General features: G+C 66.1%; 55 protein-coding genes and 1 pseudogene (1 of these 56 cut by a window edge). 24 read left to right on the top strand and 32 right to left on the bottom strand.

Features of this window, described 5'->3' with window-relative positions:
• The 5 genes and pseudogenes from AWC12_RS03480 to AWC12_RS31490 all read left to right on the top strand — a co-directional run.
• Positions 1-463 carry the 3' portion of an ABC transporter ATP-binding protein gene (locus tag AWC12_RS03480; protein ID WP_085172419.1) on the top strand. The gene continues 443 nt to the left of window position 1, outside the view, so 463 of the gene's 906 nt are visible here — the last part of the coding sequence; its start codon lies off the left edge, out of view; its stop codon occupies positions 461-463.
• Positions 460-2,076 carry an ABC transporter permease gene (locus tag AWC12_RS03475; RefSeq protein ID WP_085172418.1) on the top strand — a complete coding sequence of 539 codons (1,617 nt, stop codon included), beginning with the start codon at positions 460-462 and terminating at the stop codon, positions 2,074-2,076. The genes AWC12_RS03480 and AWC12_RS03475 overlap by 4 nt, the downstream gene beginning before the upstream one ends.
• Before the next feature lie 9 nt (positions 2,077-2,085).
• Positions 2,086-2,760 (top strand): methyltransferase family protein, encoded by a 675-nt coding sequence (locus AWC12_RS03470; RefSeq protein ID WP_085172416.1) that lies wholly within the window; start codon positions 2,086-2,088, stop codon positions 2,758-2,760.
• Positions 2,761-2,796: 36 nt separating this feature from the next.
• The gene (locus tag AWC12_RS03465) at positions 2,797-3,387 is read left to right on the top strand and encodes a DUF4126 domain-containing protein (protein ID WP_085172414.1); all 591 of its coding nucleotides are present in this window, start codon (positions 2,797-2,799) and stop codon (positions 3,385-3,387) included.
• A 34-nt stretch (positions 3,388-3,421) separates the two neighbouring features.
• Positions 3,422-3,553 (top strand): annotated as a pseudogene (locus AWC12_RS31490) (MSMEG_6728 family protein); the annotation flags it as partial.
• A 15-nt stretch (positions 3,554-3,568) separates the two neighbouring features.
• On the opposite strand, the gene glgC reads toward AWC12_RS31490, so the two are convergent.
• Positions 3,569-4,783 carry a glucose-1-phosphate adenylyltransferase gene (glgC, locus tag AWC12_RS03455; RefSeq protein WP_085172412.1) on the bottom strand — a complete coding sequence of 405 codons (1,215 nt, stop codon included), beginning with the start codon at positions 4,781-4,783 and terminating at the stop codon, positions 3,569-3,571.
• Positions 4,784-4,911: 128 nt separating this feature from the next.
• Between glgC and glgA the strand changes: the two genes are divergently transcribed.
• Positions 4,912-6,075 carry a glycogen synthase gene (glgA, locus tag AWC12_RS03450; RefSeq protein WP_110808552.1) on the top strand — a complete coding sequence of 388 codons (1,164 nt, stop codon included), beginning with the start codon at positions 4,912-4,914 and terminating at the stop codon, positions 6,073-6,075.
• Positions 6,076-6,087: 12 nt separating this feature from the next.
• On the opposite strand, the gene AWC12_RS03445 is transcribed toward glgA, so the two are convergent.
• From AWC12_RS03445 to AWC12_RS03415, 7 genes are all read right to left on the bottom strand, one after another.
• Complete coding sequence (locus tag AWC12_RS03445) at positions 6,088-6,255, bottom strand: DUF3117 domain-containing protein (protein WP_003931055.1); 168 nt, start codon at positions 6,253-6,255, stop codon at positions 6,088-6,090.
• A 224-nt stretch (positions 6,256-6,479) separates the two neighbouring features.
• Positions 6,480-7,088 (bottom strand): DNA-3-methyladenine glycosylase I, encoded by a 609-nt coding sequence (locus tag AWC12_RS03440; protein ID WP_085172410.1) that lies wholly within the window; start codon positions 7,086-7,088, stop codon positions 6,480-6,482.
• Positions 7,085-7,450, bottom strand: a complete 366-nt coding sequence (locus AWC12_RS03435) for a DivIVA domain-containing protein (protein ID WP_085172408.1) — start codon at positions 7,448-7,450, stop codon at positions 7,085-7,087. Before AWC12_RS03435 ends, AWC12_RS03440 begins: the two co-directional genes overlap by 4 nt.
• A gap of 51 nt (positions 7,451-7,501) precedes the next feature.
• The gene (locus AWC12_RS03430; protein ID WP_024448122.1) at positions 7,502-8,461 is read right to left on the bottom strand and encodes a glucosyl-3-phosphoglycerate synthase; all 960 of its coding nucleotides are present in this window, start codon (positions 8,459-8,461) and stop codon (positions 7,502-7,504) included.
• A complete protein-coding gene (gene folP, locus AWC12_RS03425; RefSeq protein ID WP_085172406.1) occupies positions 8,458-9,333 on the bottom strand; it encodes a dihydropteroate synthase in 876 nt (291 codons plus the stop codon). The genes AWC12_RS03430 and folP overlap by 4 nt, the downstream gene beginning before the upstream one ends.
• A 77-nt stretch (positions 9,334-9,410) precedes the next feature.
• Positions 9,411-11,216, bottom strand: coding sequence for a long-chain-acyl-CoA synthetase FadD6 (gene fadD6, locus AWC12_RS03420; protein ID WP_085172404.1), 1,806 nt, complete (start codon positions 11,214-11,216; stop codon positions 9,411-9,413).
• A 33-nt stretch (positions 11,217-11,249) separates the two neighbouring features.
• Positions 11,250-11,813, bottom strand: coding sequence for a cytokinin riboside 5'-monophosphate phosphoribohydrolase (locus AWC12_RS03415; RefSeq protein WP_024448125.1), 564 nt, complete (start codon positions 11,811-11,813; stop codon positions 11,250-11,252).
• Positions 11,814-11,856: 43 nt separating this feature from the next.
• Here AWC12_RS03415 and AWC12_RS03410 point away from each other — a divergent pair, with 43 nt between their 5' ends.
• Positions 11,857-13,845, top strand: coding sequence for an AAA family ATPase (locus tag AWC12_RS03410; protein WP_024448126.1), 1,989 nt, complete (start codon positions 11,857-11,859; stop codon positions 13,843-13,845).
• Here AWC12_RS03410 and AWC12_RS03405 read toward each other — a convergent pair.
• Entirely contained in the window at positions 13,842-14,045 is a 204-nt protein-coding gene (locus tag AWC12_RS03405) for a hypothetical protein (protein WP_024448127.1), read from the bottom strand. The two genes, AWC12_RS03410 and AWC12_RS03405, sit on opposite strands and share 4 nt — an antisense overlap.
• Positions 14,046-14,148: 103 nt before the next feature.
• Between AWC12_RS03405 and AWC12_RS03400 the strand changes: the two genes are divergently transcribed.
• Positions 14,149-14,892: a type VII secretion target gene (locus tag AWC12_RS03400; RefSeq protein WP_085172454.1), complete on the top strand. Its 744-nt coding sequence runs from the start codon at positions 14,149-14,151 to the stop codon at positions 14,890-14,892.
• Here AWC12_RS03400 and AWC12_RS03395 read toward each other — a convergent pair.
• The 5 genes from AWC12_RS03395 to AWC12_RS03375 all read right to left on the bottom strand — a co-directional run bounded on the left by AWC12_RS03395 (position 14,889) and on the right by AWC12_RS03375 (position 21,444).
• Entirely contained in the window at positions 14,889-16,496 is a 1,608-nt protein-coding gene (locus AWC12_RS03395) for an ABC-F family ATP-binding cassette domain-containing protein (RefSeq protein ID WP_085172402.1), read from the bottom strand. The two genes, AWC12_RS03400 and AWC12_RS03395, sit on opposite strands and share 4 nt — an antisense overlap.
• A gap of 76 nt (positions 16,497-16,572) precedes the next feature.
• Complete coding sequence (dapE, locus tag AWC12_RS03390) at positions 16,573-17,637, bottom strand: succinyl-diaminopimelate desuccinylase (protein ID WP_024448130.1); 1,065 nt, start codon at positions 17,635-17,637, stop codon at positions 16,573-16,575.
• A 230-nt stretch (positions 17,638-17,867) separates the two neighbouring features.
• Positions 17,868-18,884, bottom strand: coding sequence for an aminotransferase class IV (locus tag AWC12_RS03385; protein WP_024448131.1), 1,017 nt, complete (start codon positions 18,882-18,884; stop codon positions 17,868-17,870).
• A 43-nt stretch (positions 18,885-18,927) separates the two neighbouring features.
• Positions 18,928-20,430 (bottom strand): APC family permease, encoded by a 1,503-nt coding sequence (locus AWC12_RS03380; RefSeq protein WP_085172400.1) that lies wholly within the window; start codon positions 20,428-20,430, stop codon positions 18,928-18,930.
• 105 nt (positions 20,431-20,535) lie between these two features.
• Positions 20,536-21,444, bottom strand: coding sequence for a LysR family transcriptional regulator (locus tag AWC12_RS03375; protein WP_024448133.1), 909 nt, complete (start codon positions 21,442-21,444; stop codon positions 20,536-20,538).
• 56 nt (positions 21,445-21,500) lie between these two features.
• Here AWC12_RS03375 and dapD point away from each other — a divergent pair, with 56 nt between their 5' ends.
• A complete protein-coding gene (gene dapD / locus AWC12_RS03370) occupies positions 21,501-22,484 on the top strand; it encodes a 2,3,4,5-tetrahydropyridine-2,6-dicarboxylate N-succinyltransferase (RefSeq protein WP_085172452.1) in 984 nt (327 codons plus the stop codon).
• A 135-nt stretch (positions 22,485-22,619) separates the two neighbouring features.
• Here dapD and AWC12_RS03365 read toward each other — a convergent pair whose 3' ends face one another.
• Both AWC12_RS03365 and AWC12_RS03360 read right to left on the bottom strand, forming a co-directional pair.
• Entirely contained in the window at positions 22,620-23,147 is a 528-nt protein-coding gene (locus AWC12_RS03365) for a M15 family metallopeptidase (RefSeq protein ID WP_162834989.1), read from the bottom strand.
• A 169-nt stretch (positions 23,148-23,316) separates the two neighbouring features.
• Positions 23,317-24,735 (bottom strand): acyl-CoA synthetase, encoded by a 1,419-nt coding sequence (locus AWC12_RS03360; protein WP_085172398.1) that lies wholly within the window; start codon positions 24,733-24,735, stop codon positions 23,317-23,319.
• Between the two features lie 41 nt (positions 24,736-24,776).
• Between AWC12_RS03360 and AWC12_RS03355 the strand changes: the two genes are divergently transcribed.
• The gene (locus tag AWC12_RS03355; protein ID WP_085172396.1) at positions 24,777-25,310 is read left to right on the top strand and encodes an NUDIX domain-containing protein; all 534 of its coding nucleotides are present in this window, start codon (positions 24,777-24,779) and stop codon (positions 25,308-25,310) included.
• Here the strand turns inward: AWC12_RS03355 and AWC12_RS03350 are convergent.
• From AWC12_RS03350 to AWC12_RS03325, 6 genes are read right to left on the bottom strand one after another with little or no spacing between them, the layout of a single operon-like run.
• Positions 25,307-26,080, bottom strand: a complete 774-nt coding sequence (locus tag AWC12_RS03350; protein WP_085172394.1) for a TauD/TfdA dioxygenase family protein — start codon at positions 26,078-26,080, stop codon at positions 25,307-25,309. The genes AWC12_RS03355 and AWC12_RS03350 overlap by 4 nt on opposite strands.
• Before the next feature lie 5 nt (positions 26,081-26,085).
• On the bottom strand, positions 26,086-27,126 hold the full coding sequence (locus AWC12_RS03345; protein WP_234813818.1) for a D-alanine--D-alanine ligase family protein: 1,041 nt from the start codon (positions 27,124-27,126) through the stop codon (positions 26,086-26,088).
• Positions 27,116-28,462 carry an ATP-grasp domain-containing protein gene (locus tag AWC12_RS03340; RefSeq protein WP_024448140.1) on the bottom strand — a complete coding sequence of 449 codons (1,347 nt, stop codon included), beginning with the start codon at positions 28,460-28,462 and terminating at the stop codon, positions 27,116-27,118. The genes AWC12_RS03345 and AWC12_RS03340 overlap by 11 nt, the downstream gene beginning before the upstream one ends.
• Positions 28,459-29,298 (bottom strand): O-methyltransferase, encoded by an 840-nt coding sequence (locus AWC12_RS03335; protein ID WP_085172392.1) that lies wholly within the window; start codon positions 29,296-29,298, stop codon positions 28,459-28,461. Before AWC12_RS03335 ends, AWC12_RS03340 begins: the two co-directional genes overlap by 4 nt.
• Positions 29,295-30,515, bottom strand: a complete 1,221-nt coding sequence (locus tag AWC12_RS03330) for a sedoheptulose 7-phosphate cyclase (RefSeq protein ID WP_085172390.1) — start codon at positions 30,513-30,515, stop codon at positions 29,295-29,297. The genes AWC12_RS03335 and AWC12_RS03330 overlap by 4 nt, the downstream gene beginning before the upstream one ends.
• Before the next feature lie 32 nt (positions 30,516-30,547).
• Positions 30,548-31,213, bottom strand: coding sequence for an HAD family hydrolase (locus tag AWC12_RS03325; protein WP_085172388.1), 666 nt, complete (start codon positions 31,211-31,213; stop codon positions 30,548-30,550).
• Between the two features lie 191 nt (positions 31,214-31,404).
• Here AWC12_RS03325 and AWC12_RS03320 point away from each other — a divergent pair, with 191 nt between their 5' ends.
• Positions 31,405-31,992, top strand: coding sequence for a TetR/AcrR family transcriptional regulator (locus AWC12_RS03320; protein WP_085172386.1), 588 nt, complete (start codon positions 31,405-31,407; stop codon positions 31,990-31,992).
• Between the two features lie 186 nt (positions 31,993-32,178).
• A complete protein-coding gene (locus AWC12_RS03315) occupies positions 32,179-32,679 on the top strand; it encodes an Rv2253 family sensor-like surface protein (protein ID WP_085172384.1) in 501 nt (166 codons plus the stop codon).
• Between the two features lie 17 nt (positions 32,680-32,696).
• Here AWC12_RS03315 and AWC12_RS03310 read toward each other — a convergent pair whose 3' ends face one another.
• On the bottom strand, positions 32,697-36,113 hold the full coding sequence (locus tag AWC12_RS03310) for a bifunctional proline dehydrogenase/L-glutamate gamma-semialdehyde dehydrogenase (RefSeq protein WP_085172382.1): 3,417 nt from the start codon (positions 36,111-36,113) through the stop codon (positions 32,697-32,699).
• 72 nt (positions 36,114-36,185) lie between these two features.
• On the opposite strand from AWC12_RS03310, the gene AWC12_RS03305 reads away from it, so the two are divergent.
• Positions 36,186-37,109, top strand: coding sequence for a LysR family transcriptional regulator (locus AWC12_RS03305; protein WP_024448147.1), 924 nt, complete (start codon positions 36,186-36,188; stop codon positions 37,107-37,109).
• 41 nt (positions 37,110-37,150) lie between these two features.
• On the opposite strand, the gene dapC is transcribed toward AWC12_RS03305, so the two are convergent.
• From dapC to AWC12_RS03290, 3 genes are all read right to left on the bottom strand, one after another.
• A complete protein-coding gene (gene dapC, locus AWC12_RS03300) occupies positions 37,151-38,266 on the bottom strand; it encodes a succinyldiaminopimelate transaminase (protein ID WP_272937871.1) in 1,116 nt (371 codons plus the stop codon).
• Between the two features lie 11 nt (positions 38,267-38,277).
• The gene (fdxA, locus tag AWC12_RS03295; protein WP_024448149.1) at positions 38,278-38,601 is read right to left on the bottom strand and encodes a ferredoxin; all 324 of its coding nucleotides are present in this window, start codon (positions 38,599-38,601) and stop codon (positions 38,278-38,280) included.
• A gap of 322 nt (positions 38,602-38,923) precedes the next feature.
• A complete protein-coding gene (locus AWC12_RS03290) occupies positions 38,924-39,676 on the bottom strand; it encodes a glycoside hydrolase family 16 protein (RefSeq protein WP_234813817.1) in 753 nt (250 codons plus the stop codon).
• Between the two features lie 96 nt (positions 39,677-39,772).
• Between AWC12_RS03290 and AWC12_RS03285 the strand changes: the two genes are divergently transcribed.
• On the top strand, positions 39,773-40,318 hold the full coding sequence (locus AWC12_RS03285; protein ID WP_024448151.1) for a YceI family protein: 546 nt from the start codon (positions 39,773-39,775) through the stop codon (positions 40,316-40,318).
• Positions 40,319-40,359: 41 nt separating this feature from the next.
• On the opposite strand, the gene AWC12_RS03280 is transcribed toward AWC12_RS03285, so the two are convergent.
• Together AWC12_RS03280 and AWC12_RS03275 are read right to left on the bottom strand one after the other, a co-directional pair.
• On the bottom strand, positions 40,360-41,268 hold the full coding sequence (locus AWC12_RS03280) for a fumarylacetoacetate hydrolase family protein (RefSeq protein WP_085172376.1): 909 nt from the start codon (positions 41,266-41,268) through the stop codon (positions 40,360-40,362).
• 79 nt (positions 41,269-41,347) lie between these two features.
• The gene (locus AWC12_RS03275) at positions 41,348-41,920 is read right to left on the bottom strand and encodes a helix-turn-helix domain-containing protein (RefSeq protein ID WP_085172374.1); all 573 of its coding nucleotides are present in this window, start codon (positions 41,918-41,920) and stop codon (positions 41,348-41,350) included.
• A gap of 184 nt (positions 41,921-42,104) precedes the next feature.
• On the opposite strand from AWC12_RS03275, the gene AWC12_RS03270 reads away from it, so the two are divergent.
• Positions 42,105-42,923: a DUF1684 domain-containing protein gene (locus tag AWC12_RS03270; RefSeq protein WP_085172372.1), complete on the top strand. Its 819-nt coding sequence runs from the start codon at positions 42,105-42,107 to the stop codon at positions 42,921-42,923.
• A 79-nt stretch (positions 42,924-43,002) separates the two neighbouring features.
• On the top strand, positions 43,003-43,728 hold the full coding sequence (locus AWC12_RS03265) for a class I SAM-dependent methyltransferase (RefSeq protein ID WP_207576371.1): 726 nt from the start codon (positions 43,003-43,005) through the stop codon (positions 43,726-43,728).
• 30 nt (positions 43,729-43,758) lie between these two features.
• On the opposite strand, the gene AWC12_RS03260 is transcribed toward AWC12_RS03265, so the two are convergent.
• Positions 43,759-44,691, bottom strand: a complete 933-nt coding sequence (locus AWC12_RS03260; RefSeq protein ID WP_085172367.1) for a helix-turn-helix domain-containing protein — start codon at positions 44,689-44,691, stop codon at positions 43,759-43,761.
• Between the two features lie 127 nt (positions 44,692-44,818).
• On the opposite strand from AWC12_RS03260, the gene AWC12_RS03255 reads away from it, so the two are divergent.
• Positions 44,819-45,724: an MBL fold metallo-hydrolase gene (locus AWC12_RS03255; protein ID WP_085172364.1), complete on the top strand. Its 906-nt coding sequence runs from the start codon at positions 44,819-44,821 to the stop codon at positions 45,722-45,724.
• 30 nt (positions 45,725-45,754) lie between these two features.
• Positions 45,755-47,188, top strand: a complete 1,434-nt coding sequence (locus AWC12_RS03250; RefSeq protein WP_207576372.1) for a carboxylesterase family protein — start codon at positions 45,755-45,757, stop codon at positions 47,186-47,188.
• A 33-nt stretch (positions 47,189-47,221) separates the two neighbouring features.
• Here AWC12_RS03250 and AWC12_RS03245 read toward each other — a convergent pair whose 3' ends face one another.
• The 3 genes from AWC12_RS03245 to AWC12_RS03235 all read right to left on the bottom strand — a co-directional run bounded on the left by AWC12_RS03245 (position 47,222) and on the right by AWC12_RS03235 (position 49,671).
• Positions 47,222-47,518 (bottom strand): hypothetical protein, encoded by a 297-nt coding sequence (locus AWC12_RS03245; protein WP_085172360.1) that lies wholly within the window; start codon positions 47,516-47,518, stop codon positions 47,222-47,224.
• Between the two features lie 258 nt (positions 47,519-47,776).
• Positions 47,777-48,436: a response regulator gene (locus AWC12_RS03240; protein WP_085172358.1), complete on the bottom strand. Its 660-nt coding sequence runs from the start codon at positions 48,434-48,436 to the stop codon at positions 47,777-47,779.
• A complete protein-coding gene (locus tag AWC12_RS03235) occupies positions 48,436-49,671 on the bottom strand; it encodes a sensor histidine kinase (RefSeq protein WP_207576370.1) in 1,236 nt (411 codons plus the stop codon). The genes AWC12_RS03240 and AWC12_RS03235 overlap by 1 nt, the downstream gene beginning before the upstream one ends.
• 172 nt (positions 49,672-49,843) lie before the next feature.
• Between AWC12_RS03235 and AWC12_RS03230 the strand changes: the two genes are divergently transcribed.
• From AWC12_RS03230 to AWC12_RS03205, 6 genes are all read left to right on the top strand, one after another.
• Complete coding sequence (locus AWC12_RS03230; protein WP_085172353.1) at positions 49,844-51,148, top strand: CitMHS family transporter; 1,305 nt, start codon at positions 49,844-49,846, stop codon at positions 51,146-51,148.
• Between the two features lie 163 nt (positions 51,149-51,311).
• Positions 51,312-52,745 carry an FAD-binding oxidoreductase gene (locus AWC12_RS03225; RefSeq protein WP_085172351.1) on the top strand — a complete coding sequence of 478 codons (1,434 nt, stop codon included), beginning with the start codon at positions 51,312-51,314 and terminating at the stop codon, positions 52,743-52,745.
• Complete coding sequence (locus AWC12_RS03220) at positions 52,742-54,295, top strand: acetolactate synthase large subunit (RefSeq protein WP_085172349.1); 1,554 nt, start codon at positions 52,742-52,744, stop codon at positions 54,293-54,295. Before AWC12_RS03225 ends, AWC12_RS03220 begins: the two co-directional genes overlap by 4 nt.
• Before the next feature lie 242 nt (positions 54,296-54,537).
• Positions 54,538-55,200, top strand: a complete 663-nt coding sequence (locus tag AWC12_RS03215; protein ID WP_085172347.1) for an RraA family protein — start codon at positions 54,538-54,540, stop codon at positions 55,198-55,200.
• A 7-nt stretch (positions 55,201-55,207) separates the two neighbouring features.
• Positions 55,208-56,161, top strand: coding sequence for a 2-hydroxyacid dehydrogenase (locus tag AWC12_RS03210; RefSeq protein ID WP_085172345.1), 954 nt, complete (start codon positions 55,208-55,210; stop codon positions 56,159-56,161).
• Between the two features lie 76 nt (positions 56,162-56,237).
• Positions 56,238-57,284: an acyclic terpene utilization AtuA family protein gene (locus AWC12_RS03205; protein WP_207576369.1), complete on the top strand. Its 1,047-nt coding sequence runs from the start codon at positions 56,238-56,240 to the stop codon at positions 57,282-57,284.
• Positions 57,285-57,289: the final 5 nt, after the last annotated feature.

The raw sequence follows: 57,289 nt of genomic DNA, 5'->3' as shown, positions 1-57,289 counted from the left end.
GTTCAGTACACGCAGTGAGCTTTTCATCCTCGACGAACCGACGTCCGGCCTGGACCCTTTGATGGAGCGGGCTTTTCAACAGTGCGTGCGGGAGGTCGCCGGACAGGGTGCAGCGGTGCTGCTATCGAGCCACATCCTCGCCGAGGTCGAAAAGCTTTGCGACACCGTGACCATCGTCCGCGCGGGGCGCACTGTCCGTTCTGGAACGCTGGCCGAGATGAGGCACCTGATGCGTACCACCGTCACGGCGCGCACCCGGGGAGACGGTCGCAGTCTCCGACACCTGCCGTACGTTCACGATCTGCGAGCAGATGACGGCCTGTGGCGTTTCTCGGTGGATCGCGACGATCTCGATCGCGCGATGTCCGACCTCGCGACGCAGGGTATCGACGAGCTGACCGTTGCACCAGCGTCTTTGGAGGACATGTTCCTGCGCGAATATCACGGGGCGGGATCGCGATGAGCGCGACCGTTACTGCCCCGCACAGGCACGCGGCCTCGCCCTCGGCGTCGCCGTGGACAGGCACCGGGCACCTCATCCGGCTCGCGCTCAGACGCGACCGACTCCGCCTGTCCATCTGGGTCGCCGCCCTGACGCTGATGATGGCCTACGCACCGGGGGCCGTCAGGCTCGCCTATCCTGAAGAGGCGCAACGCCAAGCGCGGGTCGATCTGCTCAAGACTCCCGCCGGGATGATGCTGGGCGGGCCGATGTTCGGCGGCAACGAGACCGAGCTCGGCGCCATGATCGCCAACGAGCTGATGCTGACGCTCATCGTCGCGACATCGATCCTGGCAATCCTCACGGTGATTCGACACACCCGCACCGAAGAGGAAAGCGGCACCGCCGAACTCGTCCTCGCGTCGGTCGTCGGCCGCTACGCACGGACCACCGCGGCGTTGACCGTAGTGATCGGCGTGAACGCAGTTCTCGCGATGACGATGACAGCGGCGATGGCGGCCGCAGGCTTCGGCGTCGCCGACTCGGCTGCCATGTGCCTGGGAGTGACGGCGGTCGCCACGGTGTTCGGCGCCGTCGCCGCGGTGACGGCACAGATGTGGCGCGTCGGCCGCGCGGCGACAGGTGCAGCGATGGCGGCGTTGGCTCTCGCAGCGCTCGTTCGCGGCATCGGCGACGTCATCGAACCCTCCGGCTCTGCGCTGAGCTGGTTCTCCCCCATCGCATGGGCGCAACAGATGCGGGCGTTCGTCGATCTGCGCTGGTGGCCGCTGGCTCTGCTCGTCGCGCTGACCGTGTGTCTGGTCGCGCTGGCAGCGACCCTGGAGGTGCGTCGCCAGTACGACGACGGCACGGTCGCCTCCCGGAGCGATCGCCCCGATGCGCGCACGGTCTCTGGAGTGCTCGGCCTGCACCTGACCCTGCAGCGCGGGCAGATCACCGGCTGGTCGGTCGGACTGTTCGTGGCCGGCCTGGCATTCGGATCGATGACGAAATCACTCATCGAGAACGCCGAGGAGAACGAGCTGATCGCCCGGATGATCTCGACGCAGGGCACCGACGGCGTTTACACCACGATGACCCAGTTCCTCGCCGCAGCGGCGGGCGCCTGTGTGGTGTCGGCGGTGTTGCGGGTCCACTCCGACGAACAGTCCGGACTCGGTGAGGTCGTACTTGCCGGTGCGATATCGCGGTGGCGCTGGCTGCTCACGGCCGTCGTATCGGCGACGCTGGGGGCGGCGGTGCTGATGTTCTTTGCGGGTCTCGGAAATGGAATAGGGGCCGGCGCCACAGTCGGGGACCTGGGCACCATCCCGAAGCTGACGCTGGCCGGCCTTGCGTATGTCCCGGCCCTGAGTGTGCTGGCCGGGGTGGCCGCGCTCGCCGTCGCACTGCGTCAGACCTGGATCGCCTGGTCCGCAGTCGCTTTCGTGGTGCTGTCGCTCTACCTGGGCGCGCTGCTGCGACTGCCCCGCTGGCTGATCGACCTCTCACCCGTGGGCCGCACCACCGTCCCTCTCGACGTTTCCGTTCCCGCCCTGGCCGTGATGACCTTGGCTGCAACGGGTTTCACGGCCGTTGCCGGGCTCCTCTATCGGCGCCGGGATGCAGTGTAGGAGGCACAGATGAAGACGGCCGGACAGGCATTGGCGTCGACGATTTTCGGCATCGCGTTCGTCGGTGTCGCACTGTTCTTGCCCGCCGGCACCGTCCATTACTGGCAGGCCTGGGTGTTCGTGGCGGTGTTGGCGCTGACGACGATCGTTCCCTCCGCGGTCCTCGCTGCGCGCTACCCCGAGGCTCTCGCACGCCGCATGAAGGCGGGACCGGCGGCGGAAAGCCTTCCCGCGCAACGGATCATCATCAGCCTGACGATAGGTCTGGTCTTCGTCACCTTTGCGCTGTCGGCCCTGGACCACCGCTTCGGCTGGTCGTCGGTGCCGACCTGGCTCGTCATCGTCGGCAACGTCCTTGTGGCGGCCGGGCTCAGCATCGCGCAATTGGTGATCGTGCAGAACAACTACGCTGCGGCCACTATCCGGGTGGAGGCCGACCAGCCGCTGGTCTCGACTGGCTTGTACGGGCTGGTCCGGCATCCAATGTATTTCGGCTCGCTGATCATGATGGTCGGCACACCACCGGCGCTCGATTCTCTGTGGAGTCTGCTCGCCGTCGTGGCTGCGGTCCCGGTGCTGGCGGCCCGCATTCTCGACGAGGAGAAGCTGCTCAACGCCGAGCTCAACGGCTATCGCGATTACACGCAGCAGGTGCGCTACCGGCTGATCCCGGGGGTGTGGTGATCGCCAGAAAAGCGTGCCCCGACGCATACTGACGTCATGGAGCTCCTCACCGGGTTCGGCCTGGCGACGGCGGCGGGCCTCAACGCCTACATCCCGCTGCTAGCACTCGGCCTCCTGGCGCGGTTCACCGACTTGGTGGCGTTGCCCGCCGCCTGGTCCTGGCTGGAGAACGGCTGGGTGATGACGATCGTGGCCGTCTTGCTGGCCATAGAGATCGTGGCCGACAAGGTACCGGCCCTCGACAGCGTCAACGACATCGTCCAAACGTTCGTTCGGCCGACGGCAGGCGGCATCGTCTTCGGATCCGGGACCGCCGCACAGACGGCGACGGTCACCGACCCCGGCGCATTCGCCCAATCCGGCCAATGGATTCCGGTGGCCATCGGGGTCGTCATAGCCCTGGTGGTGTCCCTGACGAAGTCGACGGTGCGGCCAGCCGCCAACGTCGCGACCTCGGGAATGGCCGCACCGGTGCTGAGCACCATCGAGGACATCGCCAGCGTCGTGCTGGTGTTCCTCGCGATTCTGGTGCCGATCCTCGTGCTGCTGGCGGTGGTCGCACTGGCGTGGGCCGCGGTGCGGATCATCCGTCGGCGGCGGGCGAAACAACGCACTCTTCCCCGCTGATCGGTGTCCGACGGCCGCGCGGTGTGGTGCGGGCATGCAGACGTTTCTGCCCTATGCCGGATTCACCGGTTCGGCCAGCGTGCTGGACACTCGGCGTGGCGGCAAGCAGCGCGTCGAGACCATGCCGGTGCTGCGCGCCCTGACTGTCCCCGGCTACGGCTGGCGACGGCGCCAGTGGCGGTCAGATCCAGACACCCTTACCGACGGCCACGACACCCCCGGCACTGACCGAGAAGCGTTCTCGGTCCTTCTCCAGATCGACCCCGACCATCTCACCGGGTCCGACGACGACGTTCTTGTCCAGGATTGCGTGGCGGACCACGGCTCCGCGCCCGATACGGGCTCCGGGCATGATCACACTTCCCTCGACAATCGCCCCGTCGTCGATCACGACGTTCGACGACAGCACCGAATTACGCACCGACGCAGCCGAAATGATGCTGCCTGCACCGACCACGGACTCTTGCGCGGAGCCACCGTTGACGAACTTCGCAGGCGCCAGGTTCTCGGCGCCGCCGCGAATGGGCCAGCGCTTGTTGTACAGGTTGAACACCGGATGAACGGACACCAGATCCATGTGCGCGTCATAGAACGCGTCGAGCGTGCCGACGTCGCGCCAGTACCCGTGGTCGCGCTCGGTCGCCCCGGGCACCTCGTTGTTGTTGAAGTCGTACACCGCGGCCATGCCGTCTTCGACGAGCCTGGGGATGATGTCGCCACCCATGTCATGGTCGGAGTCGTCGTCGTCGGCGTCGGCCCGGATGGCATCGATCAACACCTTGGTGGTGAAGATGTAATTGCCCATCGACACGAACGTCTGATCCGGGTCGTCGGGCACTGATGGCGGTTCCGCTGGTTTTTCCACGAACGCCCGGATCCGGCCTGAATCGTCGGCGTCGATGCAGCCGAACGCGCTGGCCTCGGCACGCGGCACCCGGATCCCGGCGACCGTCGCCCCCGCGCCGCTCTCGATGTGCTGCTGCACCATCTGCTCGGGGTCCATGCGGTAGACGTGGTCGGCGCCGAAGATCACGATGTAGTCGGGATCCTCGTCGTAGATCAGGTTCATCGACTGATAGATCGCGTCGGCCGAACCGGTGTACCAGCGTGGGCCGAGACGCTGCTGCGCCGGGACCGGCGTGATGTACTCGCCGGCAAGCCCGGAAAGCCGCCAGTTCTGCGAGATGTGACGGTCCAGCGAATGCGACTTGTATTGCGTGAGCACACAGATCCGCAAATAGCGGGCGTTGACGAGATTGGAGAGCACGAAGTCGATGAGCCGGTAGCCGCCCCCGAATGGGACGGCCGGCTTGGCGCGGTCAGCCGTCAGCGGATAGAGCCGCTTCCCCTCTCCGCCGGCGAGGACGATGCCCAGCACATGTGGCGCTTCCCTCATGATGCCAACCTATCCGCAGGTACGGACAGGGGCCAGCTATTCGGGCTTTTGTGGCGAGTTCTCGGGCTGTCCATCAAGACAATTGGGGATGCTTCGCAGCGCGCGCAGAAGTTGGATACGGTCACACCATGCGGGTGGCGATGATGACACGGGAATATCCACCCGAGGTGTACGGCGGCGCCGGCGTACACGTCACTGAACTCGTCGCTCAACTGCGACGGCTGTGCGAAGTCGACGTGTACTGCATGGGCGCGCCGCGGCCGGGCGCCACGGTCGCGCAGCCCGACCCCGCGCTCACCGGTGCCAACGCCGCGCTCGCGACACTGTCGGCCGACCTCGCCATGGTCAACGCCGCGTCGGCGGCAACGGTCGCTCATTCGCACACGTGGTACGCCGGGATGGCAGGACATCTTTCGGCCATGCTGTACGACATACCCCACGTTCTCACCGCCCACTCCCTCGAGCCGATGCGACCGTGGAAGGCAGAGCAACTCGGTGGCGGGTACCGCATCTCGTCCTGGGTGGAGAAGACGGCCGTTGAGGCCGCTGACGCCGTCATCGCGGTGAGCTCGGGAATGCGTGCGGATGTTCTTCGCACCTACCCGGCGCTGGACCCCGAGCGGGTGCATGTGGTCCTCAACGGGATCGACACCGAAAAGTGGCGCCCGGTCGAACCTGGCGGTGAAGATTCCGTGCTGACCGCCCTCGGAGTGGATCTGTCACGCCCCGTCGTCGCGTTCGTCGGCCGGATCACGCGCCAGAAAGGCGTGGCACACCTGGTGGCGGCCGCCCATCACTTCGCTCCCGAGGTCCAGCTGGTGCTCTGCGCGGGCGCCCCCGACACTCCCGAGATCGCCGACGAGATCGCGTCCGCGGTCCAAACACTGTCGAACACCCGCACCGGCGTGTTCTGGGTCCGGGAGATGCTGCCGCAACCCAAGATAAACGAAATACTGTCAGCAGCAACGGTTTTCGTGTGCCCGTCGGTGTACGAGCCGCTCGGCATCGTCAACCTCGAGGCGATGGCCTGCGGCACGGCCGTGGTCGCCTCTGATGTGGGCGGTATCCCCGAGGTCGTCGCCGACCAGCGGACCGGCCTGCTCGTGCACTACAGCCCGAACGACACCGAATCCTTCGAGCGCGAACTGGCCTCGGCCGTCAACGCGCTGGTCGCCGACCCCAACAGAGCCCGCCAATACGGCCTCGCAGGACGTCGGCGGTGTATCGACGAATTCTCCTGGGCGCAGATCGCCGAGCAGACCCTGGAGATCTACCGGAAAGTCTCGGCGTAGCGATAGGCGACGCTAGCTCGTCACGCCCTTCAGCTCATCGCCGAGCGCGGCGGCCTCCTCCGGCGTGAGTTCGACGACAAGGCGGCCACCGCCTTCCAATGGAACCCGCATCACGATGCCTCGCCCCTCCTTGGTTGCTTCCAGTGGACCGTCTCCGGTCCGGGGCTTCATCGCCGCCATCGAGTGCTCCCTCCACCATGGGCCGCCCGTCAGGGCCTGGTCTGCTTGTGAGTCGGCATCAGGCACCATCTACATGCACTGACAGCACCCGACTCTGAACTGCTACAGACCTCCATTGTTCCCTATCCGGGCCAGCTCGTGTGCGAAGACCCGGCTATAGCTGCCCGGATGGCCCCGGCGCCGTAGCCACGAGGCGGTCGCTCGGGACGTAACCGCGTCTTGCATCAGTTCTCGAGTCGCGGCACCCAACAGCCGGCCACGTGGTCGTCGACCATGCCGGTGGCCTGCATCAGCGCGTAGGCCGTGGTGGGGCCGACGAACCGCATGCCGCGCTTCTTGAGTTCCTTGGCCATCGCCGTGGATTCGGCTGTCACGGCCGCGACGTCCGACAGGCTGGCAGGCCGCGCCCGCGTCGCGCGGTCAGCGGGTGCGAACGACCACAGCAACTCGGCCAGGTCGACCCCACCGTCGGCCATCTCGGCCACGACGCGCGCATTGGCGATCGTCGCCTCGATCTTGGCGCGGTTGCGCACGATTCCGGCATCGCCCATCAAGCGCTCGACATCTCGATCGCCATAGCGCGCGACCCGTTCCACGTCGAACCCGTCGAACGCGGCACGGAAGTTCTCCCGCTTGCGCAGGATGATCAGCCACGACAGGCCGCTCTGGAATGCCTCCAGGCTGACCCGCTCGAACAGAGCCGCCGAATCGCGAAGGGGGCGGCCCCATTCGGTGTCGTGGTAGTCGCGGTACAGCGCGAAGTCGTCTGCAGAGAGCCGGGATTGGTCGATCCAGCCGCAGCGGACGCGGGCGTCGACCTCAGCCGCCGTCACGTGTCGTCCCGTGCTAGCTCGGGCGGCAGGGCATGCGCGGGTTCATGGTCAGCGTCGGCGGGAGCGGGGATGCCGTGGGCAGCGCGAACCGCCGCGAGTTCACCCCGCAGCGCGTCGAGTTCCTGCCCCAGCCGGTCGAGCACCCAGTCGACCTCGCTGGTCTTGTAGCCCCGCAGGGTTTGGGTGAACTTGACCGCGTCGACGTCGGTGCCGGTCACCCCCGATGCGGGCAGCACCGTTGCGGTGGTGCCCTTGGGGAGCGGCGGAAGCTCCTCACCACGGCCGAAGAGCACGCTCCCGACGGCGAACAGCACTATGCCGACGAGCACGAGCACGACGAGATACAGCAGGACGAGAGTCACGCCTCGATCTTGCCCGACGGCGGCGACAAGCTCCCCCGCAGACGCGGGGTCCTAGCGCGGGCGCAGCGTGATCATCGGCGGGCGGTCCGCCAGCGACACCGTCGACGTCCGCGGGGTGTAGTCCTCACCGTCGGCGAAGAACTGAGTCAGCCCGACCCCGGAGTCCGGGACGCCGCACCGCGACAGCAGCGTGGCGATGACCTGCCTGCTCATCGATGCCAGCTCCGTCAGCGGCCGGTTGCGGTGGGTGCGCACCCCGAGATTGACCTGGGCGATGGCATCGAGCCCGAGCCGGTCGTACGTGTCGATCAGCAGCCCGATCTCCACACCGTAGCCAGGAGCGAACGGCACCGCGGTCAGCAGCTCGCGGGTGCCGGCGTACTCGCCACCCAGCGGCTGGTAGAGGCACATCAGCTCGGGACGCAGTGCGGCCAGCAGCGGACGCGCGACCAACTCGGTGACGCGGCCACCACCGTTGGCATCCTCCTTGCCACTGACCTTCAGCGGGCGCCGGTAGAAGCCCTTGACCAGATGCACGCCCTCGGCCGTCAACAGCGGACCGAGCAACTTGGGCACGAACATCGGATCGGGGTCGATCAGGTCGGAGTCGACGAAGGCGATGACATCGCCGGTCGTCGCGGCCAACGAGCGCCACAGGACTTCGCCCTTGCCGGCCTGCGGCGCCACCTCGGGCAGTGCGACCTCACGGCTCACCACCCTGGCCCCCGCGGCGACCGCGCGGATCTCGGTGTCGTCGGTGGAACCGGAATCGAGCACGATCAGCTCGTCCACGAGACCGCCCAGCAGCGGGGTGATCGTCTCCACGACGCTGGCGACGGTCTCCTCTTCGTTGAGCGCAGGAAGCACCACGGACACGGTCCGCCCGCGCTTGGCGGCTTCCAACTCGGCGATCGTCCAGGTCGGCCGGCTCCAGCTGTGATCACTCAACCAGGGATGATCGGCCACCCCGTGCGCGGTCAATTCGTCCACGCGATCAGACAGAACGGTCATGCCAATCCCCTCACCGTGCGTTTCGGCGGACGGGCGCCTTGGATCGACGCAACCATCTCCAGTACCCGACGTGTGGGCCCCACCTCGTGCACCCGGAACATCGCGGCTCCCGCCGCGGCGGCGAGTGCCGTCGCGGCCAGGGTGCCCTCCAGGCGTTCAGTGAGGCTCACACCCAGAGTTTCCCCGACGAAATCCTTGTTGCTGAGCGCCATCAGGACCGGCCATCCAGTTTTTACAAGGTCTTCCACGTGGCGCAACAAACTAAGACCGTGATAAGTGTTCTTGCCGAAATCGTGGGTCGGATCGATGACGATGCCGTCCCGCCGCACGCCGAGCGCTGCGGCGCGCTCGCCCGCTGAGGTCACCTCGGCGATGACGTCGTCGACCACGCCCCGCTCGGACAGCCCGTAGTTGACGCGGAACGGCCGTGTCCGCGGGGCCGCACCGCCGGTATGGGAGCAGACCAGGCCGGCGTTGAACTCGGCCGCGACCCCGGGCAGGTCGGGATCGGCGCCAGCCCAGGTGTCGTTGATGAGGTCCGCACCCGCCGCGCATGCCTGTTTGGCGACCTCTGCGCGCCAGGTGTCGACGCTGATCAGCTGATCCGGAAAGGTGCCACGCAACCATTCGATGAACGGCACAACGCGTGCGATCTCCTCGTCGACGTCGACCATCTCGCCCGGACCGGCTTTGACCCCGCCGACGTCGACGATGTCGGCGCCGTCGGCGACGACGCGATGCGCGGCTTCTTTGGCCGCGTCGTCGGTGAACGTCGCGCCGCGGTCGTAGAACGAATCCGGGGTGCGATTCACGATCGCCATGATCAGCGCGCGATCACCCGCCACCGGGCGCCCCAGAAACGTCGACTGCACGTCACCAGGCTACGTTTCGCCGTGAATCCGGCGCGCTCGACGACGCTCAGCGTCGTTTTGCGCGCCCGATTCGCCTCCTACTTGGGCTTCTTGCCGTCCTTGACCTCGACGAGGTACTCCTCGTAGAACTCGACGTAGCCCTCGTCGCGGCCCGACAGCACGAAGATCGGGTCTTCAACCTTCACGTCGTCTTCGTCGCCCTCGCCACTGGAACCGCCGTAGCCCTCCTTGCGCAGGTCACCCTTCTGACTCTTGAAGGTCGACGTGTGAGCCAGTTCCTCCACGACGCGCACGAACAGCGGCACGGCATAGCCGGGCAGCTTGTCGAAGGCCGCCTTCGCCAGCGCCTTGCCGTCGAACTCCTTGCCTTCTTTGAGCTGGATCGCGGCCATGCCGGCCTTTCCGCCGGTGTCGGGCACCTCGACGCCGAACACCGTGGCCTCCTCGACCTGCGAATCGGTGGACAGGGCGGCCTCGACCTCGGTGGTGGCCACGTTCTCGCCTTTCCAGCGGAAGGTGTCACCGAGCCGGTCGGTGAACGCCGCATGCCCGAAGCCCTGCGCCCGCATCAGGTCGCCGGTGTTGAACCAGACGTCACCCTCCTTGAAGGCGTCGCGGACGAGCTTCTTCTCCGACTCCTTCTTGTCGGTGTAGCCGTCGAAGGGCTGGAAGCTGCTGACCTTCGACAGCAGAAGGCCGGGCTCGCCGTTCTTGACCTTCTTGACTCGGCCGTTGTCGTCGCGGACCGGGTCGCCGGATTCGTCGTACTCGACGAAGGCCACCGGGCTGGGACAGATGCCCGTGGTCTTGTCGAGGTTGAAGAAGTTGACGAACGCCGTATTGCTTTCGCTGGCCGAGTAGAACTCGCAGACCCGCTTGATGCCGAAGCGTTGGGTGAAGTCGTCCCAGATCGCCGGCCGCAACCCGTTGCCACAGATGACCCGCACCTTGTGCTGGCGGTCGGTCGGCTTCTCCGGCTGGTTAAGCAGATACGCGCAGACCTCGCCGATATAGACGAACGCGGTGGCGTCGTAGCGGATCACGTCGTCCCAGAACTTCGATGCCGAGAACGACTTACCGATGGCCAGCGCGGCACCCGTGTTCACCACCGAGGACAGCGCCACCGTCAGCGCGTTGTTGTGGTAGAGCGGCAGGCAGCAGTACAGCGTGTCGTGAGAGTTCAGCCGCATCCCGAGACCGCCGAAGCCGGCGAGAGCCCGCAGCCAGCGGTAGTGGGTCATGACGCTGGCCTTCGGCATCCCGGTGGTGCCCGAGGTGAAGATGTAGAACGCCTTGTCCTTGGCCAGCACTGCCGCGGTGGTTGCGGGGTTGGAGGTCGGCGCGGTCTCGGCGAGTTGCTTGAGGTCGTCGAGCGTCATCAGCCCGTCGGTGTCGGCGCCCGAGTCGGTGATGTGCTCGACGAACTCGGTCTCGGCGACCACCACCGCCGCGTCCAGCAAGCCCAGGCTGTGCTTGAGCACCTCATCACGCTGGTGGAAGTTCAGCATCCCCGAGATCGCCCCGCACTTGACCGCCGCGAGCATCAGCAGAATCGGTTCGGGCGAGTTGCGCATCATGATGCCGACGACGTCACCGTGGCCGACACCCTTGGCGGCCAGCACCGCCGCATAGCGGTTGACCATCTCGTTGGCCTCGCCGTAGGTGATCTCGGTGTCCTCGAACTTCAGAAACACATTGCCTGCATGTTGGGCTGCGCGCTCCTGGAAGACCTTTCCGATCGAGGTCTTCGCCGATGGCCTGGCACCGAAGCCGGTGACGACGCCGCGCACCATCGTCGGCGTGTCCTTCAGCAGACCCGGAACCTGCTTGGCGATATCGATCAACCCGACGCTGTGACGGGTCCCGGACTTCTGCTCGGTCATCGGCCGTTTTTCCTCCGCTTCGATTTTTGTGGGTCACCCTAGCGGTGGAGCGCAGGCAGCCAGAGCGTCGTCCACGTCATCGACGACAACGAGACGCCGCATCGCACCCTCAGCGACGTACCCGGTTCCGACCAACCCCCGCAGCCATGCCAGGAGACCGTCGTAGTGCCCAACAGTGTCGAGCATCACGATCGGCTTCGTGTGCATACCCAAATAGCCCGCTGTCCAGGCTTCAAAGAATTCTTCGAGGGTTCCGATGCCGCCGGGCAGCGCAATGAACGCATCGGCGCGGTCCTCCATCACCTGCTTGCGTTCCCGCATCGTGTCGGTGACGACGAGTTCGTCGGCTTCGGTGTCGGCGACTTCCCTGTGCACGAGAGCCTTGGGGATCACCCCCACTGTGTATCCGCCGTGCGAGCGCGCGGCGGCCGCCACCGCCCCCATCGCCGAGACGTTGCCCCCGCCCGACACAAGGGTCCAACCGCGATCGGCGATGCCCTTTCCGACTTTGCTTGCCAGCGCCAACAGCTCGGGGTGAACCGGGCCCGATGCGCAGTAGACGCAGACTGCCCACTCACGGTCTGGATCTCGGGACACATCACCAACCTAGCGACATAGACTCCGGCGTGTGCCTGCGCCTCTGCCTCTCGGATGGGTGATCGCTCCCACCGAGCCGGCCCTCGACCAGCTCGAATTCGGGGTGCGCACCCGCGCCGGCGCGGTGCTGATCGGTCCGGCGGGTGTCGGCAAGACGACGCTGGTGCGGCTCGCCGCCGAACGCGTTGGCGCGGGTTTTCCCCGCGTCGAGTGGGTGTGCGCGACGGCGTCGCGGCAGGCAGTTCCGTTCGCCGCGTTCGAGAGACTTCTCGACGTGCCGGAGACGGGCACGACCACCACGGTGTTGCGGGCCGCGAGGGAGACGCTCGGGGACGGGCGGCTGCTGATCGTCGACGATGCGCACCTGCTGGACACGCTGTCGGCCGCACTCGTCTATCAGCTGGCGCTGGCGGGTACGGCGCGCCTGCTCGTCACCGCGACGGTGAACGCCGGCCCGGTGCCGGCCGAGGTGACCGCCCTGTGGCGCGACGGTCTGCTGACGCGAGTCGACCTGCAGCCCCCGGGCCACGACGACAGCCGGTTGATGGCGCAGGTCGCCGAATTCGTCGAGACGCTGCCTGCCGCAGCGCACCGGGTGCTGGAATTCCTGTCGGTGGCAGATCCGCTGCCGCGCGTTGACGCGGAAGCGCTCGCGGGCCACGACGCGGTGGGTGCGGCGCTCGAAAGCGGCGCGGTCGTCGAAACGGACGACGGCCTGCGCCCGGCGCATCCGCTGTTCCTCGACGCGGTCCGGGACGCGATGGGCGGGCCCGATCTGCGGCGGTTGCGCACCGCCATGGTCGAACGCCTGTCGGCTGGCAGCTCCGGGGTGGTGGGACAACTGCGGATGGCGGCGCTGGCTATCGGCAGCGATCGTCCTCAGTCGGCGTCCGAGGTGTGTGCCGCGGCTCGCGAGGCGCTGCGGCTCGGCGACCTCGAACTCAGCGAACGTCTGGGTCGGGCCGCGCTCGGGCAGTCGTCGGACCTCGATGCCCGGCTGACCGTCGGCTATGCGCTTGCCTGGCAGGGTCGCGGACGGGAGGCCGACTCCGTTCTCGCCGCAATCGATCCCGGCGAACTGACCGAGGACGAGTTGATGGCGTGGGCGCTGCCGACAGCGGCCAATCAGTTCTGGATGCTGTCCGAACCAGAACGGGCAACGGCGTTTCTGCGTGCCACCCGGGGAAAGGTGTCGTCACCGACAGCGCGGATCACGTTGGACGCCCTGTCCGCGACGTTCACAATGAATGCCGGCAATGTCAGCCGGGCAAGGGAAATCGCGGCCGAGGTTTTGGAATCACCGGATGCCGACGACACCGCCGTGGGTTGGGCAGCCTCGGCTGCCGCGCTGAGTTCGGCGCGGATGGGTCGGTTTTCCGACGTCGACGCGTTGGCCGAGCGGGCGCTGAGCGCCGGCCAGCCGGGGCTGCTGCGGTTCACCAGTGGATTCGGTCAGACGACGACACTGGTGATGACCGGCGAGCCGGAAAAGGCGCTCGGCCTGGCCCAGCGGTTGACCGATCTCGCCCAGCGTCGTCAGCCTGGGCGCGCGATCGGCGAGGTGCTGATCGCCGATGCCCTGATCGCTGCGGGTGAGCTGCCACGTGCGGTGACCTTGCTGCGCGAGGCCGCGGCGACGCTGGCCCCCACCGGGTATTCGTGGGGGCCGCTGGCGTGGATGCTGCTCGCACAGGCACTGGGCCAGCTCGGCCAGACTGTGGAGGCGGGAAAAGCGTTGTCGCGCGCCGAGTCTCGGCACGGTCTGAAGTCGATGCTGTTCGCCCCGGAGCTGGCGCTGGCGCGGGCGTGGACGATGGCGGCCCGCCGCGACGATCACGGGGCGGTGGCTGCGGTCCGGGAGGCCGTGAAAGCGGCGGAGCGCGGCGGACAGACGGCGGTCGCGCTGAGAGCGTCCCTCGACGGCGTGCGGTTGGGTGACCCGCGGGCCGGTGAATCGCTGAAACGCCTGTCCGGCGAGGTCGACTGCGCGTTCGGGCGCGAGGCGCTGGCGAAAGCGGTGGATCGGGGCTAGTCGCGCGGCTTGTCGTCGCGGTCGTCCACCCAGGGCGGCTTGGGTGTCGGCGGCATGGCGCCGTAGTAGATCTGGTCGAAGTGCTCGGAGGATCGGCGGTCGGGAAAGCCTTTCGTCACCACTGCGCGGATAAACACCACCACGACTGTGAGCACCGCCACGGCCAGGAACACCAGCAAGGCGATCTTGAGAACGTCCACGTGCCGACGCTACGACCCTGCGGGTGCCGCCTGCAGACTTTTGGTGCGCGGAGGCCCGACGTCGCGCTCTTACCATCGAAGCGAGGAGTCCGGAGGTGTGGTCATGACCGAGTCCCTGTCGGTGGATGCGAATGGGGTGCGCTCCCTTGGGGACATTCATACCGGTGTCGCCGCAGGTCTGGGCTCACTTTCCGCGGCACCGCCCGGTTCGGTTGGCGCCTCCCATGGAACCATCGCCGCTGCCGTCGACGCCGCGCTGAGCGGAGCGCTGGGGAGCAGGGCGAGCACGATCGCCGGCACGCAGTCCGCGGGCGAACTGATCTCGGAGTTGTTGCACCAGTCCGCGGCGGCCTACGAGCGCGGTGACCAGAGGGGCGGCGACGCGATCCGGGCGGCGGCGGATCAGATCGCGCAGGGGCCCGGTGGTGCCGCTACAGGTTCGCCGGGCGGCGCCGCTGCGACGAGCTCACCAGGGGGCGGCGCGACGGACGCCCTCGGCCAGGCGGTGGGACAGCTGAGCCAGCTCGGGCAGATCGGCCAGGCGCTCGCGGCGCCGCTGGCGGCCCTCGCCCAGCCTTTGCAGCAGCTGCCTCAGCAGTTGATGCAGGGCCTTCAGCAGAGCGGTTCGGGGGCAACAGGTTCAGAGTCCCCTGAGATTCCCGCCACTTCACCCACTGCAGAACCGGCCGAGGAGAACACCCCGGAGCGCGACGACGAGGACGCCGAGGACAAGCCTGACGAGCGCGCCGAAGACGATGCGGCCGAAGGACCGCAATCCACCACCGAGCCCGCCCCGATTCCTCCCGCCGAGCCGCAACCCGCGCCGACACGGCCTGCGATCAGCTAGAGCTCCCGAAGACTGCCCCCGTCGAGGCGCAACACTCGATCCACACCGACCGCGTCGATAAACGTTGCATCGTGGCTCACGACGATGAACGCTCCCTGATAGGCGAGCAGGGCGCTCTCGAGTTGCCCGACGCTGACCAGGTCGAGGTTGTTAGTCGGCTCGTCGAGAAGGAGCAGCTGTGGCGCGGGTTCGGCGAACATCACACACGCCAGCGTGGCGCGCAATCTCTCTCCGCCCGACAGGACCCCTACCCGACGATCCACGGCTTCATCGCGAAACAGGAACTGCGCCAAAAGGTGTCTGCGTCGCGTGGTCGACAGGCTCGGGGCCGAAGCCGCGAGATTTTCGGCGACGGTACGGTCGTCGTCGAGCAGGTCAAGGCGTTGCGACAAATACGCGACTCTCCCGCCGGCGACGGTGACTGTGCCCGCATCCGGTGCGAGTTCACCCAGAAGCGCGCGCAACACCGTCGTCTTCCCCGCTCCGTTGGGTCCGGTCAACGCGATCCGCTCCGGACCGCGCACCATCAGGTCGAGACCGTCGACCAGCGTGCGGCTGCCCCTGGTGATCCGTAATCCCCTGGCTTCCAGCACCATTCGACTAGACGGTATAGATGTTTCGGGCAGGTCGACCACGAGAGCGTCGTCGTCGCGCAACGCGCGCTCAGCAGCGTCGAGGCGTGATGCGGCATCGTCGACCCGTCTGGCGTGGACGTCATCGTTGCGCCCGGACGTCTCCTGCGCCCGGCGCTTCATCGCCCCTGCGACGATCCTCGGCAGGCCGGCGTCTTTGACCGTACGTGCGGCGGTACTTGCTTTCTTGTCGGCCCGCTCCCGGGCCTGTTGGCGTTGCCGCTTCTCGCGCTTCAATGTCTGCTCGGCATTGCGCACCGCATCTTCGGCAGCACGCTGCGACTCGGCCACCATGTTCTGATAGGCGGTGAAATTGCCTCCATAGTAGGTGATTTCGTTGCGGCGGAGCTCGGCGATACGGTCCATCCGGTCGAGCAGCACCCGGTCGTGACTGACCAGCAACAGACAGCCCGCGAAGTCGTCGAGCGCCTCGTACAGCCGTTGCCTTGCGTCGACGTCGAGATTGTTGGTGGGTTCGTCGAGCAGCAGAATGTCGGGGCGACGGAGCAACTCCCGGGCTAGCCCGAGCGTCACGACCTCACCGCCTGACAGCGACCGCAGCGACCGGTTTAGACCGACGTGCGCGAGCCCGAGTCGGTCGAGTTGTACCCGGGCGCGTTCTTCGACATCCCAGTCGTCGCCGATCGCGGTGAACACACTGTCGCTGGAATCGCCTGCGGCCAAGGCGTTCAGTGCGTCGATGACGGCCGCGATGCCGAGGACTTCTGCGACACTGCGGTCGTCGCGCAGGGGAAGTGTCTGAGGCAGATACCCGATGACGCCGTCGACGGTCACCACGCCCTCGGCGGGCTGCAGTTCACCGGCGACGAGTCGCAACAGTGCACTCTTGCCTGCGCCGTTGGGCGCGACGAGCCCGGTGCGGCCGGGGCCGGCGGAGAAGGACAGATCGGTGAACAGTGGCGTGTCGTCGGGCCACGCGAAGGACAGATGGCTGCAGATGATCGATGGCATGCAGATGCTCTCGTGTCGTGCGAACAGAGACCGGGGGCCGTCAGCGCGAGAGCATGTGTTCAGGTTATCGGCGCGGTCAACCGATTAAATATCTCCGTAACACCTCGGTGACCGCGGTGATCTGGGCGACCTCGACATTCTCGTCGACGCGGTGGGCGAGGTTCGGGTCACCGGGACCGTAGTTGACGGCGGGAATGCCCAGCGCCGCGAACCGTGCCACGTCGGTCCAGCCGTATTTGGCGCGCACCTGTCCCCCGGCGGCCTCGACGAGCGTCGCCGCCGCAGGTCGGGTGAGACCGGGCAGGGCTCCCGCGGCCGAGTCGGTGAGTTCGATCGTGACGTCGAGTCCATCGAGCGCCTCCTGCACATGCGCGTAGGCCTGTTCGACGCTGCGATCCGGTGCGAATCGGAAGTTCACGGTGACCGTCGCGGCGTCAGGGATCACATTGCCGGCGATACCGCCGTCGATCCGCACCGCCGACAGCCCCTCCCGATACACGCAGCCGTCGATGTCGACGCTGCGCGCCTGGTATGCCTTGAGCCGAGTCAGCACCGCACCGAGTTTGTGAATCGCGTTGTCGCCCAGCCAGGATCGTGCCGAATGCGCACGGGTTCCTGCAACGCTCACGATGACCCGCAGTGTCCCCTGGCATCCGGCTTCGATGAATCCGCCCGACGGTTCGCCCAGGATTGCGACGTCGGCCGCCAGCCAGTCGGGCAGTTCGCGTTCGATGCGGCCGAGCCCGTTGGCCGACGCTTCGATCTCCTCGCAGTCGTACATGACCAGGGTGATGTCGTGGGCCGGATCGGTGACGGTGGCAGCCAGGTGCAGGAACACCGCGTCGCCCGATTTCATGTCAGAGGTTCCGCAGCCGTGCAGGATCCCGTCGGCCAGTCGGCTCGGTACATTGTCGGCCGCCGGGACGGTGTCGGTGTGTCCGGCAAGCAGCACCCGCGACGGCTTCCCGAAGTTCGTGCGGGCGAGGACCGCATCGCCGTTGCGGATCACCTCGAAGCCGGTCGTCTGCTCGCGCAGAGCGGTCTCGATCTCGTCGGCGATCCGTGTCTCATGTCGCGACTCGCTGGGAATGTCCACCAGGGCCGCGGTCAGAGCGATCGGATCTCCGTGTAAGTCGAGCACAGGTCCACGTTAGCCGTTCGCCCGTCCACCAGGGCCGGTCGGCGGCGTGGCGCGACCAGCGTGAGCGACCCCGGGCGTGCCGGCCTTCGGATAGTTCTGTCCGAACGGTGTAGGCCAATTCGGCATCACGGCTGCGATCTCGGCAGGGCACCGTATCAATCGCAACCGCGGTGTTGATCTCGGCACGAGCATCCGCACGGGTGTGGTTAACCCGTGCGAACCGCTCGTCCTCAGTACTCGATGGCCTCGATCAGCGGCGAGGGCTCGTCCATCAGCGCCCAGAATCGGTCACGGATGGCGACCGTCATCGGCCCGGGTTCGCCGCTTCCGATCGCCTCCCCGTCGAGGGTGTTGATCGGGGTGACGCCGCCGGCGGTGGTGACGGCCATGATCTCGTCGGCGTCGTACAGCTCGTGGCTTGTGACATCGCGCAGTGTGGCTTCGATGCCCATCTGATCGGCGAGTTCGAAGACCGTCTTGCGGGTGATGCCTGGCAATGCATTTCGCGACGGGGAGGCGAGCTTGCCGTCTTTGACGATGCACACGTTGAAGCCGGGTCCTTCGGCGACGCAGTTGTCGGAGTCGAGCAGGATGGCCGTGCGGGCGCCGCGGTCCTTGGCTTCGAAGCTGGCCGCGGTCAGGTCGCCCCACTGGTAGTTCTTGATGGTGGGGTCGACGGTGTTGCGGCCGGCGCGGCGCACGTGTCGCGGCACGATGGCCGTCGTCCCGAAGATCTGCTCGGCGGGCGGGAACGCCCACAGGTACGGGATCGCGTAGATGTAGACCTGGTGGGTGAGTTTGGACAAGTCCTTCTCCCCCTTGCGCTTTCCGTAACCGCGCGTGACGGTCAGGTTGACGAAGGACTCGCGCAGCTGCGACAGGCTCACACACTTCTTGGTGATCTCCGCGAGCTCATCCTTCGAATAGCCGGCGTCGAGGCGCAGCTTGCGGGCCCCGTCGAGCAGGCGGTCGAGGTGGTCACCGAGCCGGAAGATGTTGCCGTGCCACACATGCGCGACGGTGTAGGTGAGGTCGGAGTGCCCGAAGCCGGTGTCGAAGATCGAGATCTTGGCTTCCTCGGCGGGCATGTACTCGCCCTCGATCCACGCGACGCCGCCGGCGAACGGGCTGGAGGTGTCCAGTTCGTAGTCGCTGTACTGGATCACCGAGCCGGGCGGGGTGTCTTCGCGGATGGCGCCTGGTTCGACGGCGACGAGGTTGGAGGTGCCTTGGTCGGTAACAGTCATGTCTTTGAGTCCTTTTCGAGGTTCGAAGGTCAGCGACCCGGGATTACAGGCCGTGGGTCTTGGCGTAGTTCGCGCCGGCGTCACCCTTGCTCAGGCGTGACTTGAGTCCGGTGGCCCACCAGATCGCGGCGAGCACCACGATGCCGAGGAAGACCCATTTATTGCTGGTGAACTGGGGCAGGAACAGGAGCGCGACGGCGACCCCGAGGAACACCACCAGCGCGGTGATGTAGAGCGGCAACCGGAGCCGGCCCAGGTCGAACGTTCCCGGTTCCGGCGCGGGGATGGTTCCCCGCTTGTAGCCGACGAGCAGGCCGATGGTCTGCAGGATGTAGACGAAGAAGAACAGCAGCGACGCGATGCCGATGATGTAGTTGAACGCCTTCTCGTTGACCAGCGCCGAGAGCAGCAGAGCCGTTGACAGGCAACCCAATCCGAGCACAGCATAGGTCGGCGCCTTGCTCTTCGGGGATACGTGCCGCCACACGTGGGAGAACGGCAGCATGTTGTCGCGGGCCATCGAGTACGTCAGCCGGGTCGCCACCAGGATGTTGGCCAGCAGGCACGCGAGGATGTTGGTCAGCGCGATCGCGACGATGATCTTCGTGACGGTGGGGCCTGCCTGCTGGGTGATGATCTCCTCGATGGGCGCAGCCGAGTTGGCCTCCACCGCAACGGGATCCTTGATGGCCAGCACGTAGACGACATACATCAGGAACTCGATCACGATCGATGTGATCAGCGCATAGAACATCGTCTTCGGGACCACGCGGCGGGCGTCCTTGGTCTCCTCGGCGACGTCGGCACCGGATTCCACGCCGATGAGCCCGAAGAACGGCCCGAGTGCGGCGGCCAGCCACGCCAGCATGTAGGAGTCCTTGTCGCCGGACTCACCGCCGGTGAACAGCACCGAGATCGGCTGGTGGTTCTCGGGAGCGGAAAACGCGATGACGGCGATCAGCGCAGTGGCGCCGACCGTGATGACGAGCTCGAGGCTGACGCCGATGTTGTTGACCATGGTCGCGAACCGCACACCGTAGATGTTGATGAGCACGCAGACGAACACCACCGCGATCGCGAGCAGGATCTGGGTGGTCTGAGTCATGCTCCAGCCCATCAGCCCGCCCAGGTAGCCGGACAGGATGAAGCCGACTCCGGTCATGCCGCAGACCCAGCCCATCAACGCGATGAAGCCGGTGAACCAGGCGAGGTTGGGTCCGTTGATGCGGCTGATCCACTGATACGAGTAGCCCGCGAGCGGCAGCTTGGCGGTCAGGTCCGCGGCGATGAACGTCCACAGGGCGAACACTGCGCCGGCGAGCAGCAGCGTCCACACGAATGGTGCGCCCGCGGTGAAGTAGCCGGCGCCGAATCCGGTGAAGACGGCGGTGGTGGCGCTGATGGTCGCGAATCCGATCGCGAACGACGCCAGTTTGCCGACCGAGCGGTCGAGCTTTTGCGTGTAGCCGAGTTCGGCCAGCTTGGCGTCCTCGGCACTGAGGTCACGCCGCGGTGAATGAGTAGGTGGGGCTATTGCGTCGGTCATGGTCGCTCCAGGTCAAGCCAGTCGGAAGAACACCTGGGGAAAGGAAACCGCCATCCGGCGACCACCGGAAGTTTCATGTTTTGATCTGCTCATAACCTGCGCTTATCAGTCGGGGTCAGTGGAGTCGCGATCGCCGAAGCTCCACTGCGATTGGACGTGCCTGACCAAAGCATCGGCTTGGGGCGTCAGCTCAGCGGGGTTCCAGGCCAGTGCGGTATGGCTGGGCGGCCGGTCACTGACCGGCACGTAGACGATGCCGGGGCGGTCGTAGAACCGGGCCACCGATGACGTCGTGAAACTGATCCCGAGCCCACGCGCGATGGCCGTCGTCTCCGCTTCGTAGGTCGCCGCGACCGCGGCGATGGTCGGCGGCCGGTTGCCGCGGACGTCCATCGCCAGCCAGTAGTCGCGCCACGTGCCCGCGGTCAGCGGGGCGCACACGATCGGGTCGTCGAGCAGTTCGGCGATCTCGACCTCGTGCCGCTCGGCCAGCCGGTGGTCGCGCGGCAGACACGCCACCCACGACTCGGAGTCGAGGATCAGCATGCGGTGGTCGGGAAGGTCGACCGGAGGCCGGATGATGGCGACCTCGGTGGTGCCGTCCGCCAACCCGGCCGTCGGATCCGAGAAGTCGTATTCGATGGGTTCGACGGTGACGTCGGGGTAGGCGGCCTCGAAATGGCGGACGAGCCGGAACAGCAGATCGGCACCGGTGCCGATCAGGTAGCCGACGCGCAGCACGCCGCGGCGGGTGCCGGACAGCATGATCAGGTTGTCGACGATCGCGTCCACCCCGGAGATCGCCTGCTGCACTTGCGGCAGCCAGGCGGCGCCCAGATCGGTCAGCGCCACCTCGCGGGTGTTGCGGTGGAAAAGCACGACACCGAACTGGTGCTCCAGTTGCTTGATCGCGGTGGACAGCGCCGGCTGCGTGATGAAGAGCTTCTCCGCGGCGCGCCGGTAGTTCAGTTCTTCGCCGAGCACGGCGAAATAGCGCAGCTGACGCAGCGTCACGGCGTGGGCTCCGGCGGTCGTGGCTACCTCCTGGCCTGGTGGGGACCCGTCAGGCGATGCTAGGCCCACCGGTAGCCTTGGGCACCGTGACTTCAGCATCTGGAGCGTCCGGCATCGGCGTCGCCACCATCGCGGCCGACGGATCGGTTCTCGACACCTGGTTCCCCGCACCCGAACTGGGCGGCGACGGCGAAACCGGAACGGTACGCCTGTCCGTGGCGGAAGTTCCGCCCGAGTTGGCCGAGCTGACGGGCCGCGACGAGGACCGCGACGTCGACGTCGTCGTCGTCCGCACGACCATCGCGTCGCTGGCCGACAAAGCGATCGACGCCTACGACGCGTACCTGCGGCTGCATCTGCTGTCGCACCGGCTCATCGCGCCGCACGGGCTCAACGCCGACGGACTGTTCGGCGTGCTCACCAACGTTGTGTGGACGAGCCACGGCCCGTGCGCGGTGGAGGGGTTCGAGACGGTGCGGGCGCGGCTGCGCCGTCGCGGTCAGGTCGCCGTCTACGGTGTCGACAAGTTCCCGAGGATGGTCGACTACGTGCTGCCCTCAGGGGTGCGGATCGCCGACGCCGACCGCGTCCGGCTGGGTGCCCACCTCGCCGAGGGCACCACGGTGATGCACGAGGGATTCGTCAACTTCAACGCGGGCACCCTCGGCAACTCGATGGTCGAGGGCCGCATCTCGGCGGGCGTCGTCGTCGACGACGGCTCCGACATCGGCGGCGGCGCGTCGATCATGGGCACGCTGTCCGGCGGTGGCACCGAGGTCATCTCGGTCGGCAAGCGGTGCCTGTTGGGCGCCAACGCCGGGCTGGGCATCTCGCTGGGCGACGACTGCGTCGTCGAGGCAGGGCTGTACGTCACCGCGGGCACCAAGGTGACGACCTCGGACGGACAGACCGTGAAGGCTCGCGAGCTCTCCGGTGCGAACAACCTTCTGTTCCGGCGTAATTCGGTGACCGGCGCGGTCGAGGTGGTCAAGCGCGACGGCACGGGCATCACGCTGAACGAGGCGCTTCACGCCAACTAGGTTTGAAGCGCGCGTCGTCCCCCTGCACCGCGAGCGGCGCGTCGTCCCCCTGCACCTGCACCGCGAGCGCGCGTGTCTGCACAGCGGCGCGCCGGCAATCTCTGGCATTCGGCGCACGCTCGGCGCCGGCGACCGCTACCCCGCCGCGTTGGGCTTCAACGGCGGGCAGTTCCCCTGCGCATCCGCGGCGAGCTCGAAATGCCAGATCTCGTTGGCGTAGATCTGGCAGAGGCCGAACTGGCTGCCGTTGGCGATCAACCACTGATCGGCGACGACCGGGCCGATGTCGATCGCCTGGCCCATCACGTGTTTGGACGCCTCCGGGGTGGCGACGAACTCTGCGGCCCTCTCCACGCTGCCGTAATTGGCCACGGCATCGTCGAAGAGCCTCTGCTGGAAGCCTTTTGAGCGCCAGCCCGAGGTGACCATGAGCTGTACACCGGCCGCCTCGGCGGCGCGGGCTGCATTCTGCACCGCGGAGAGCAGTGCCGGATCGAGTTGCGAAAGTATCGGATTGGTGGAATCGAACGGCGACAGCATGGTGCCGTCGGGAAGCCAGCCGCCGGTGGTGTCGACAGCCGCCGCACCGATGGACAGTGTGTCGGCGGGCGGAGCCGCAGCGATGGGCGCCGGGGGCACGGTGATGCTGGTTTGGACGAGCATCACCTCGGGCGCGTGGCCGCAGGCCGACGCCAGCACGGCAGCCAGCGCGCTACCGATCGCGACGAGCGTGCGTGAAATGCCGGGAATTGCGGCGCGTCGCTGTGCAGACACGCGCGCTCGCGGGGCGAGCCTCACCCCCGGGCCGCCGGGTTGCGCATCTCGGCGAGCTTCAAACCCATTGCGCCAACTCTTTCTTCAGGACCTTGCCCATCGCGTTGCGAGGCAGGCTCTCGACGAGGCGGACCTCGCGCGGCCGCTTGTGGGCCGAGAGTTGCTGCGCGACATGGTCGATCAGCTCGTCGGGCTGCGCATCGCCGACGACGAACGCGACGATGCGCTGCCCGAGGTCGGCGTCCGGCGCCCCGATCACCGCGGCTTCGCGGACGCCGCTGTGCCCCAGCAGGACGGCCTCGATCTCGCCGGCGCCGATCCGGAAACCGCCGCTTTTGATGAGGTCGACCGACTCACGCCCGACGATCCGGTGCATTCCGCCCTCGTCGATGACCGCGACGTCGCCCGTTCGGTACCAGCCGTCGTCGCCGAGGACCTCGGCCGTCGCGTCGGCGCGGTTCAGGTAGCCGTCGAACAGCGTGGGGCTCTGCACGTGCAGCTGGCCGATCGACTCTCCGTCGTGCGGCAAGGCTGACCCGTCGTCGGCGATCACTCGCGTTTGCACTCCGTTGAGCGGCAGGCCGACCCAGCCGGGCCTGCGCTCCCCCTCTGCCAGCGTGCTGAGCGTGATCAGCGTCTCGGTGCTCCCGTAGCGCTCGATCGGCGCATGGCCACTGAGAGAGGACAATCCGTCGAACACCGGCACCGGCAACGCGGCGCTTCCCGACACCAGCAGCCGAGCCGGTGCCAGCGCGCGCGCCGCGTCACCGTTCTCGACCACCCGCGACCACACGGTCGGGACGCCGAAAAGCAGCGTCCCGCCGAGCTCACGGACCGCATGGGCGTACAACTCGGGCTTGGGTTTCCCGGTGTGCACGAAGCGGTTTCCGACCCGCAGCGACCCGAGCAAGCCCAGCACCAGGCCGTGAATGTGATACATCGGCAACCCATGTACGAGGGTGTCGTCGGGCGTCCACTGCCAGGCCTGCGCCAACATGTCGATATCGGCGGCGATTGCCCGGCGGCTGACCACCACACCTTTGGGCAGGCCCGTGGTGCCGGACGTGTAGACGATCATCGCGGCGGCGTCCGGCGACGGCTCGGCGTAGCGGTGCCACGACCTCGCGTGCAGTCTCACCGGGACGTGCGGGAGCCCACCGGTGGCCTCGGGCAGCTCACCGAGCCAGGCCTGCGCCCCCGAATCGGTGAGGATGTGACGCCTCTCGGCCTCGCCGACATCGGCGGGAACCGGGACGACGGGCACGCCGGCGATCAGGCAGCCGGTGACGGCGAGCACGGTCGCGGCGGTCGGCGTCGCCAGCACGGCAACGCGCGAGGCTCCGCCGACGCGTTCGGCGACCGAGGTCGCCGCCCCGACCAGATCGCTTCGACTCAGGGACACCCCGTCGATGCGCACCGCGTCGTCGAGGTCAGCCCCCGCCGCCACGGCCGCGGGGTTCAAGGACGCCAGCAGCACAGAACGTGAGGCTACCCGCAACGGCTGGTCATACTGGTCCGGTGGATTACATCGAGGCCGTGGGCTCGCGCGAGGTGTACCGGAATCCCTGGATGACAGTTCGCGAAGACGAGATCCGACGGGCCGATGGCACCGCGGGAATCTACGGAGTGGTGGACCGGCCGACCTATGCGCTGGTAATTCCGCAAGACGGGAACCGGTTCCACCTCGTCGAGCAGTTCCGCTATCCGCTCGGGCTGCGTCGCTGGGAGTTTCCGCAGGGGACGGCGCCGGGCCGGGCCGAGTTGGACGTCGCCGAACTGGCTGCCCGAGAGCTGCGGGAGGAGACCGGGCTGATCGCGGGGTCTATGACCGAGATCGGATTGCTCGATGTCGCGCCGGGGATATGCAGCCAGCGGGGGCGGGTGTTCCGTGCCACGGAGCTCACCGAGGGACCGCACGACCGCGAGCACGAGGAACAGGACATGCGCAGCGCCTGGTTCACGCGTACCGAGGTCGAGCAGATGATGCGCGGTGGCGTCATCACCGACGCGCAGACGATGGCGGCGTGGACGCTGATGCTGCTCCACGACTAGGAGGCGGCGTCGCTGACCATCCCCCGGTGCATTACTCGGTCACCGACGACCCCGGAGTGGTCGGCGCGGTGCATCACGCACCGGTTGTCCCACATGACGACGTCGCCGGGCTCCCAGCGATGGGTCAGCACATTGTCGGCGCGGGTGGAGAAAGCGAACAGGTACGACAGTGTCTGTGCTGACTGGTCGGCTGTCATCCCGCTCAGCGACGCACAGCGTTGCAGTGCGGACAGATACAGCGAGGTCCGGCCGCTGACGGGGTGCCGGTGTAGCACGGGATGCTCGGCGCTGCACTCCTGTCCGTCGGTGAGGGTCACGCCGGTGGCGACATGCGTGACGAGTCGGCCTTCGAGTCCGTCCCGGATGTTCTCCGGCAGCGTGTCGTGGGCGCGGTACTGGTTGCTGAACAGGGTGTACCCGCCCTGCTCCGGCACGGCGACCGCGCGAAGCGCCGTGTAGGCGGGCGGGGTGCGCACATAGCTGGTGTCGACGTGGAAGGTGGACCGCGGTGGGCGGCTGCGCCCGACGTTGGTCACCACGTTCAGATCAGGGTGGGTCGGCACGGGCGTCTCACCAGCGGTGAACTGGATGTCCCCGAAGCTTCGCAGGAAACGCAGCAGCGCGTCGTCGTCAGTCTGCTGTCGCCGCAGGATCACGACGCCGTGCTCGGCCAACACCCTCCGCATCCAGGTCACCGCCGCTTCGTCGAGGGCATCGACGCGGACCCCGGTCACCTCGGCACCGAGGGGTGTCAGGGCGGACGCATGCATAGGTGTCACCTTCCCGCGAGTTCGGCCAAGGATTCTTCGAACAGTTGCCCCAGATCCACGCCTGCAGCGGAGGCCATGGTGGCGACCACGCTGCTCGGCGCGTACGAGCAGTACAGACCGGCTTCGAGGAACCACGGTTCGCCCGAGGGGTCGATGCGAAAGTCGAACAGGCTGTAGTCGCGGCAGCCGAGTGCCCGGTGACATCGGCGTGCTGCGGCCCAGACTCGCTGCGTCACAGGGTCATCGGTGGGTACGATCCAGGCCCGCTCGGCGCTCTTGGCCATCAGCTGCAGCTCGCCGTCACCGTCGCGGTCGAGTTTGTCCTCGCGGGTCCGGATCGGCTTCGCGGCAGCGTCGACGGCGTACTCCTCCAGTGGCAGGCCGATCAGCTCGCCGTCGCGCACCAGAATGCCGCACCGCACTTCTCGACCGAGCGGGACGAACGTCTCGACCAGCGCGGCGTCGTCATGTGCCAGCGCGTCATCGACGGCCCGCTCGTAGTCGTCGTCGCAGGTGACCAGCGTGACTCCCACGGAGTTGTCCGACGAAACCGGTTTCACCACAACGGGATAGCTCAGATCGGTGCGGGTGCGGTCGCGCACCACACGGCCGGCGGGCACTCTGACACCCGCCGCAGCGACGATGGCCCGCGCCTTGGCCTTGTCCGCTCCGACCGCCATCACGTCACCGGAGCTGCCGAGGTAGGGCACCCCGAGCGTGTCGAACAGGGACCGGTAGACGGTCATGCCGGGACGGCAGAACATCTGCGGGACCATCACGTCCGGTGAGAGACGTTCGATGTGAGAGATGGCCTGCGGCAATGACATCGGTGACGCCGCAGCCAGCGAGCACGGTGCAAGATCGGCCGGGAAGGACCAGCAGCCACCGGGAGCGACATAGGCGACGTGCATGCGGTAGCGCGGCGAATCCGCGAGCGCCTCGATACTGGCTCGCGCGTATAGCCGGGATAGCTCGGCGAAGAACTCGTCGACCGGAGAGCCGACGAGTTGGAGCACGGTGCGCACGGGCCCGGGGTCAGTCGCCACCCGGCTCCACCAGCTTGCCGATGTTGAAGTCGATGCGGCTCCAGCCGCGCCGGTTCCGCAGATTGTGCACCAGCAGCGACGGGATCTGCAGGTGATGCACCAGCAGGTAGGGCAGCGGATCCTTCGGGTCGAAGATCGCGTCCTTTCCGGAGATGATGCCGCGCAACCGCTTCCACCGCCGTCCTTCGGTGAGCAGGCGCCACAGCTCGTGATAGATCCAGTACGTCGCGCGCGCATCGGGTTGCGGCACGACGGTCGGGTGCCCGTCTTCGAGGTAGGCCCGGGCCACGCGGGGATCGTCGTAGAACATGGTGATGGCCGAGTGCGTGCGCGGGTTGCATTCGATCGCATAGACCCGGCCGTCGACGTCCTCGATGAAATCGAACGACACCTGGCCGGTGAGTCGCAGCGCCGCCACGAAACGCTCCACCCAGGAACGGATCTCCGGGTGGTCGATGTGGGCGTAGTTGACCTGGAACGCCGACGATTCGCAGCAGCCGTAGACCTGCACCGCGCCGTCGCGCACGGTGCTGTGGGTGCAGTACTCGCGGCCCTCGACGAACTCCTGGAGGATCCACGGATCGTCTTCGGAGATGTTCAGCGTCCGGACGAACTCGGCATTGCGGCGCGGGGTGTCGGCGGACAACCGGGTGAGGTCCATACGCCCGACCGGGTTGTACGCGATACGTTTCAGGATGTAGCTGCGACCGGTCGGGAACTCGAAGTCGTCGATCTGTGCGGGATCGGTGATTCTGTGCGAGTCGGGCACCGTCAGACCCAATGAACGTGCGAGCGAACTGAATTGGGCTTTGTCATCCAGCATGCGAACGATCTCGGCATCGGCGTGCACAACGTCGCAGAAGCCGCGTAGCAGATCCCCGACGTCCGCGTCGTGCACGCTGGCGGCCGGGCTCGACACCGGCAGGAACACATCGACGCCCTCGCGGTGCACGATATCGGCCAGCGCGCGGGCGTAGCCGGAATGCGTGGGCTCGGGGACGATGTGGAACGCGTCGACAGCCCGCGAGAAGCGGTGACCGGTGAAGCGGTACTTGGCGGACTCGACCAGAACGACTCGGTGTCCGGCGGCATGGCAGGACCGCGCCAGCTGTAGCGCCTTCGTCATCTTGCCACCGGTGATGAGCACCGTTTTGACCTTGCCCTCGGCGGATCGCGGTCGCGGTGCGGTCGGACCGCGCGCGATGGCCGCCGCGACCACCGCGACGTCGATCGGCAGGGTCGCGAACAGACCGGCCAGGGCCAACACGGTGCGTCCCGTGTTCGCGGAGCCCGCGGCAGTGACCGCGGCACGCGGTAGGTGCGCGACGCCCGTCACCGAGCGACCCGACGGATCAGGGTCACCCCGTCACGCAGCGGGATGAGGACCTGCTCCACCCGCGGGTCGTCGGCGATGGCCTTGTTGAAAGCGGCGATCGCATCCCCGTTGCCTGATCGCTGCGCCCCCATGTACGGCTGACCCTGCATCAGCGTGTTGTCGACCACGATGACCGCGTCCGGGCTCAACAGCGGGCTGTCCAGAAGGTAGTTCACATACTCCAGATAGCCGGCCTTGTCTGCGTCGATGAACACGAGATCGAACACGTCACCGTCGAATGTCTCGGCCAAGGCCTGCAGCGTGCCCATCGCCGGTCCCACGGCGATCGAGATGCGTTGCCCGGCAACCGATGACCCGAAGCACTGCTGCGCGAATCGGGCCGCCTCCGCATCGACCTCGCAGGCCATTAGCGATCCGTCCTCCGGGAGCGCCTCGGCCATCGCCAACGCCGAATAGCCGGTGAACATGCCGATCTCCAAGACACGCCGCGCACCGCTGAGCCAGACCAGGAACTTCAGCGTCTGCCCCTCGACATGGCCGGACAGCATCTCCTGCTCGAGGAACACCGCACCGTCGGGCGCATCCCGATGGGCCCAGTCGGTTTCGGCTGTCCGCTCGGCCAACTTCGCCAGATCGGCCGACTCGCGCGTGGTGCACTCCGCCACGTAGGGGTCCAGGCCCGCAGCCAGATCACGGGCGCGGCGCAACCGGTCGGCAGTATCGGCGGGCAGGCCGGCGACCGCGTCGAGGTCGCGGACCAGTTCGTCGAGCTCGGCGGCCAGGATTGTCGTCGGCGTGACGGGCCGGGCAATCCTGGCAGCCGTACGACCGCTCACCCGGCGTGGCCCTCGGCGGGTGTGAACATGTCCACGCCGTCACCCCCGCGTTCGAAGCCCAGACACAGCTTCTTGTGCAGGGTCAGCGTCTCGGCAAGTTCCTCTATCGTGACGTCGTTGAGGAAGCGGCACCGTCCGATCGGATCCGGCACCGCCGCCCGCAACAGCCCGTCGCGGGTCTTCAGGATCGAATCCGTGGCTGCGGCAAGCAATTCGGGTGTCAGATAGTCGCTGTCGAGGGCGAGCCCGAGCGTGCTCATCACCCCCAGTACCCGGTCGCGGTCAGCGGCAGACAGATAACCGCGCAGTTCGGCGAGCGTGGTCGACAGCGCCATGTCGATGTTGATCGCGTGGCCGTGGAAGAACGGTCGCTCCGGAGTCAACTCCAATGTCGGACTCCAGGTGTGGCCGAACGCGATGACGCGGTCGAGGTCGAGCTCGTGCAGGTTGGGCGCCTCCAGCTCCAGCATCGTCGCGATGGCCTGAAAAGTCAGCCGGTCACCGGCCCGACGCAGCTCGGGCGTTCCGTCGAGGTGACCGAACCGCGTACGCAGCAGATCCGCGCCGTGAGCCTCCAGCAGATCGAAGATCTCGGCGTTGCCGACGACCGCGATCTTGATCAACTCGGCCATCCCGTTGCGCACCTGATCCTCGGGAAGTGTTCGCAGGAAAGAGAAGTCGAGGAAGACTTGCTTGGACGCGTGGTAGGCCCCGAGCCGGTTCTTGTGCTTGCCGTGGTTGACGGCCACCTTGATCGACACGCTGGCGTCGATCAGCCCGATCAGCGTGGTGGGGATCCGGATGTAGGGGGTGTTGCGCCGATAGCTGGCGCAGGCAAATCCGGCGACGTCGGTGGTCAGGCCACCGCCGACGACGAGGACGGGCTCGGTGCGCACCAACCCGTACGCGTCGAACTCCGAGACGATCCGCTCGTAGGTCTCCAGCGACTTGGCCGTTTCCCTGATCTGGATCGGAATGACGGTCAGGGCGATGCCGTGGTGGGCGAAGTACGCGTCGATCTGGGGGCGGTAGAGCGCGTAGACGGTCTCGTCGACGACCATCAGGGTGCGCCCGTAGGCCCGGTAACAGTCGGCCAGTGCCGACTGCCCGATGTCGAAGACCCCGTTCACGTACTGCAGGTCATACTCGATCTTTTCGTAACCCTCCACGTGAAACGTGCTGTCGGACACGGTCACTCGGGCTTTCATGGTGCTCATCATCGATCTCCTGGAAGTGGTGGGACGCTCGGTCAGGGCTTGACCATCGCGACGACGTCGTCGGGGCGCAGCGCGTCCACCGTCGTCTCGGCCGCGGTGAAGTCACCGCCCGAGGTGTTCTGGTTGGGGAAGGCGATGCAGGTCAGACCCGCGGCGGTGGCGGCGCGCACCCCGCCGGCGTTGTCCTCGATGGCGACGGCGTGCGTCGCGTCCTCGCCGAGCTTGTCCAGCGCGTGGCGGTAGACCTCAGGGTCGGGCTTGCCCGCGGATACGGCGGAACCGTCGACGACGAGATCGAAGGTGTCCGCGCCGATCGCGGGAGCCAGCGCGGCGAGCAGCGCCTCGACGTTGTCTGCCGACGTCGTGGTGATGAACCCCAATCGCAGACCGTCCTGACGGGCGCGCTCGATCGTCTCGACCACGCCTGGCCGAGGAGACACCGAGGTCGAGGACAGCAGTTCGCGGAAGATTGCCGACTTCGTCTCGTGGACCGCCGCGGCATCGACGTCTTCGCCGCGACTGGCGGCGAACTGCGCGATTCGGTCGCGGCCCCCGTTGCTGCCCAGCATGGATACGTACTCATCGCGCGACCAGTTCCAGCCCAGCCCGTGTGCCTCGAAGGCTTCGTTGAAGGCTCGGCGTTGCAATTCAGAGGTATCGGCCACGGTGCTGATGGAGCCGAAGAACAGTGCGGACATGGCAGTCCTTCCGGGTTGTGCGCAGCGCCCGTCGGGTCCCCGCGCCGTCGATTCCGCGATAACGCCAGCTCCGCTGTTGAACTAGCCGTACAGTACTGATCCAATCGTTCATTCCGGAACTTGTCTACCACTAATGGACAAAATGTCCATTAGATAACTTCTGCGGACCAGCAGTACGACGCGGCAGGGAGGTGACGGTGGCGCCGGCCGACGACGGGTCCTCGGAGACCCAAGGCGAAGACGCACGTGTGGCGCGCACCCGAGCAGACGTCAGCCGAGCGGCCCTGCAGGTCCTCATCGAGGAAGGGTGCGAGGCCCTGACGCACGCACATGTCGCCGAGATCGCCGGTTACTCCAAGACCACCCTGTACACCCATTGGCCGGCCCGCCTCGACCTGATCATGCTGGCGCTCGACGCGTTGGGCGAGATGCCGCATCTGGAGCGCACCGGCGACCTGCGCGCCGATCTGATCGGCGAATTGCACGTCTTCCGGCAGGCGGTCGTCGACCTGCGGCTCGACCACATCCTGTCCGTCATGGCCCAATGGGCTTCGGTCGACGAGATGGCGCGCGTGCGCGACCGGATCAACAGCGACGGTCAACGCCCCCTGCGCGTCATGCTCGCCGAGAAGCTCGGGGACGCCCAGCTCGAGGCTGCGGTGTCGATGCTGACCGGCGTCGTCGCCTGCCCCACCCTGATGTTCGGGACGCTGCCCGACGACGCGGTGATCGAGGCGGCCGTCGATCTGGTACTGACGGCCGCGACGTCGCGGAACTGACGTCGCGGATCGGGCGGATCACCACGCCGAGCTCCGTTCCGCACGAACATCATTCGGTCTTGAATGCCGAAACGCGCTCCGATACCAAGCCGTGATCCAACCGTGCCCGAACAGGCCGTGTCGGTGAGGCACCTTGGCGGATGAGGCAATTACCGTTCTAGTGCCACTGGAGAACAGCGAGGAACCATGTCTGCCCGAGGGGCTCGCCGCGCGCTTGCATCCGCGACTGTCGTTGCGGCCGCATGTGTTTGCGGCGAAGGGACCGCTTTCGCGGCACCCGCGGAGTGGAGCGGCCGGTACACGGTGGTGACCTTCGCGTCCGAGAAGATCGGCACCAGCATCGCGACGCAGCAGCCGGAACCGGACTTCAGCGCCCAGTACACGTTCACCACGTCATGCGCCGGCCAGTGTGTCGCCACGGCGTCGGACGGGCCGGCACCGACCAATCCGACGATCCCGCAGCCGACCCGCTACACGTGGGACGGCAGGCAGTGGATCTTCAATTACAACTGGCAGTGGGAGTGCTTCCGCGGCGACGATGTGCCGCGCGAATACGCCGCGGCCCGATCGCTGGTCTTCTATGCCCCGACACTCGACGGTTCCATGTACGGGACGTGGCGCACCGAGATCCTCGAAGGCGTGTGCAAGGGCACCGTCATCATGCCCGTCGCGGCCTATCCGGCGTGACCCTGCAGTCCGACGCGTCAGCCGAACAAGCCCTCCACGAGCGGCGTCGGCGACCCGAACCGGTGTGCGGTGACGGCCACCGCCTGCTCGCGCAGGAAGGTGAGCAATTCGACGCGGCCGGCCTCGACGACGGGGTGCGCGTAGAGCGCGATGTCAGCCCGCCCGCCACTGGCCTCGGCGAACTCCTCGCGGCTGCCACCGAGCAGTCGTACGCGGCCAGGTGCACTGTCCCGCAACACTTTCCGCCACTCTTCTGCACCCTCGATGCGGTAGGCGATGCCCTGCGATCGCAGGAGTTCGGCGACCGCGGGATCAAGCGGCTCCGGCGTCGACACCGTGACGTCGGAGCCCGCCAGCAGCCCCGCGCCGACCACCCGCAGCAAAGGAGCCGTCGCGCCGTCCTCGGCGCGAACCGTCACCGGCACCGGCCGGTAGCGCAGCACGTTCTTTTCCGCCTCCAACCCCGTCACGTCGCGGGTGATGCCGAATTCCTCGGCCCAGCAGAGGGCGTCCGATCTCAGCGATCTCTCCAGGAACTCGTTGTCGGCTCGGCTGAGGCCGAATTGGGTTGTCCCATCGACGAATCTCTGGACGGTCGTAGTGATCCGGCCCGCCTTGGTCGCGGGCGCGGCGCGCCAGTCGCACAAGCCGATCAGATAGTTCGGTCCGCCGGCCTTGGCGCCCGCGCCGACCGAGGACTTCTTCCATCCGCCGAACGGCTGGCGCCGCACGATCGCGCCCACCGTCGACCGATTCACGTAGGCGTTGCCTGCCTCGACCCGGTCGATCCAGCGTTCGATCTCCTCGCGATCGAGCGTGTGCAGCCCCGCGGTGAGGCCGTAGTCGACCTGATTCTGGATCGCGATCGCCTCGTCGAGATCGGCGGCTTCGATGAGACCGAGGACGGGTCCGAAATACTCGGTGAGGTGGAATTCGGATCCGTGCCGGACGCCGGTCTTCACGCCGGGAGACCACAGCCGGCCGGTGTCGTCCAGCCGTCGCGGTTCGACGAGCCACTGCTCCCCCGGCGCCAGGGTGGTCAGTGCGCGCAACAGCTTGCCCTCTGCAGGTTCGATGATCGGGCCCATCTGCACGGTGGGGTCCGACGGATAGCCGACTTTAAGCGAGGTGACCGCATCGACGAGCTGATCGCGGAATCGCTTCGACCGCGCAACTGAGCCGACGACGATGCCCAGCGACGCGGCCGAGCACTTCTGGCCCGCATGCCCGAACGCCGAATACACAAGGTCTTTCACGGCGAGGTCGATGTCGGCGTGCGGCGTGATCACGATGGCGTTCTTGCCGCTGGTCTCGGCGAGCAGGGGCAGATCGGGTCGGAAGCTGCGGAACAGTGCGGCCGTGTCGAACGCGCCGGTGAGGATCAGCCTGCCGACTCGCGGGTCGGAGACCAGGCGGGCACCGAGGTCGCCCTCCTCAACGTGCACCAATTGCAATGCATCGCGCGGAATTCCGGCGTCCCACAGCGCCTGCACCATCACAGATCCACACCGGCGGGCCTGTGTCGCGGGCTTGATGATCACCGCGCTGCCCGCGGCCAGCGCGGCCATGGTCGAGCCGGCGGGAATCGCGACCGGGAAATTCCACGGCGGCGTGACGACGGTCAGACCCACCGGCACCGCCGAAGCTCCGTCGATGTCGTCGAGCTGTTCGGCAAGGCCCGCATAGTAATTGGCGAAGTCGATCGCTTCGGAGACTTCCGGGTCGCCCTGGTCCAGGGTCTTGCCTGTCTCGGCGGCCATCACCTCGAGCAGCGCCGGACGGGCTGCCTGAAGGGTCGCTGCCGCGCGGCGCAGGACGGCGCCTCGGTCGGCACCGGAGCGGGCCGACCAGTTCGCCGAAACACCCGTCGCGATGACGGTTTCGAGGGCATCGGCAGATGTCACGGTGTGCTCGTCGACCAGCGCCACACCGGCCGTCGACTCCGCGATGCGGTCGGTGATCGCGCGTCCCCATTCCCTGTTGCCGGTCAGTGCGGGATCGGTGTCGGAGACATTCGAAAACGGCTTGCGCACTGCGTCTTCCGGGTCGTCGATACGCCGGTCCTGGCGACGGTTGGGCTGCGGAACGTGGCCATCGAGCGCCTGCAGGGAGGCCACGAACCGATCCCGCTCCCGTTCGTACAGCGTGCTGTCGCTGTGCAATTCGAAGACGGCGGACATGAAGTTCTCCTGGCTTGCACCCTCTTCGAGCCTGCGCACCAGGTAGGCGATGGCAACGTCGAAGTCCTTCGGATGCACGACGGGCACGTACAGCAGAAGTCCACCCACAGTCCGGCGTACGGCTTCGGCTTGTGCCTCGGCCATTCCGAGCAGCATCTCGAATTCGACCCGATTGCGAACGCCGCGCTGCCCCGCAAGCGTCCACGCGTAGGCGATGTCGAAGAGGTTGTGACCGGCGACGCCGACGCGGACGTTCTCGGTGCGGTCGGGCTGCAATGCGTAGTCCAGTACCCGCTTGTAGTTGATGTCGGTGTCCTGTTTCGTCGACCACGTTGCCAGCGGCCAATCGTGCAGTGAGGCCTCAACGTGCTCCATCGGTAGGTTGGCGCCCTTGACCAGACGGACTTTGATGCCCGCCCCGCCGCGCTGCCTGCGGGCGCGGGCCCAATCCTGAAGGCGGACCATCGCACCCAGCGCGTCGGGCAGGTAGGCCTGCAGCACGATCCCGGCTTCCAGGTCGAGTAGTTCGGGCCGGTCCAGAAGCCGGGTGAACACCGCGACGGTCATCTCCAGATCGCGGTACTCCTCCATATCGAGGTTGATGAACTTCTTCGTCGGTGACGTCGCCGCCAGGGTGAACAGCGGCAGCAGGCTCTGCTCGACGTGGCCGACAGCTTCCTCGAATGCCCACGGGGAGTGGGGCGGCACGGTCGCTGAGACCTTGATCGACACATAGTCGACGTCAGGGCGAGCCAACAACCGCTCGGTCCCCTTCAGACGGCGGGCAGCTTCGCGCCGGCCCAGCACGGCTTCGCCCAGCAGATTGATGTTCAGCGCGACGCCGCGTTCCCGGATGCGTGCGATGGACTTGCCGAGACGTGCATCGGTCGCGTCGACCAACAGGTGACCGACCATCTCGCGCAGCGCCCGCGCGGCGATCGGGATGACGACTCCCGGGGCGACGAGCGACAGCGCCGCGCCGAGCCTGATCAACAGGCGCAGGTGCCACGGCAGGAAGCCGGGGGTGTGGCGCGCGAGATCGCGCAGATTGGCCGCCGCCACGCGGTTGTCGTCGGGCCGGATCACCCGGTCGACGAACCCTACGGTGAAGCCGAGTCCCGCAGGGTCGCGGAGTACGTCGGCCAGCCGACGGGCAGCAGGGGCGACAGGCTGTCCGGCTGCATCGTCGAGCCACCGCCTGACCAGGGTTTCGACCTCCGTCAGTACCTGATCGTCAGTACCCATAAGCGTCATTTACTCATGATCAGCCCAGGCGAACCTTAGAATAAAGCGATGAATTCTGACGGTAATCAGTAAGCAAATTCGATGAATCGGCGACCGGACCTTCTCGACATCCGTCGCCTCCGTCTGCTGCACGAGCTGAGCCTGCGAGGCACGTTGGCCGAGGTCGCCGAGGCGCTTCACCAGAGCCCGTCGTCGGTGTCGCAGGGGTTGACCCAGCTCGAACACGACGTCGGCGTCCCGCTGCTGGAAAAGGCCGGCCGCCGCGTCCGGCTCACCCCGGCGGCCGAGGTCCTCGTCGAGCACACCGCCGCGATCCTGGAACGGCTCGAGTTGGCCGCGTCGGAAGTCGCCGCGCAGCGCTCCGAGGCGGCGGGCACCCTCCGCCTCGCCGTATTCCAGTCCGCCGCCTCGGCCTTCATGCCCCAGATGCTGACCGAACTGGCTGCGCGCCACCCGCGTCTGCGCGTCACGATGTCCCAGCGCGAGCCAGAGCAGGCGCTCTACGAGACTTGGATGCGCGAGTTCGACCTCGTGATCGCCGAAGAGTATCCCGGGCACGCCGCACGGGTGTTCCCCGACCTGGACCGCGAACCCCTCACCACAGACCTCCTGCGCCTTGCGGTTCCGCCGAGTGGCGAGCCGTGGGACCACATCGCCTCGGTCGAGCAGACCGCCGACCTGCCGTGGACCATGGAGCCGGTCGGCACCGCATCGCGGCACTGGGCCGAACAGCTTTGTCGGCGAGCCGGATTCGAACCCGACGTGCGATTCGTGACCGACGACCTGGAGGCGCAGATCGCACTCATCGAAAGCGGTAACGCGGTCGCCATCCTGCCCGACCTCATGCGGGTGCGCCGCCGACCGGCAGTGCGCGTGATCGACGTCGACTCACGACGCCGCTCGGTGTTCACCGCAACCAGGGCCGCACTGAGCCAGACACCGGCGATCAGGGCATGCCGGGAAGCACTCGCCGCCGTCGTACCGAAACACCTGACGGTGCCTTGAGTTCTCTCGAATCGGGCGCGCTCGACGACGCTCAGCGTCGCTCAGCGCGCCGAATCCGCCAATCGCTGCACCGCAGCGGTGATCCTCTCGTCCGTCGCCGTCAACGCCACCCGCACATGCGACGCACCGCGCGGCCCGTAGAACTCTCCCGGCGCGACCAGGATGCCCCGCTGCGCCAGCCAGGCGACGGTGTCGCGGCACGGCTCACCTCGCGTCGCCCACAGATAGAGCCCTGCCTCGGAGTCATCGACGGTGAACCCGGCCCCGAGCAGTGCCGGCAGCAGCAGGTCGCGGCGACGCTGGTATCGCGCACGCTGCGCGGCTTCGTGCGCGTCGTCGCCGAGGGCGGCCACCATCGCGGCCTGGATCGGTGTCGGCATCATCATCCCGGCGTGCTTGCGGATCGCCAGCAACTCGGCCACGACGTCGGGGTCGCCCGCGACGAATCCCGCACGGTAACCCGCCAGCGACGAGGTCTTCGACAGCGAATGCAGTGCCAGCAGACCGGTGTGGTCGCCGTCGCAGACGTCCGGATGCAGGATCGACAGCGGCGTCGCATCCCAGCCCAGCCCCAGATAACACTCGTCGGAGGCGACCAGCACGCCGCGATCCCGGGCCCAGCCGACGACCTTGCGCAGGTGCTCGACGCCGAGCACCTTGCCGGTCGGATTGCTGGGCGAGTTGAGATACACCAACGCCGGGACCGAGGGGCCCAGCTGGGTCAGCGAATCGGCACGGACTACTGCGCTTCCGGCGAGCAGCGCGCCCACCTCGTAGGTCGGATAGGCCAGCTCCGGAACGACGACCGTGTCAGCCGCGCCGAGGCCCAGCAGCGTGGGCAGCCACGCAATCAACTCTTTGGTGCCGATCGCCGGCAACACCGCGGCCGGATCGACACCGGTGATTCCGTACCGCCGCGCAAGGGCCGACGCGGCCGCTTCGCGCAGCGCCGGAGTGCCGTGCGTCGTCGGATAGCCCGGCGCCGAGCTGGCGGCGGCGAGGGCATCGCGAATGACCGGAGCCACGTCGTCCACCGGCGTGCCGACCGACAAATCGACGATGCCGCCTTCATGGGCACGAGCGGCCGCAGTCACCTCGGCGAGGGTGTCCCAGGGGAACAACGGCAGTGACGCCGACCTGCGCGGGCGGCGGGTCAATTCAGACGTGCTCAGTCCTCACCCTGAGGAGGCAGGTCCTTGACGGACTGCGGGTCGTTGTCGGTCTGGCCGACCTTCGATGCGCCACCGGGCGAACCCAGTTCGGCGAAGAAGTCCGCGTTGTTCTGGGTGTATCCGCTCCACTGGTCCGGGACATCGTCCTCGTAGTAAATGGCCTCGACCGGGCACACGGGCTCGCAGGCCCCGCAGTCGACGCACTCGTCCGGGTGGATGTACAACATGCGAGCGCCCTCGTAGATGCAGTCGACGGGGCACTCCTCGATGCACGCCTTGTCTTTGACGTCGACGCAGGGCTCGGCAATGACGTACGTCACGAACTACTCCTCAAGTTCTCTCGAACTACCTGTCCAGTGGGGCTGCTGACTAGGCAGGACTCAGCTGATCACGCAACCAATCCCAGCAAGTATCCATGCCGTTAGCTGGACGCGTGTCTCAGTGTGCCCTAACTTCCACGCAAACCCGGTTAAGGGTTGCGCGTGGTTACAGATACTAAACGTCTCACTTACCTCTCGCCTAGTACCCACGCCGCCTGCCGATAAGCGCGCGTTGCACCGCGAGCGCGCGCGTCTGCTCCGCGACGCGCCGCGCCGCGCCGCGCCGCGCCGGCATTTCGTGCGCGCTCGCCGCCCGCCACCATTACGTCAGCGGCTCATACGAGAGCCTGCTGACGCGGAAGTGCGGCACATGCTCGGCGGGTCCCGGCCGGTCGGGGAAGTCGAACACCCCGAGGAAAATGAACATCGGGTAGTCGGGCGCCTGGTCGGACGTGCAGGTGATCATGCCGTCGATGGAGAACTCGACCGAACCCGGCCGCCAGTCCACGGAGTAGGTGTGCGGCTGCACGAGGTCGAGGTCACGCCGCTGCGCCGAGAAGTCTTCGCGCAGAGCGGGATCCCTGAACCGGTGAATCCCTTGCCCTACGGCGGCCCTGCCGTCCGACACCGTGTCGCCGAACACCTCCATGACGCAGATCTCGCCGCACCGGTCTGGCTCATCCTCCAACCCGACCATCCAGGCCGAGAACATCGACCGCGAGCTGAGTTGCGCCGTGCACGTCACGGAGATGGTGCCGAAATGCGGGACGAAGCCCAGGACGGTGGGCTGCTCCTCGCGGACGACGAGCCCGTCCCGGAACGGCTGCGGCGCGTCGGTCGACCCCAGCGGGCCGGATCGATTCGCGCTCTGAATCGCCGAGACACGCAGCGGCCCGTCGTGCAGATCCGGACACCACAGGCCCTGCGAGAGCGGAATCGAGAGGTCCAGGCCGTCGGGACCTACGTCGAATGTCGCCGCCGCGGCGTCGCGCGAACTCCATGCCGGCAGGTAGGAGGTGGTCCAGATGCTGGGGTCGATCTCAGCGAAACGCTCGTCGAAGCTCCCGGAGGCCATACCGGGACAGTAGCCGGGAATGGATTCGGACTGCAGTCCGTTTATTTTGGCGTAACCGCCGGACCTACCGGCCACCATCGAGGAAAAGAGACGTCCATGACCACCGCCACCACGCAGCTGCCCGCCGGAACCTGGGCGATCGACCCGGTGCATTCGTCCATCACCTTTTCGGCACGCCACCTCGTCGTGAGCAAGGTCCGCGGCGGCTTCGACGACTTCAGCGGCGCGATCACCGTCGCCGAGGACGGAACCCCGTCGGTGAGCGCCGAAATCGCAGTCGGCTCGGTGAACACCCGCAACGAGCAGCGCGACGCCCATCTGAAGGCGGCAGACTTCTTCGACGTCGAAAACTTTCCGACGGCGACGTTCGTGTCGACCGCGGTCCGACCCGACGGTGACAACTACGTCCTCGACGGTGACTTCACCCTGAAGGGCGTAACGCGCCCGATCTCTCTGACGCTGGAGTTCAACGGCGTCAACCCTGGCATGGGACACGGCGAGGTCGCCGGCTTCGAGGCCTCGGTGGTGTTGAACCGCAAGGACTTCGGCATCAGCTTCGACGCGCCACTGGAAACCGGCGGCGCGGTCGTCGGCGACAAGGTCACGATCACCCTCGAGATCGAGGCCCTCAAGCAGGCCTGACGACGCGGTCGAGCCGCTGCGGGTCGACACCCGCAGCGGCTTTACTGCGTGATGGTGTGGGTGATCTCGCCGATGCCGTCGATCGTCAGCGTCAGCTCATCGCCGGGGCGAAGCCAGTTCCCGGTCTCCATTCCGCTACCGCCGGGCAACGTCCCCGTGGCGAAAAGCTCGCCCGGACAAAGCCTTTCGTCACGCGATGCGTGGGCGAGCATGTCGCCGACTCCCCATTGCGGCCCAGCGCTGGTCACCGCGCTGACCGTGCGGCCGTTGATCACCACCGAACCGGTCAACTTGTCGATCCTCGGCAGGATCTCATCTGCGGTGACCGCGACAGCCGACATCGACGAGGTGAAGTGCTTGGCCTTCTGCGGCCCCAACCCGGTGACCATCTCGGCGCGCTGGACATCTCGGGCACTCAGGTCGTTGACGACCACGAACGCGCCGATCGCCTCGAGCGCTTCTTGTGGTGTGGCGTTGAACAGCGGCGACTTGAGCACAAAGCCGATCTCCAGCTCGTAATCCAGCGCTTCGGAATACTGCGGAAACGCAACCGGTGCGCCGCTGGGCACAAACGTCAGATGGTTGGACATGTAGTAGATCGGCTGGCGGTAGAACAGCGGTTTCGGCTTGAACGGCGGGAACGGCTTGTGCGACAGCTTCTCGAAAGCCGATGCGACCGGCCCCGCGGCAGGCATGAATCGCGACACCAGTCCCCGCGCGGCATCTATCGCGTGCTTCTCGTAGAGCATGAAGTCGCGGAACGACGCGGGTTGAAACGGCAGCACAGAGCCCGACAAGTCGTGGTGGCGTTGGGCGTTGGCCAGTTCCCACTCGGACGCGAACACCGGGCCACCCAACACCGATGGATCGGGTGCAGGCCCCCAGGAGCCGTCTGCGGTCAGGGCTTGTAACTCCAGTCGATCGTCGATGATCACGCGACGCAGCTTCATGTGTCCGTCCTACACGAACCAGCGAGGCGGCCCACGGCGGATTCGAGGTTCTGCTGCGCCGAACCAGCGGGGCCTGCGGTTATGCCGAGGGTTCGTTTGGCCGATGTCCCCTACCGGCATCGCGGTCGAAGATGCCGAGGATCTCGCAGGGCACCGACTCGACACCGAGTGCGTGCGGAAGCATGGTGGGGAATTCGGCTGCCTGATTCGTCTCGATCCGCAGCCGACGGTCCCCCAGTAACAGAATGGCCGTCCCGGAGAGGACGACGAACCATTCGCGGCCGGGGTGGGCGCGCATGCGTGACGGGTTGTTCGGCGGCGGCTCGGTCAGCCGCTGCCGGATGACGGTGATTCCGGGATCGGTCTTCACCGTCCACCGCAGGGTTCCATGGGCGCCGTCAATCATGGGGCTCGAAATCACATCGTAGGTATCGGTCTCGACCAGCTGGTCCAGCGATGTATCGAGGGCGCGGGCGAGGTCCACCAACTGGTCCAGCGCAAGCCGGCGCTTGCCAGTTTCGATGCGGCTCAAGGAAGACGGGCTGATACGGGCTCGGGAGGCCAACTCCTCCAGCGACCACCCCTGCGCAACGCGCAGGGCCCGGACGCGTTTGCGAACGAGGCCGTCAAGGTCGGAACTGTCTTGCTTCATAGGCAATATCCTATGCACCAGAGGCAAGCGGCACTATGTTCTGCATTGAGACGTCACGGGCACCGAGGTGACCGCGCAAGTCTTCGGCTTTCGTTGACAGCAGAGCCGAGGACATCATCCAACGATTCTGCCCAAACCCTGTAAGCGACAAAGCATTACATGCCGGCCTGAGAGGACGAGAAGGATGAGCATTGGCATCGCAGGAGACGCCGACAGTTCCCCAGCACCCGAACATCAAGCGTGGCGCGAAGCCAGGTGGAAGGACATCGCGGGGCTGAACGGCAAGGCCGCCGTAATCGGGAACGGCAAGGTGGTCGGGCGGGAAGCTGTCCCACTACCTGCCGTTCCGGGAGAGTGGAGTACAGACGCGTCCGGGGCGTTGACCGTGACCGCCACGCGGGAGGACGGCGTGACGATCGACGGCACAACCGTCGATGGAACGGCCACTGTTCCCGTCGGCTGCTCTCTGGAATTCCGCGGGGGCCGACGCGGTGTCGTCAGGGGCTCGACCGGCGACTACTCGTTGGTCTTCTTCGACCCTGAAGCAGTTGCCGCGTCCGGAATTACGGGGATTGATACCTATCCCTACGATCCGCAATGGGTAGTGCAAGGCCGCTATGAGCCCGCCGCGCCAGGCCGCCGGATCGAGGTGGGTCGGCTGACGACACCGCGTACCACGGACCGCATCCCCGCCCCGGTGAACCTCGTGGTCGATATCGGCGGGACCCAACACGTGCTAGCCGTTCTCGAAGACAGCCCGGGACGGCGACTGGCGATCTTCACAGACGCGACCAGCGGTACCGAAACACCTGAGATAGGCCGCTGGTTGGTATTACCGATGTTGGCACCGGACGCCCGGCTGACTGTCGATTTCAATCAGTCGGTGCTCTCTTATCACCACGTGAACCCACGAGTCTTCTTCTGCCCGATGCGTCCCGCGGGTAACCACCTGCCCCTGCGCGTCGCCGCCGGAGAACGCGGGCTGCTCCGCGGTCCACGATGACCATCCGTGCCGGCGGCTGTGAAGACAAAGAATGCGAAACAAACATGCGGCTAAACGGTCGTCACAGAAAGGACTTTCGATGATGTCCAGTTCCGATCCGACACCGTTCTCGGCAGAGGTCGAGGCTCTCGTGAGTGAGCCAAACACGACTGCGACGCGGCGGCGCAACAGCGAAGTGCCCGGACTCGATCAAAGTTTCTGGGAGCAACGCTGGCAATCCGTGGAGGGCGCCGGCAAGCCCGAGTCCGTCGACCCGAATCGCACGTTGACCGAGGTGGCCGCGCTACTGCCCCCGGGCAACGCACTCGACGCCGGCTGCGGCCAGGGCGGTGACGCCATCTGGCTCGCAAAACACGGATGGGAGGTTACCGCGGTGGATTTCGTCTCCAGTGCCCTGCGTCGCGGCCGCTGGATGGCCGAGCAGTCTGGCGACAGCGTTGCCAACAGAATCGTCTGGCATCAAGCCGATCTCAACGATTGGGAGCCTGAGCGGCAGAGCTTCGATCTCGTGTCGGCGCACTACCTGCACGGGGTGGCGCGCAGAGCCGACATGTTTGCACGGCTGGCAGCCGCGGTACGCCCGCGGGGAACGCTGCTGGTCGTCGGGCATCACCCGTCGAGCGCCGACATCTCCGGCGGCACCATGCCCAACGCGGTCTTCTTCACCTCCGCCGACGTCACGGCTGTGCTCGGCAAGCAATGGGACGTCATTCGCACAGACGACGACACACCCCGCGACGTCGTCACCAAAGACGGTAAAACCATCAGGCTGCGATCGTCGCTGACTCAGGCGCGTCGCCGGTAGCAGCTGCGCCCCCTCGGCGGAATGGACGGATCAGCGAGCGGCAGAGCGGTTCTCGTAGTCTCCAGTGATCGTCAGCTGCGGGACTCCTCGAGCAGCCCCCGGCTCATGCACGGGCGTGCCGAGACTGCGCAACAGCGTCAAAGCCTGCTCTGAAGGTGACCCCGCGACGGTGGTGACCACGATCAGACTCTGCTCGGGTGAGCGGGCGATGGCCAAGGTCTGCTGGGTGACGGTCACCGCACCGATCACCGGATGGTGCAGGTCGTAGGCGGCGGCATCGCACGGGGTGATCCGGTGGTCGCCCCACATGGCCACGAAATCCGGGCTCTTAATCGTCAGCTCACCGATCAGCTCGGCGAGGTCACGGTCCTCCGGATGCCGTCCCACGGCGATTCGCAAATGGCCCACCACCGCCCTGGCCTTGCGCCGCCAGTCCGAATAGAGCTCACGACTGTGCCTGTCCAGAAACATCATTCGGCTCATATTGGGCCGATTCGCCACATCGTCGACGGCGGTCCGATCCACATGCCCGGCCAGCAGCGCGTGCCCAAGCTGGTTCCAGGCCAGCACGTCGGTGCGCCGCCCCAGAACCAGGGTCGGAACCCCGTCGAGGGCGCGCATCAGGTCCCGCGTCTCAGCACTCACCTTCTCCGGTCGCGGCCGTCGGGCTCGCGGCGCCCGCCTGGTGGCGTCTGCCAGCCGAACGAGGTGCTCGCGCTCATGTGTGTCCAGGCGAAGGGCGCGCGCGACCGCGTCCAGGACCTCGGCTGACGCGCCGCGGGAGATCCCCTGCTCCAGCCGGGTGTAGTACGACACGCTGACGCCCGCCAACTGCGCCACCTCGTCACGGCGCAAACCCTGCACCCGCCGGCGCACCCCGAAGTCCCGCACACCGATGTCCTCGGGGCGGATGCGTGCGCGCCGCGCCTGCAGGAACTCGCCAAGCGGCCCGGGTCCGTCCATCCGTCCAGTATCCGGGGGTGGGGCGATCGCAGCCACCCCCTGCCAGGGGTAGGACCGACGAGGTGTGGCTGGGCACCGTGGCCCGTGGACAGACTCGTGAATACACCGCCGAGGACCGAGGAGCCAGATGGATCAGATCGAATTGGGTGACGTCACCGTCACCCGCGTCAAGGAGTACTACGGCCCCGTGCAGCTGAGTCCCGCGGACTTCTTCCCTGACAGCACCGAGCCCGACTGGGAGACCAACCGGGACTGGTTGGCGCCCGATTTCTGGGATCCCGCGACGAACACCTGTGTGTCCGCGATCCAGACCTGGGTGCTGCGCAGCGAGGGACGCACCATCCTGGTCGACACCGGTGTCGGCAACCACAAGGAGCGGCCGTATGCCCCGGTGTGGAGCAGGCTGGATACCACGTTCCTGGACGACCTTGTCCGAGCTGGTATCCGACCAGAAGAGGTGGACGTTGTGATCAACACCCACCTGCATATTGACCACGTGGGGTGGAACACCCGCCTCGACGGCCGGACGTGGGTGCCCACTTTCCCGAACGCGACCTACCTCATGCCACAACGCGATTTCGATTTCTGGAACCCGATCAACAACCACAAGAGCGTCCTCGGACGTGGCAACCAGAACGTCTTCGAAGACAGCGTCGCCCCGGTCCACGATGCCGGGTTGGCCCAGCTGTGGGACGGAACCTTCCAGATCGACAAGAATCTACGGCTGGATCTTGCTCCAGGGCATACCCCGGGCTCATCGGTCCTCACTCTCGAATCAGGCAGTGACCGCGCAGTTTTCGTCGGCGACCTTCTGCACAACCCGTTGCAGATCGTGGCCCCACACACCAATAGCTGCTTCTGCGAAGATCCGGCGGAATCACGCGCCACAAGGGACAAACTCCTGGGCCGCGCCAGTGACGACAACGCACTGCTGTTTCCCGCTCACCTTGGCGGCCATGGCGCTGTCGAGGTGATCCGGGACGGCTCGACCTTCGCGATCAAGGGCTGGGCCGGCTTCGCCCGCATCAACTGAACCAGCGTCCACCTGCAGGAGAAACCTTTGTTGCACAATGCCACCCGCGAGGTGCGCACTCCCTCCGGTACGGTGCGCGGCGTCCGGGACCACGGCGGTGAGCGCTATCGCGCCATTCCTTACGCCATCACCCCCACGGGAGTGGCCCGCTTCGCTCCACCGGTACCCCACCCGGGATGGTCCGGCGTGCGGGACGCGACGCAGCCCGGGGCGACCGCTCCACAACCCGTCCGCGGCTTCGGCGCACTCGACATGCGTCCGTACTTCGGGCCCGGCTGGGTGCGCGGCACGGACTACCTCACGCTCGACGTCCACACTCCCGCCGCAGGTGACGCGGCGCGACCGGTCATGGTGTTCGTTCACGGCGGCGGGTTCATCACCGGGTCCAGCCAAGCCGCGCTGTATGACGGTCGAGCATTCACCCGTGACGGTGTCGTCCTCGTCGTCGTCAACTACCGCTTGGGCGTCACCGGCTTTCTCGACATCCCCGGAGCGCCGTGCAACCGCGGCTTGCTTGACGTGCTGGCCGCCCTGAACTGGGTCCAAGACTCAATCGGTGCATTCGGTGGGGATCCCGGCAATGTGACCGTGTTCGGCCAGTCGGCCGGCGCCACCTTGGTGGGAGCACTGCTTGCGACGCCCGATGCCGGCGGGCTGTTTCGACGGGCTATCATGCAGAGTGGCAGCGGCACAGGAGCTTTCACCCCTGAACAGGCAGAGCGGGTGACTCATACGGTCGCGGCGGCGCTGGGTGTCGACCCCACCACGGGCGGGTTCGCCGACATCCCCGACGAACAGTTCGTGGCGGTGCTACCGAAGCTGGCCGGCCTTGATCTGCGAACCGCCTCTGCCACCGATCCACTCGTCGGCCTGAGTCCGTTCAGCCTGGTCCTGGACCGACAACCCGCCGACTCCTTGAACCAAGGCCCAGCAACCGATGTCGCCCTTCTGATCGGAACCAACACCGAGGAGGGAAATCTCTATCTCGTCCCCCAGGACCGCTTCGACTCCTCACAGCACGACGACGTCATGACCCTTGCAGCTCAGATACATTCGGATCCGCACACCGCAGTGTCGGCCGTCACCGCTCAGCGCCCGCACGCGACTCCCGGTGAGCTACGCTCGGCCCTACTCGGCGAGGCGCTTTTCGGCGCCGGATCCGCCCGAATGGCCCTGGCCCACTCACGGATCTCTGAGCGCGGCACCTACGTCTACCGTTTCGGTTTCCGCTCGACAGCACTGGACGGCAAGCTGGACGCGACGCACGCCGTAGAGCTTCCCTTCGTGTTCGACATCGCCGATTCGGCGTGGCTGCACGGGGCGACGGGCCTGCTGGGACCCGATCCGGCTCCGGAGGGACTGGCCTGTCGCATGCACGGCGCCTGGGTCTCTTTCGCCCGCAACGGTTCTCCTGGTTGGAAAAGCTTCCGTGCCGACGCTACTGCCGTAGAGCACTTCGAGTAGCGGCCCCCGGCCTGGTGACCGGACCGACCTTCTTCAGCGAACACTGACGTAGACCGTCGGCGTAGAGACCGCGGAGTACCGTCGGCCGCTTTGGTCGGTCGGATTCCATTGGATGCGATTGAATCGCACACTCTTGCTGACGGACACCACATCAGCATCGGCCAGCGGCCGTTCGGAGAGCCGGTTGACCACAACTAGGTAACCCTGAAGCTCCAGCGAGGAGATCGTGTCCCTAGCGGTTCCGGCGGGGTCAGGTGCGGCCATCGCCGGTGCTGCCAGGGCTACTGCGCTGGCAGTCAAGACGGTTGCGGCGAATCCACGCTTGATCATTATGGTCCTGCTCTCTTGTCGGTGTCACTTGAAGATGGCTGGATCACCATCGCTGTGAACGTTACGAAGCGAGGCAGCGGAAGTCGTCACCATCGGCGGGGGCCGTGCTCCCCCGCGCACGGGAGGCGGGTTGCATCTAGCGGGTGAGGAGCAAGCTCAGAGTGCCTGGCGATCGGTGGCTTTCGGACAGCTAGGCACCACAGACATTCGGCCGCGGCAGTCATAAAAGAAACACTGGTACACGCGCCAACTGCTGATCTATGTCACCAGGCCATGGCGATGCGCGTAAACAACGGCCTGTACACGATCCCGCAACCCGAGCTTGGACAGGATTCGAGATACATGGGACTTCACAGTTTCATCACCGATGAAGAGTTGAAGGCCGATCTCGGAGTTGCTGTGCCCCACGGCGACGAGAAGAAGTACCTCTTTTTCACGGGGTGTAAGACGGTCGAGGCCTTCCACGGAGTCGGCGTTGCCGCGAGGCGCGATGCTGGCGGCGAACCGGGCCACCAACCGACGGGTCACGGCGGGGTCCACCAGCGAGTCGCCGCGGGCCGCGATCCGCACGGCGGCGATAATCTCCTCGGGCGGCAAGCTTTTCAGCAGAAAGCCGCTGGCGCCTGCCGACAACGCGTCATATACGTAGCGATCGGAATCAAATGTGGTCAGCACTAAAACTTTTGTCGCGCTCGCCGGATCAGACAAGATTGCTTGCGCGGCTTCGATACCGTCGAGTTTGGGCATCCGGATGTCGAGGATCGCGATGTCGGGCCTGAGACGAGTGGCCTCGGCTACCGCTGCCTTTCCATCGGCCACCTCCCCGACGCAGTCGAAGTCATCCTGAGTACTCAGGATGGCGCGCAACCCCGAACGGAATACGCCGTGGTCGTCGGCAAGAAGGATCCGCAGCGTCATCAGAAATCCTCCAGGGGAAGCGTGACAACTGTCTCCCACCGATGCCCGTCGGGCCCCGGGCCGTAGGTGACGATGCCGCCGAACAAAGCTGCCCGTTTGGCGATACCGGCCAGTCCGCGCGGTCTCGTGCGTGGCGCGTCGGCGTCACCGGCAGGGGCCGTCCGACCGATGATATTGCTCGCCGTTACCGACACCGTGGCCTTCCCGTAGCTCAGGACGATATCGACCGTGCTGCCATCCCCGTGGCGTGCTGCGTTGGTGAGCATTTCCTGGGTGATCCGGTACAGCGCCACCTGAACGGAATCGGGCACCGGCCGCGCAATACCTTCGCTCGTGAAACGAGTCGGCAGACCGGCCCGCCGAACCCCGTCGAGCAGTTCCTCGATGTTGCCGAGTCCAACTTGGCCGACAGCCGAGGCATCCCCGTGCAGGACATCTAGGAGCCTACGCAAGTCGGACATAGCTGCGCGACTGGAAAGTTCGACAGCAGAAAGTGACTCGTGGACGGTGCGAGATTCTGTCGCCGACTTCAATCGCATTCGGGCAGCGCCGGCATGGACGCCGATGGCGCTGACGTGGTGTGAGATGACGTCGTGGAGGTCTCGGGCAATCGCGCCTCGTTCCTCGCGTACGGCGAGGTCGACGGCGGCGCGGGCCTCCCGCCGTTGCCTGTCGGCTTGATGCTCCAGTTCGGCGATGTATCCGCGCCGAGCCGTCGTGTAGCGACCGACCAACCAGGGCAACAGCGCATTCGAGGCCATGTCGACGAGCATCAGGTGGCCGCTGCCCCCGGAGATGAGTGATACGCCGACGGTGCTGCAGACCAGCATCGCCAATGCAGCCCACGCCGGCGCTCCGCTCAGCCACGCGCCAGCGCGATAGCCGGCTATCAGAAAACCAGCAGTGCCGACTCCGCTTGCCGCCTCGGACCCCAAGGTAAGCACTGCGGCCACGATCTGGACGACGGCGTGTGCGGCCGCCACCCAGCCGGCGAACCGAGCGGGCAGGGCCAACGCTGCATCGGCGAGGGCGACTGCGACCAGGACCGCCCAGGTTTGCGGCACCATTGCGGACACCGGTGCTGCGAAGAGAAGTTGTAGGGCATCCGCGAAGAGACAAACCCCGGCCACCAACAAGGACTGGCGCGTTAATGACCGAGTGAGATCGGCCGCACCCAGGCTGGGAATCCGGGGAGCATCGGTCCCGTTGTGGGCAGGCGCGGCGGAAGTGGTCACCCTCTCATAATCCGTCCAGAGATGGCCCGACGTCGAGCCCGATCCCCCGTACGGGGGATTCCGGTTCCCCACACAGGGTGACGACTCGGAAGTGACCGGGACCATAACCTCGACGGCGATGCAGTTTAACTGCATGTGCGCCAAACGGTTTCGCTGGAGCTGAGAGGAAAAGATGCTGGCTCTTCTGGGCTTCGCCACCATTGGACTTTTTACGGTGCTCGTGATGTCCAAAAAGATGTCAGCGGTTGCCGCCCTGATCTTGGTTCCCAGCGTGCTGGGCCTGATCGCCGGATTCGGCACCGGCCTCGGTGGCATGATGGTCGCCGGGATCGTCGACACCGCACCCACCGCCGTCTTCCTCGTCTTCGTGCTGCTGTACTTCCTCGTGATGTTCGAAAGCGGCTTGTTCGAGCCGTTCGTCCGGCGGATCTTGGCAGCGGTCGGTGACGATCCCATGAAAATCGTTGTGGGGACGGCAATCCTCATCATCGTGGTCGGATTCGATGGGGACGGGGCGACGGCCGCACTGATCACGATCTCGGCGATGTATCCGATTTATCGCAGGCTCGGAGTGAATCCTCTGATCATTGCCATGCTTCTCGCCATCATCTGTCCCGTCCTGAACTGGATGCCGTGGGGAGGTCCCCCGGCACGAATGGCCATCTCGTTGGATGTCGAGATCGGGGACATCGTGGTACCGATGCTGCCGACCCTTGTGGTGTCGCTCACCGCAGCCCTGGTCTTCGCATACTTCATCGGACGCTCAGAACGACGCAGACTGCGCACACTCGTGCCGGCGACCAACGGAGGTGTGGCCGAGGGTGAAGAATTGGACGCGCATGCTCCCCGCACCGTGATCGAGCCGCGCAATTTTTGGTTCAACCTGCCGCTGACGCTGACGGTCATGGCGCTACTGGCCACCGGCGTGGCGCCGTTGCCTGCCGTCGCGATGGCTGCATTCGCCATTGCGGTCACGGTGAACTTTCCCAATCTTGTTGAGCAGCAGGAACGGTTGAAACCGCACGCCGGCACCGTGGTCATGCTGAGCACGCTCATTCTGGCTGCAGGCGCATTCACCGGCATCATGTCCGAAGGCGGGATGGTTGAGGCAATGGCCAACAGCATCGTCTCGGTCGTTCCGGAAAGCTGGGGCGGCGGATTCGCGTTCGTCACCGCGACCCTGTCGATGCCGCTGCTGTTTGTCCTGTCCACCGACAGCTTCTTCCTCGGAGTTGTACCGATGCTCGCACAAACCGCCGAGGCGTTCGGTGTTCCGCCGGAGGCCATTGCCCGAGCTGCTCTCATCGGTACGCCATTGCATTCACTGAGCCCCCTGATCGCGCCCATCTACTTCGTCGCGACACTTTTGCGCACCGATATCGGGTCGCTGCAGCGGTACGCGTTTCCGTGGACGGCGGGATTGTGTCTGGTCTCCCTCATCACGGCCACGGTGACCGGCGCCATCTTCGCGGTATAGCGGTATCAACTGGCCCGCAATGATTCGCCTCTGATCAATCTTCTCTACACACCCATCGCATCAAGAAAGGAGTCACTGTCTTGAATCTCCTGCACCACGGGCGAATCCGAAAGAGCGCCCCCAGCGGGATGATCGCCAGCACGCTCGTCGCGAGGGCATCGGGATGACTCTTCGAAACGACGAAGGCATCGCGCCTTCCCGACAGGCCGTTGCGGGACTGCTCGCCGCGATTGTCGGTGATGCCAACCTGCTGGCAGGTGAGGCTGTTCCGCCGGACTACGCCCATGATGAAGCGCTCAGCACCGTTCCGCATGAACCTGGCTACCTCGCGAAGCCCGAGAACGCAGAAGAAGTCGCCGCGCTGATCAAAACGGCAGCTGCATACCGGATTCCGGTCACTTCGCGGGGTTCGGGCACAGGTCTTTCTGCGGGCGCGCGACCGCGCCAAGGTGGCCTGGTGATTTCGCTGGAACGAATGAACCGCATTCTGGAGATCGACGTTGCCAATCATGTGGCAGTTGTCCAACCCGGGGTCACTTTGGCCGAGTTGGGAGAAAGGACCGCAGCAGCCGGGCTCGGTTACACCGTTCATCCCGGCGAGCTGAGCGCGACCATCGGCGGGAACGTCGGCACCAACGCGGGCGGGATGCGCGCTGTCAAGTATGGCGTCACACGGCAGAACGTGATTGGACTACAGGCGGTTCTGGCGTCCGGCGACATCATTCGAACCGGCGGCAAGATCTCGAAGGTGTCCACCGGCTACGATCTGACGCAGTTGCTCATCGGCTCCGAAGGCACACTTGCGGTGACGACGGAGATTACGCTCAAATTGCATCCTGCCCTGGCCCACAACGCGACTGTTCTCGCTCCTTTCGCAACCCTCGACCAGGTGATGACCGCAGTTCCGAGGATCATTGCCAGCGGCCTCGAACCGCACATCCTGGAATACCTGGACAGACAAACACTCACTGCAATAGGGCAATACCAGAACCTCGGTCTCGGAATTCCTCCCGCGGTGGCCCAGCGTGCGCAGGCCTACCTTGTGGTTGCCTTGGAGAACCGCATCGACCAACGCCTCGACTCTGACGTCGAAGAACTCTGCGGACTGCTCGATGATCTCGGCGCCGCGGAAACCTATGTGCTTGAGGGTGGCTCGGCTCGAAAGCTGATCGCAGCACGCGAGATGGCGTTCTGGGCAGCCAAGGCAGCCGGGGCCGACGACGTTATCGACGTGATCGTACCGCGCGTCGCAATGGCGCAGTTTCTGCAAAGGACTGACGAGATTGCGCACGCGCACGGCGCGGCAGCTGTCGGCTGCGGACACGTCGGCGATGGCAACGTCCATCTGGGCATCTTCTGCGAGGAAGCCACAAAACGAAGGCACCTCCTGGCTGAGATCTTCTCCCTGGGAATGGAATTGGGCGGTGCGATCTCCGGGGAGCACGGTCTCGGGCAGACCAAGACCGACTTCTTCGCAGAACTGGAGGACCCGGTGAAGATCGGGTTGATGCGACGGATCAAGGAGTGTTTCGATCCCGCCGGCGTGCTGAACCCTGACGGTGTTTTCGGTGAGAGGTTCCAGGTGCGCGCGCCGTGAACGGAGCCCAGTCACTTGTTCACACGCTTGTCGACTCCGGCGTGGACGTCTGCTTCGCCAACCCCGGCACTTCCGAAATGCATTTCGTCGCAGCGCTCGAAGACATCGATGCCATGCGGGGTGTGCTGGGCTTGTTCGAAGGTGTCGTCACCGGTGCTGCGGACGGTTACGCACGGATCGCGGACAGGCCGGCGGCGACGCTTCTGCACCTCGGTCCGGGTCTCGGAAATGGTTGGGCCAACCTGCATAACGCCCGACGAGCGCACACTCCGTTGGTCAACATCGTCGGTGACCATGCCACCCACCACAAGCAATACGATGCTCCGCTGGACTCGGATATCGAAGCCCTGGCCGGTTCGCTCGGTACCTGGGTCCGTCGATCACGATGTACTTCTGAAATCGGCAGAGATGCCGCCGCTGCCGTCGCGGCCGCTCGCGAAGGCGCCGGGCAGATCGCGACGCTGATTCTCCCCGCCGACGCGTCGTGGGGTGAAGGGGGTGAGCGCGGCGTACTCGTCGCGCCTCCCTCCAAGTCTGTTGTCAATCCCGCCACGGTGGACCACGTGGCATCGGTGTTGACCAGCGGCGAACCGGCGGCGCTGCTGATCGGCGGCGGCGCCTGCCGCGAAGCCGGACTCCTGGCCACCAGCCGGCTAGCCGTCGCTACCGGGGTGAAGACCTTCGTCGAGACGTTTCCGACAAGACTCGAACGCGGAGAGGGTGTTCCGATGGTCGAACGTCTCGGCTACCTTCCCGAGCAGGCTACTGTCCAGCTGGGGAATATCAAACACTTGGTCGTCGCGGGTGCCAAGCCACCGGTGGCGTTCTTCGCCTACCCCGGCGTGGCGAGCAATCTGGTTCCCGAGGGGACGCAGGTTCATATGCTTGCCGACACCGCCCAGGACGTGGTGCGGGCGCTCGCAGACGTTGCAGACCTGGTTGCCGGCGACGTTGAACCATTGCTGCAGAGGGCTGTACGGCGTCCCCTGCCTTCCGGTTTGTTGACCCCGCAGAATTGGATCGACGTCATCAGTGCGCTCCTTCCGGCACGTGCGATCATCGTTGACGAGTCCAATACTTCGGGATTGTTGCTGCCGGCCGCCACGGCGGGTGCACCGCGACACGACGTGTTGACGCTGACCGGAGGCGCAATCGGCTATGGCCTTCCAGTAGCAACGGGCGCTGCCGTGGCAGCGCCAGATCGTCCGGTGATAGGTCTGCAGGCCGACGGCAGCGCGATGTATACGATCTCGGCGCTGTGGACGCAGGCCAGGGAGAACCTCAACGTCACGACGGTGCTGTTGAACAACCACGCCTACGCGATCTTGCGCCTAGAACTGCAGCGGGTCGGAGCTGGTGCCGATGGCCCGCAAGCAGATAACCTCCTTGATCTCTCTGGGCCCGACCTCGACTTCGTCAAGATTGCCGAGGGCATGGGGGTCCCTGCGACCCGCGCGACCACTGCGGAGGAACTGGCCGCTCAGTTCAGCGCTGCACTCTCCGAGTCTGGCCCACATCTGATCGAGGCGATCGTGCCATCGCTGTTCTGAAGCTCGCTCGACGTTTCTAGTCAGTCTCCCGGTTCGTCGGCGTGTGAGAAAGGAGAAGGCCATTGCTTGACCGGGCTCTTTGACTTTGCGGCCAACCACGTTTGGAAAGCGTCCCCGCTTGGGTGATCAGCCTTGCGCCCACCCCGGATTGAATTGTCGCAGAACACAATCAATCGCCGTCACCAACCACCTGACTGCGATCATCACCGGCGGACTGCGCCGAATAATCGAAGGACCTACCCTTGCCTGATATCGACTACACCCAACTTACTGAATGGGATACGCCAGCACTCAGCAATGCCTTGCGCCGCGAACTTGGAGCGGATGGCCAGGCACACACCGACGGCTCGCTCCGGCAGGTGGCGGGTGGCCGATTCGTCGGCACCGCGGTCACCGCGACCATGCGGGCCGCGGCGCCGGGCCAGGATGGCATACCGGTCAGTGAACTCCATCGCGCCGTTCTGGCAGCTGGCCAACCAGCCGTCGTCGTGATGCAGGACCTCGACGAGATACCCGGCGCGGGAGCCTTTCTCGGTGAGGTCAACGGCACGTTGTTGGATGCCCTCGGCATCGCTGGGTTCATCACCAATGGCCGGGTGCGCGACGAACCTGAGCTACAGCGAATGGGATTCGCCGTGCACGCGGCCGGTCTGTGCGTGGCACGGTCGCATATGCGACTCACGGCGATCGGCGTTCCGGTGCGCGTGGCCGGCCTCGACGTTGCACCCGGAGATCTGCTCCACGGTGACCAGCACGGAGCGCTTCGCATCCCGCTCGCAGCGGTCGACCGTCTCCCTGCGCTGGCCGAGGCGATCCGCGAGGAGGAGCAATCCATCATCACCTGGGCGCGTTCCTCCGACTTCACCGTCGAGGGCCTGTTGGCCCTCAAGCGCGTCAAACACTGAGGTCCAGATGACGAAAATCGTGGTAACCCGCCCCATACCTGGCAATGTACTGGCCCCGCTCGCCGCGTTCGGCGAGGTGATGGTGGCGCCCTACGACCGGGTGATGACACCGGCCGAGCTGTGCGCTGCGGTGTCCGGCGCTGACGCCGTGATCACCACGCTCAACGACCGGGTGGGCTCTGAGGTGCTCAGAGCGGCCGGACCGCGGCTTCGACTGGTGGCCAACATGGCTGTCGGTTACGACAACTTCGACGGCGCAGCGTTTCTCGACCATGGCGCGGTCGCCACGAACACACCAGGCATCCTTGTCGAGGCAACCGCGGATCTGACGATCGCGCTGCTTCTCGACGTGACCAGGCGGGTGAGCGAGGGCGATCGGATCATTCGCTCCGGACAGCAGTGGTCATGGGATATCGGCTTTCTTCTCGGCGCCGGCCTGCAGGGACGACGGCTGGGGATCGTCGGCATGGGCGCCATCGGGCAGGCCGTCGCAGCGCGGGCAGATGTCTTCGGTCTGGAGGTGGTACACCACTCCCGGCGCGGGCCTGATGTCGTCGGTCCGAGCACACGGATCGATTTCTCGGAGTTGTTGGGCACTTCGGACATCGTCACGTTGCATTGTCCACTGACGGCAGAAACCCGCCACCTCATCAATGACGAAGCGCTCAATCGAATGAAAAGCACTGCATACCTGATCAATACGGCGAGGGGGCCCGTGGTCGACGAAAGCGCCCTGTGCCGGGCCGTACGCCGCGCAACGATCGCAGGTGCTGCGCTAGACGTCTACGAGGACGAACCGCGGGTCCATCCGGGACTACTCGAACTCGAGAATGTGGTCTTGACCCCGCATCTGGGTTCAGCTACCACCGAGACCCGGACACGAATGGCCGCCGTCGCGGTCGACAATGTCGTGGCAGTCCTCTCCGGGCATGAGCCGGTCACGCCAATCCGATGGCCCTAGCACCAATCTGTCGCGATTCCGCCCTATCTACCAGTCCATTCAACGTCCGCCGCGGCGGTGCCCGAAAGGAATGTCCATGAATGCGAGTACCAGGCCGGAGAACTTTTCGATCAGGGTCTACGTGCCCGAAGGATCGCTGGGCGTCGGGATTCCCTCCGAAGAGATCGGCTATGCCCTGGCACGGAGGCCCCACGCGATTTCCCTGGACGCCGGCTCGACAGACAGCGGGGCGGCGTACCTCGCACAAGGGATGTCCAAGAACGACCGCGGCTCGGTTAAGAAGGATCTTGAACTGCTGATGGCTGCTCAGCAGGAAGCTCACATACCAATCCTCATCGGCACGGCCGGCCAGGCGGGCGGCGACAAGAATGTCGACTGGACCCGCGACATCGTCCTCGAAATTGCCGAGGAGAAGGGCTACTTGCTCAAGGTCGCGCTGCTCTATTCGGAGCAGTCGCCAGCGCTCGTCAAACAGAAGCTGTCAGCGGGACGCATATCGAACTTGCCGCCGCTGGGTGACCTCACCGACGCGCAGATCGACTCGTGTCTTCACATTGTGGCTCTGATGGGACCCGAGCCCTACTTTGCGGCGCTAGACGCCGGTGCCGACGTCATCATCGGCGGCCGCACATCCGACCCAGCGGTAATTGCCGCATTCCCACTATGGAAGGGCGCCCCTCCTGGGCTCTGCTGGCATGCAGGCAAGGTTGCCGAGTGCGGTGGCCAGTGCACCACAGCCAACACCGGTCAGCGTGGTGTGCTTCTCGAGATCCACGCGGAAGGTTTCGATGTCGAACCAGTTGACCCCTCCTTCCAGGCTACGGTGAACAGCATCTCGGGGCACCTGCTCTACGAGAACAAAAACCCCTGGATACTGACTGAACCGGGCGGCGAACTCGACGTAAGAGGCTGTGAATACGTCCAATTGACCGACTCCAAGGTTCGCGTCACCGGTTCTCGATGGAATCCGAAGCCGTACACCATGAAGCTGGAAGGCGCCTCCGGCAACCTGTTCCAAACCATCATGCTCGTGGGAATAGCTGATCCCGACTGTCAGCAGTCACGTAATTCCCCAGGTATGAGGGGTTGTCCGTCACGTAATTCCTCACCCGCCGTCACGTAATTCCC

Origin of the sequence: Mycolicibacterium iranicum, from assembly GCF_002101705.1 — a bacterium.
GTDB lineage: Bacteria > Actinomycetota > Actinomycetes > Mycobacteriales > Mycobacteriaceae > Mycobacterium > Mycobacterium iranicum.
The sequence above is the reverse complement of the archived record's forward strand: the minus strand, read 5'-3'. Positions and strand labels throughout refer to the sequence as shown.

Excerpts from the sequence above, each read along its gene's own strand:
- AWC12_RS03385 (WP_024448131.1), bottom strand. The coding sequence starts at position 18,884 with ATGACTGTTACCGACCAAGGCACCTCCAACCTCGTCGCCGTCGAACCA.
- AWC12_RS03305 (WP_024448147.1), top strand. The coding sequence starts at position 36,186 with ATGAATCGGCGACCGGACCTTCTCGACATCCGTCGCCTCCGTCTGCTG.
- glgA (WP_110808552.1), top strand. The coding sequence starts at position 4,912 with ATGCGGGTGGCGATGATGACACGGGAATATCCACCCGAGGTGTACGGC.
- AWC12_RS03315 (WP_085172384.1), top strand. The coding sequence starts at position 32,179 with ATGTCTGCCCGAGGGGCTCGCCGCGCGCTTGCATCCGCGACTGTCGTT.
- AWC12_RS03430 (WP_024448122.1), bottom strand. The coding sequence starts at position 8,461 with ATGACCGTTCTGTCTGATCGCGTGGACGAATTGACCGCGCACGGGGTG.
- glgC (WP_085172412.1), bottom strand. The coding sequence starts at position 4,783 with ATGAGGGAAGCGCCACATGTGCTGGGCATCGTCCTCGCCGGCGGAGAG.
- AWC12_RS03280 (WP_085172376.1), bottom strand. The coding sequence starts at position 41,268 with ATGAAGCTGCGTCGCGTGATCATCGACGATCGACTGGAGTTACAAGCC.
- AWC12_RS03445 (WP_003931055.1), bottom strand. The coding sequence starts at position 6,255 with ATGGCGGCGATGAAGCCCCGGACCGGAGACGGTCCACTGGAAGCAACC.
- AWC12_RS03380 (WP_085172400.1), bottom strand. The coding sequence starts at position 20,430 with ATGACCGACGCAATAGCCCCACCTACTCATTCACCGCGGCGTGACCTC.
- AWC12_RS03210 (WP_085172345.1), top strand. The coding sequence starts at position 55,208 with ATGACGAAAATCGTGGTAACCCGCCCCATACCTGGCAATGTACTGGCC.
- AWC12_RS03290 (WP_234813817.1), bottom strand. The coding sequence starts at position 39,676 with ATGGCCTCCGGGAGCTTCGACGAGCGTTTCGCTGAGATCGACCCCAGC.
- AWC12_RS03275 (WP_085172374.1), bottom strand. The coding sequence starts at position 41,920 with ATGAAGCAAGACAGTTCCGACCTTGACGGCCTCGTTCGCAAACGCGTC.
- AWC12_RS03310 (WP_085172382.1), bottom strand. The coding sequence starts at position 36,113 with ATGACGCTTATGGGTACTGACGATCAGGTACTGACGGAGGTCGAAACC.
- AWC12_RS03230 (WP_085172353.1), top strand. The coding sequence starts at position 49,844 with ATGCTGGCTCTTCTGGGCTTCGCCACCATTGGACTTTTTACGGTGCTC.
- AWC12_RS03285 (WP_024448151.1), top strand. The coding sequence starts at position 39,773 with ATGACCACCGCCACCACGCAGCTGCCCGCCGGAACCTGGGCGATCGAC.
- fadD6 (WP_085172404.1), bottom strand. The coding sequence starts at position 11,216 with ATGACCGAGCAGAAGTCCGGGACCCGTCACAGCGTCGGGTTGATCGAT.
- AWC12_RS03365 (WP_162834989.1), bottom strand. The coding sequence starts at position 23,147 with ATGCTCGTCCAAACCAGCATCACCGTGCCCCCGGCGCCCATCGCTGCG.
- AWC12_RS03470 (WP_085172416.1), top strand. The coding sequence starts at position 2,086 with ATGAAGACGGCCGGACAGGCATTGGCGTCGACGATTTTCGGCATCGCG.
- AWC12_RS03465 (WP_085172414.1), top strand. The coding sequence starts at position 2,797 with ATGGAGCTCCTCACCGGGTTCGGCCTGGCGACGGCGGCGGGCCTCAAC.
- AWC12_RS03260 (WP_085172367.1), bottom strand. The coding sequence starts at position 44,691 with ATGGACGGACCCGGGCCGCTTGGCGAGTTCCTGCAGGCGCGGCGCGCA.
- AWC12_RS03265 (WP_207576371.1), top strand. The coding sequence starts at position 43,003 with ATGATGTCCAGTTCCGATCCGACACCGTTCTCGGCAGAGGTCGAGGCT.
- AWC12_RS03330 (WP_085172390.1), bottom strand. The coding sequence starts at position 30,515 with ATGAGCACCATGAAAGCCCGAGTGACCGTGTCCGACAGCACGTTTCAC.
- AWC12_RS03240 (WP_085172358.1), bottom strand. The coding sequence starts at position 48,436 with ATGACGCTGCGGATCCTTCTTGCCGACGACCACGGCGTATTCCGTTCG.
- AWC12_RS03255 (WP_085172364.1), top strand. The coding sequence starts at position 44,819 with ATGGATCAGATCGAATTGGGTGACGTCACCGTCACCCGCGTCAAGGAG.
- AWC12_RS03475 (WP_085172418.1), top strand. The coding sequence starts at position 460 with ATGAGCGCGACCGTTACTGCCCCGCACAGGCACGCGGCCTCGCCCTCG.
- AWC12_RS03395 (WP_085172402.1), bottom strand. The coding sequence starts at position 16,496 with ATGCCATCGATCATCTGCAGCCATCTGTCCTTCGCGTGGCCCGACGAC.
- AWC12_RS03400 (WP_085172454.1), top strand. The coding sequence starts at position 14,149 with ATGACCGAGTCCCTGTCGGTGGATGCGAATGGGGTGCGCTCCCTTGGG.
- AWC12_RS03350 (WP_085172394.1), bottom strand. The coding sequence starts at position 26,080 with ATGCATGCGTCCGCCCTGACACCCCTCGGTGCCGAGGTGACCGGGGTC.
- AWC12_RS03225 (WP_085172351.1), top strand. The coding sequence starts at position 51,312 with ATGACTCTTCGAAACGACGAAGGCATCGCGCCTTCCCGACAGGCCGTT.
- AWC12_RS03325 (WP_085172388.1), bottom strand. The coding sequence starts at position 31,213 with ATGTCCGCACTGTTCTTCGGCTCCATCAGCACCGTGGCCGATACCTCT.
- dapD (WP_085172452.1), top strand. The coding sequence starts at position 21,501 with ATGCTAGGCCCACCGGTAGCCTTGGGCACCGTGACTTCAGCATCTGGA.
- AWC12_RS03205 (WP_207576369.1), top strand. The coding sequence starts at position 56,238 with ATGAATGCGAGTACCAGGCCGGAGAACTTTTCGATCAGGGTCTACGTG.
- AWC12_RS03270 (WP_085172372.1), top strand. The coding sequence starts at position 42,105 with ATGAGCATTGGCATCGCAGGAGACGCCGACAGTTCCCCAGCACCCGAA.
- AWC12_RS03245 (WP_085172360.1), bottom strand. The coding sequence starts at position 47,518 with ATGATCAAGCGTGGATTCGCCGCAACCGTCTTGACTGCCAGCGCAGTA.